Source organism: Campylobacter sp. BCW_6871 (genome assembly GCF_001762325.1).
Classification (GTDB): Bacteria; Campylobacterota; Campylobacteria; order Campylobacterales; family Campylobacteraceae; genus Campylobacter_D; species Campylobacter_D jejuni.
This window is the reverse complement of sequence record NZ_MJWQ01000053.1, coordinates 56,565-114,235: the sequence shown is the minus strand read 5'-3', so window position 1 is coordinate 114,235 and position 57,671 is coordinate 56,565. Positions and strand designations below refer to the sequence as shown.

The 57,671-nt window shown below is 30.2% G+C and carries 58 protein-coding genes and 2 pseudogenes (2 of these 60 cut by a window edge); 24 read left to right on the top strand and 36 right to left on the bottom strand.

The features are described 5' to 3' along the window. Positions 1-63, bottom strand: partial view of a superinfection immunity protein gene (locus AJ930_RS06290; RefSeq protein WP_002855619.1) — the beginning only. Its footprint begins 165 nt before the window's first position; only the first 63 of its 228 coding nucleotides appear in the window; its start codon is at positions 61-63; its stop codon lies off the left edge, out of view. Between the two features lie 168 nt (positions 64-231). Here AJ930_RS06290 and AJ930_RS06285 point away from each other — a divergent pair, with 168 nt between their 5' ends. Together AJ930_RS06285 and AJ930_RS06280 are read left to right on the top strand one after the other, a co-directional pair. Next, complete coding sequence (locus tag AJ930_RS06285) at positions 232-441, top strand: transcriptional regulator (protein ID WP_002778401.1); 210 nt, start codon at positions 232-234, stop codon at positions 439-441. Positions 442-501: 60 nt separating this feature from the next. Further along, positions 502-1,458, top strand: a complete 957-nt coding sequence (locus AJ930_RS06280) for a hypothetical protein (RefSeq protein WP_053872207.1) — start codon at positions 502-504, stop codon at positions 1,456-1,458. 4 nt (positions 1,459-1,462) lie between these two features. On the opposite strand, the gene AJ930_RS06275 is transcribed toward AJ930_RS06280, so the two are convergent. Together AJ930_RS06275 and AJ930_RS06270 are read right to left on the bottom strand one after the other, a co-directional pair. Beyond that, positions 1,463-2,035, bottom strand: coding sequence for a YceI family protein (locus AJ930_RS06275; RefSeq protein ID WP_053872206.1), 573 nt, complete (start codon positions 2,033-2,035; stop codon positions 1,463-1,465). 73 nt (positions 2,036-2,108) lie between these two features. Next, a complete protein-coding gene (locus AJ930_RS06270) occupies positions 2,109-2,471 on the bottom strand; it encodes an HIT family protein (protein WP_044778533.1) in 363 nt (120 codons plus the stop codon). Between the two features lie 107 nt (positions 2,472-2,578). Between AJ930_RS06270 and AJ930_RS06265 the strand changes: the two genes are divergently transcribed. Next, the gene (locus AJ930_RS06265) at positions 2,579-3,283 is read left to right on the top strand and encodes a putative metalloprotease CJM1_0395 family protein (protein ID WP_002873478.1); all 705 of its coding nucleotides are present in this window, start codon (positions 2,579-2,581) and stop codon (positions 3,281-3,283) included. A 105-nt stretch (positions 3,284-3,388) separates the two neighbouring features. Here the strand turns inward: AJ930_RS06265 and AJ930_RS06260 are convergent, their stop codons facing one another. The 10 genes from AJ930_RS06260 to lgt all read right to left on the bottom strand — a co-directional run bounded on the left by AJ930_RS06260 (position 3,389) and on the right by lgt (position 16,054). Further along, positions 3,389-4,165 (bottom strand): hypothetical protein, encoded by a 777-nt coding sequence (locus AJ930_RS06260; protein ID WP_044780460.1) that lies wholly within the window; start codon positions 4,163-4,165, stop codon positions 3,389-3,391. Positions 4,166-4,370: 205 nt separating this feature from the next. Next, positions 4,371-6,092, bottom strand: coding sequence for a GMC family oxidoreductase (locus AJ930_RS06255; RefSeq protein ID WP_070210148.1), 1,722 nt, complete (start codon positions 6,090-6,092; stop codon positions 4,371-4,373). A 1-nt stretch (position 6,093) separates the two neighbouring features. Next, entirely contained in the window at positions 6,094-6,822 is a 729-nt protein-coding gene (locus tag AJ930_RS06250) for a gluconate 2-dehydrogenase subunit 3 family protein (protein ID WP_002870810.1), read from the bottom strand. Positions 6,823-6,957: 135 nt separating this feature from the next. Beyond that, positions 6,958-7,662, bottom strand: a complete 705-nt coding sequence (locus tag AJ930_RS06245; protein ID WP_002865878.1) for a tetratricopeptide repeat protein — start codon at positions 7,660-7,662, stop codon at positions 6,958-6,960. Next, positions 7,662-9,491 (bottom strand): dynamin family protein, encoded by a 1,830-nt coding sequence (locus AJ930_RS06240; protein ID WP_070275006.1) that lies wholly within the window; start codon positions 9,489-9,491, stop codon positions 7,662-7,664. Before AJ930_RS06240 ends, AJ930_RS06245 begins: the two co-directional genes overlap by 1 nt. Beyond that, the gene (locus AJ930_RS06235) at positions 9,481-11,667 is read right to left on the bottom strand and encodes a dynamin family protein (protein WP_070275005.1); all 2,187 of its coding nucleotides are present in this window, start codon (positions 11,665-11,667) and stop codon (positions 9,481-9,483) included. Before AJ930_RS06235 ends, AJ930_RS06240 begins: the two co-directional genes overlap by 11 nt. 27 nt (positions 11,668-11,694) lie before the next feature. Next, positions 11,695-12,420: a fumarate reductase iron-sulfur subunit gene (locus AJ930_RS06230; RefSeq protein WP_002854302.1), complete on the bottom strand. Its 726-nt coding sequence runs from the start codon at positions 12,418-12,420 to the stop codon at positions 11,695-11,697. Then, positions 12,413-14,404: a fumarate reductase flavoprotein subunit gene (locus AJ930_RS06225; RefSeq protein ID WP_002854193.1), complete on the bottom strand. Its 1,992-nt coding sequence runs from the start codon at positions 14,402-14,404 to the stop codon at positions 12,413-12,415. Before AJ930_RS06225 ends, AJ930_RS06230 begins: the two co-directional genes overlap by 8 nt. Continuing rightward, positions 14,388-15,170 (bottom strand): fumarate reductase cytochrome b subunit, encoded by a 783-nt coding sequence (locus tag AJ930_RS06220; protein ID WP_070275004.1) that lies wholly within the window; start codon positions 15,168-15,170, stop codon positions 14,388-14,390. Before AJ930_RS06220 ends, AJ930_RS06225 begins: the two co-directional genes overlap by 17 nt. Positions 15,171-15,238: 68 nt before the next feature. Beyond that, a complete protein-coding gene (gene lgt / locus AJ930_RS06215) occupies positions 15,239-16,054 on the bottom strand; it encodes a prolipoprotein diacylglyceryl transferase (RefSeq protein ID WP_002861158.1) in 816 nt (271 codons plus the stop codon). 89 nt (positions 16,055-16,143) lie between these two features. Between lgt and AJ930_RS06210 the strand changes: the two genes are divergently transcribed. Further along, positions 16,144-17,043 carry a membrane lipoprotein lipid attachment site-containing protein gene (locus AJ930_RS06210; RefSeq protein WP_070275003.1) on the top strand — a complete coding sequence of 300 codons (900 nt, stop codon included), beginning with the start codon at positions 16,144-16,146 and terminating at the stop codon, positions 17,041-17,043. A gap of 51 nt (positions 17,044-17,094) precedes the next feature. Here the strand turns inward: AJ930_RS06210 and AJ930_RS06205 are convergent, their stop codons facing one another. The 8 genes from AJ930_RS06205 to gatC all read right to left on the bottom strand — a co-directional run bounded on the left by AJ930_RS06205 (position 17,095) and on the right by gatC (position 23,390). Continuing rightward, complete coding sequence (locus AJ930_RS06205) at positions 17,095-17,883, bottom strand: shikimate dehydrogenase (RefSeq protein ID WP_002870805.1); 789 nt, start codon at positions 17,881-17,883, stop codon at positions 17,095-17,097. Beyond that, on the bottom strand, positions 17,880-18,698 hold the full coding sequence (locus AJ930_RS06200) for an SPOR domain-containing protein (RefSeq protein ID WP_070261165.1): 819 nt from the start codon (positions 18,696-18,698) through the stop codon (positions 17,880-17,882). Before AJ930_RS06200 ends, AJ930_RS06205 begins: the two co-directional genes overlap by 4 nt. A gap of 13 nt (positions 18,699-18,711) precedes the next feature. Beyond that, positions 18,712-19,257, bottom strand: a complete 546-nt coding sequence (locus AJ930_RS06195) for a DUF1882 domain-containing protein (RefSeq protein ID WP_002870803.1) — start codon at positions 19,255-19,257, stop codon at positions 18,712-18,714. Then, entirely contained in the window at positions 19,254-20,498 is a 1,245-nt protein-coding gene (locus AJ930_RS06190; RefSeq protein ID WP_070261167.1) for a serine hydroxymethyltransferase, read from the bottom strand. The genes AJ930_RS06195 and AJ930_RS06190 overlap by 4 nt, the downstream gene beginning before the upstream one ends. Further along, entirely contained in the window at positions 20,495-22,000 is a 1,506-nt protein-coding gene (gene lysS, locus AJ930_RS06185; protein ID WP_070243268.1) for a lysine--tRNA ligase, read from the bottom strand. Before lysS ends, AJ930_RS06190 begins: the two co-directional genes overlap by 4 nt. After that, positions 22,001-22,474 (bottom strand): Fur family transcriptional regulator, encoded by a 474-nt coding sequence (locus AJ930_RS06180; protein WP_002854230.1) that lies wholly within the window; start codon positions 22,472-22,474, stop codon positions 22,001-22,003. 1 nt (position 22,475) lies between these two features. After that, positions 22,476-23,039 carry a CvpA family protein gene (locus tag AJ930_RS06175; protein ID WP_070261204.1) on the bottom strand — a complete coding sequence of 188 codons (564 nt, stop codon included), beginning with the start codon at positions 23,037-23,039 and terminating at the stop codon, positions 22,476-22,478. 66 nt (positions 23,040-23,105) lie between these two features. After that, positions 23,106-23,390, bottom strand: coding sequence for an Asp-tRNA(Asn)/Glu-tRNA(Gln) amidotransferase subunit GatC (gene gatC / locus AJ930_RS06170; RefSeq protein ID WP_052858558.1), 285 nt, complete (start codon positions 23,388-23,390; stop codon positions 23,106-23,108). Between the two features lie 144 nt (positions 23,391-23,534). On the opposite strand from gatC, the gene AJ930_RS06165 reads away from it, so the two are divergent. The 7 genes from AJ930_RS06165 (at position 23,535) to AJ930_RS06135 (ending at position 29,700) form a co-directional block, all read left to right on the top strand. Continuing rightward, a complete protein-coding gene (locus tag AJ930_RS06165) occupies positions 23,535-24,113 on the top strand; it encodes a hypothetical protein (protein ID WP_002870798.1) in 579 nt (192 codons plus the stop codon). Next, positions 24,110-25,108, top strand: a complete 999-nt coding sequence (locus AJ930_RS06160) for a hypothetical protein (RefSeq protein WP_002870797.1) — start codon at positions 24,110-24,112, stop codon at positions 25,106-25,108. The genes AJ930_RS06165 and AJ930_RS06160 overlap by 4 nt, the downstream gene beginning before the upstream one ends. Further along, the gene (locus AJ930_RS06155) at positions 25,105-25,395 is read left to right on the top strand and encodes a hypothetical protein (protein WP_002854689.1); all 291 of its coding nucleotides are present in this window, start codon (positions 25,105-25,107) and stop codon (positions 25,393-25,395) included. The genes AJ930_RS06160 and AJ930_RS06155 overlap by 4 nt, the downstream gene beginning before the upstream one ends. Beyond that, entirely contained in the window at positions 25,382-26,011 is a 630-nt protein-coding gene (locus AJ930_RS06150) for a type III pantothenate kinase (protein WP_002870796.1), read from the top strand. Before AJ930_RS06155 ends, AJ930_RS06150 begins: the two co-directional genes overlap by 14 nt. 118 nt (positions 26,012-26,129) lie before the next feature. Beyond that, positions 26,130-27,476: an FAD-dependent oxidoreductase gene (locus tag AJ930_RS06145; protein WP_002870795.1), complete on the top strand. Its 1,347-nt coding sequence runs from the start codon at positions 26,130-26,132 to the stop codon at positions 27,474-27,476. A gap of 48 nt (positions 27,477-27,524) precedes the next feature. Then, the gene (gene pyk, locus AJ930_RS06140) at positions 27,525-28,967 is read left to right on the top strand and encodes a pyruvate kinase (protein ID WP_070261169.1); all 1,443 of its coding nucleotides are present in this window, start codon (positions 27,525-27,527) and stop codon (positions 28,965-28,967) included. 97 nt (positions 28,968-29,064) lie between these two features. Beyond that, the gene (locus AJ930_RS06135) at positions 29,065-29,700 is read left to right on the top strand and encodes a hypothetical protein (RefSeq protein WP_070233639.1); all 636 of its coding nucleotides are present in this window, start codon (positions 29,065-29,067) and stop codon (positions 29,698-29,700) included. Positions 29,701-29,730: 30 nt separating this feature from the next. Here AJ930_RS06135 and pflB read toward each other — a convergent pair whose 3' ends face one another. Genes pflB through der form a run of 5 tightly spaced genes read right to left on the bottom strand, consistent with a single transcriptional unit; the run spans position 29,731 to position 36,271 of the window. Continuing rightward, positions 29,731-32,193 carry a motility protein PflB gene (gene pflB / locus AJ930_RS06130; protein WP_002870792.1) on the bottom strand — a complete coding sequence of 821 codons (2,463 nt, stop codon included), beginning with the start codon at positions 32,191-32,193 and terminating at the stop codon, positions 29,731-29,733. Positions 32,194-32,202: 9 nt separating this feature from the next. After that, complete coding sequence (serS, locus tag AJ930_RS06125) at positions 32,203-33,438, bottom strand: serine--tRNA ligase (protein ID WP_002870791.1); 1,236 nt, start codon at positions 33,436-33,438, stop codon at positions 32,203-32,205. Positions 33,439-33,448: 10 nt separating this feature from the next. Continuing rightward, positions 33,449-34,408 carry a tryptophan--tRNA ligase gene (gene trpS, locus AJ930_RS06120; RefSeq protein ID WP_002870790.1) on the bottom strand — a complete coding sequence of 320 codons (960 nt, stop codon included), beginning with the start codon at positions 34,406-34,408 and terminating at the stop codon, positions 33,449-33,451. After that, entirely contained in the window at positions 34,405-34,902 is a 498-nt protein-coding gene (locus AJ930_RS06115) for a shikimate kinase (protein ID WP_072223970.1), read from the bottom strand. The genes trpS and AJ930_RS06115 overlap by 4 nt, the downstream gene beginning before the upstream one ends. After that, positions 34,889-36,271, bottom strand: a complete 1,383-nt coding sequence (der, locus tag AJ930_RS06110; RefSeq protein WP_002870788.1) for a ribosome biogenesis GTPase Der — start codon at positions 36,269-36,271, stop codon at positions 34,889-34,891. The genes AJ930_RS06115 and der overlap by 14 nt, the downstream gene beginning before the upstream one ends. 101 nt (positions 36,272-36,372) lie before the next feature. Between der and AJ930_RS06105 the strand changes: the two genes are divergently transcribed. The 7 genes and pseudogenes from AJ930_RS06105 to AJ930_RS06075 all read left to right on the top strand — a co-directional run bounded on the left by AJ930_RS06105 (position 36,373) and on the right by AJ930_RS06075 (position 41,173). Beyond that, positions 36,373-37,305, top strand: a complete 933-nt coding sequence (locus tag AJ930_RS06105; RefSeq protein WP_002870787.1) for a DMT family transporter — start codon at positions 36,373-36,375, stop codon at positions 37,303-37,305. Then, positions 37,302-38,117, top strand: coding sequence for a 3-deoxy-8-phosphooctulonate synthase (gene kdsA, locus AJ930_RS06100; protein ID WP_002870786.1), 816 nt, complete (start codon positions 37,302-37,304; stop codon positions 38,115-38,117). The genes AJ930_RS06105 and kdsA overlap by 4 nt, the downstream gene beginning before the upstream one ends. Next, complete coding sequence (gene ribH, locus AJ930_RS06095) at positions 38,114-38,578, top strand: 6,7-dimethyl-8-ribityllumazine synthase (RefSeq protein WP_002870785.1); 465 nt, start codon at positions 38,114-38,116, stop codon at positions 38,576-38,578. Before kdsA ends, ribH begins: the two co-directional genes overlap by 4 nt. After that, a complete protein-coding gene (gene nusB / locus AJ930_RS06090) occupies positions 38,578-38,976 on the top strand; it encodes a transcription antitermination factor NusB (protein ID WP_002854405.1) in 399 nt (132 codons plus the stop codon). Before ribH ends, nusB begins: the two co-directional genes overlap by 1 nt. Further along, positions 38,973-39,650 (top strand): annotated as a pseudogene (gene pyrF / locus AJ930_RS06085) (orotidine-5'-phosphate decarboxylase); the annotation flags it as partial. The gene nusB and the pseudogene pyrF, both read left to right, overlap by 4 nt. 57 nt (positions 39,651-39,707) lie before the next feature. Continuing rightward, positions 39,708-40,601 (top strand): protein-methionine-sulfoxide reductase catalytic subunit MsrP, encoded by an 894-nt coding sequence (gene msrP / locus AJ930_RS06080; RefSeq protein WP_002870783.1) that lies wholly within the window; start codon positions 39,708-39,710, stop codon positions 40,599-40,601. After that, complete coding sequence (locus AJ930_RS06075; protein ID WP_002870782.1) at positions 40,601-41,173, top strand: sulfite oxidase heme-binding subunit YedZ; 573 nt, start codon at positions 40,601-40,603, stop codon at positions 41,171-41,173. Before msrP ends, AJ930_RS06075 begins: the two co-directional genes overlap by 1 nt. Here AJ930_RS06075 and AJ930_RS06070 read toward each other — a convergent pair. The 8 genes from AJ930_RS06070 to rpsU all read right to left on the bottom strand — a co-directional run bounded on the left by AJ930_RS06070 (position 41,138) and on the right by rpsU (position 47,702). After that, a complete protein-coding gene (locus tag AJ930_RS06070) occupies positions 41,138-42,850 on the bottom strand; it encodes an AAA family ATPase (protein ID WP_002861139.1) in 1,713 nt (570 codons plus the stop codon). The genes AJ930_RS06075 and AJ930_RS06070 overlap by 36 nt on opposite strands. After that, positions 42,850-43,674, bottom strand: a complete 825-nt coding sequence (locus AJ930_RS06065; protein ID WP_070275002.1) for a hypothetical protein — start codon at positions 43,672-43,674, stop codon at positions 42,850-42,852. Before AJ930_RS06065 ends, AJ930_RS06070 begins: the two co-directional genes overlap by 1 nt. A 10-nt stretch (positions 43,675-43,684) precedes the next feature. Further along, the gene (locus AJ930_RS06060; protein WP_002870780.1) at positions 43,685-44,161 is read right to left on the bottom strand and encodes a hypothetical protein; all 477 of its coding nucleotides are present in this window, start codon (positions 44,159-44,161) and stop codon (positions 43,685-43,687) included. An 8-nt stretch (positions 44,162-44,169) separates the two neighbouring features. Then, entirely contained in the window at positions 44,170-44,661 is a 492-nt protein-coding gene (locus AJ930_RS06055; RefSeq protein WP_002870779.1) for a YajQ family cyclic di-GMP-binding protein, read from the bottom strand. Then, on the bottom strand, positions 44,651-45,586 hold the full coding sequence (locus AJ930_RS06050; protein ID WP_002870778.1) for a D-2-hydroxyacid dehydrogenase: 936 nt from the start codon (positions 45,584-45,586) through the stop codon (positions 44,651-44,653). Before AJ930_RS06050 ends, AJ930_RS06055 begins: the two co-directional genes overlap by 11 nt. 2 nt (positions 45,587-45,588) lie before the next feature. After that, complete coding sequence (locus AJ930_RS06045) at positions 45,589-46,758, bottom strand: glutathionylspermidine synthase family protein (RefSeq protein WP_070275001.1); 1,170 nt, start codon at positions 46,756-46,758, stop codon at positions 45,589-45,591. 9 nt (positions 46,759-46,767) lie between these two features. Next, positions 46,768-47,373 (bottom strand): UPF0323 family lipoprotein, encoded by a 606-nt coding sequence (locus AJ930_RS06040; RefSeq protein WP_002870776.1) that lies wholly within the window; start codon positions 47,371-47,373, stop codon positions 46,768-46,770. 116 nt (positions 47,374-47,489) lie between these two features. Then, the gene (gene rpsU, locus AJ930_RS06035) at positions 47,490-47,702 is read right to left on the bottom strand and encodes a 30S ribosomal protein S21 (RefSeq protein ID WP_002780697.1); all 213 of its coding nucleotides are present in this window, start codon (positions 47,700-47,702) and stop codon (positions 47,490-47,492) included. A 159-nt stretch (positions 47,703-47,861) separates the two neighbouring features. On the opposite strand from rpsU, the pseudogene ccoG reads away from it, so the two are divergent. The 5 genes and pseudogenes from ccoG (at position 47,862) to cmeC (ending at position 55,650) form a co-directional block, all read left to right on the top strand. Next, positions 47,862-49,239 (top strand): annotated as a pseudogene (gene ccoG / locus AJ930_RS06030) (cytochrome c oxidase accessory protein CcoG). Beyond that, positions 49,226-49,858, top strand: a complete 633-nt coding sequence (gene cmeR / locus AJ930_RS06025) for a multidrug efflux system transcriptional regulator CmeR (protein ID WP_002870774.1) — start codon at positions 49,226-49,228, stop codon at positions 49,856-49,858. Before ccoG ends, cmeR begins: the two are co-directional and overlap by 14 nt. Before the next feature lie 95 nt (positions 49,859-49,953). Beyond that, complete coding sequence (cmeA, locus tag AJ930_RS06020) at positions 49,954-51,057, top strand: multidrug efflux RND transporter periplasmic adaptor subunit CmeA (RefSeq protein WP_002870773.1); 1,104 nt, start codon at positions 49,954-49,956, stop codon at positions 51,055-51,057. After that, positions 51,057-54,179: a multidrug efflux RND transporter permease subunit CmeB gene (gene cmeB / locus AJ930_RS06015; protein ID WP_052949521.1), complete on the top strand. Its 3,123-nt coding sequence runs from the start codon at positions 51,057-51,059 to the stop codon at positions 54,177-54,179. The genes cmeA and cmeB overlap by 1 nt, the downstream gene beginning before the upstream one ends. Beyond that, positions 54,172-55,650 (top strand): multidrug efflux transporter outer membrane subunit CmeC, encoded by a 1,479-nt coding sequence (gene cmeC, locus AJ930_RS06010; protein ID WP_070274999.1) that lies wholly within the window; start codon positions 54,172-54,174, stop codon positions 55,648-55,650. Before cmeB ends, cmeC begins: the two co-directional genes overlap by 8 nt. 22 nt (positions 55,651-55,672) lie before the next feature. On the opposite strand, the gene cmeU is transcribed toward cmeC, so the two are convergent. After that, the gene (gene cmeU, locus AJ930_RS06005) at positions 55,673-55,924 is read right to left on the bottom strand and encodes a CmeU family protein (protein ID WP_070274998.1); all 252 of its coding nucleotides are present in this window, start codon (positions 55,922-55,924) and stop codon (positions 55,673-55,675) included. A gap of 127 nt (positions 55,925-56,051) precedes the next feature. Here cmeU and AJ930_RS06000 point away from each other — a divergent pair, with 127 nt between their 5' ends. After that, positions 56,052-57,398 (top strand): coproporphyrinogen III oxidase family protein, encoded by a 1,347-nt coding sequence (locus AJ930_RS06000; protein ID WP_070274997.1) that lies wholly within the window; start codon positions 56,052-56,054, stop codon positions 57,396-57,398. On the opposite strand, the gene hemJ is transcribed toward AJ930_RS06000, so the two are convergent. Next, a protein-coding gene (hemJ, locus tag AJ930_RS05995) for a protoporphyrinogen oxidase HemJ (protein WP_002870768.1) crosses the window boundary here: on the bottom strand, positions 57,395-57,671 show its 3' portion. Its footprint extends 176 nt past the window's final position; 277 of the gene's 453 nt are visible here — the last part of the coding sequence; its start codon lies off the right edge, out of view; the stop codon is at positions 57,395-57,397. The genes AJ930_RS06000 and hemJ overlap by 4 nt on opposite strands.

Sequence of the window (57,671 nt, the reverse complement as noted above, 5' to 3'; positions counted from 1 at the left end):
CAACATGTATAATACAAACAATAATATTGTTACAAAAATAGACCCGCCACTTGCACCTTCCATGTAATTCTCCTTAAATAAAAATTTTATAAAAACTATTATTCCATACTATAACTTAATTAATATTGAAATATTAAATATATTTTATATAAAAGATTGAATATTTCAAGTGTTTTTAATAAAGAAATTTTAATGTAAAATTTTTTAAAGGCTAAATTTTTAAGGTAAAAAATGACAAAAAAGAGCAAGCGTGATATGGCATATGAACTAGACATTGATGTTAGCACTTTATATAATTGGAGAAAATATAAACCCAATTTATATCGTATTGTTATGCTTGGCTTTAAATTTGATGAACTTTTAGAAAATAGCAAAAAAACTCATGAAGAATTGCTTCATATAGAACAAACTATACAAGATGAGATTGCTAAATTTAAATAAAGTCCACTTTTAAGCTTTTTTCTATACAATTATCACTTTTATTAAAATCAAGGATTTGAAATGTTTTTATTAGATTTTTTAATATCATTGAGTTTTATTTTTGAAATTTCAGCACTTGTGCTATCCTTTTACTTTAAAAATTCAAAAATTTTCTTTTTGACTTTAGTATTATTAGGAGCTAAGTTACCTTATTTTTATACAAGTTTTTTTCAAGCTAATTTATTTGTCGCCTTGTTTTTACCTATGGTTTTTACCCTATTTTGCCTTGGAAAACATCATGTTTTAATTTTAAATAAAAAAAATATTGCTTCAATTACAACCCTTATTTTTATAGGCATTTTAAGTATCATTTTACCTAGAAATACTACTTTTAATAGCGCTGGTTTAGAATTTCATTTTATTGCATTAGATTTTTTTAAGCCTGTGAGTGAATTAGGATTTTTATTTTTTTTAGTCGGCTTAATACTCATTTTTATCAAAACCTTTAAAACTAAAGAATATTATCTTCTTATCGCATTTTTTACTGCGTATTTTCAATTTTTATTCCAAGAAGGAGCAGGAATAAGATATTTTGAATTTGCAAGCTTGGTTTTTTGTCTTTATCTTTTAAATTACGCTTATAGGTTAGCTTTTTTTGACACCTTAACAAAGCTACCCAATGAAAAAAGCCTTACACGCTTTACAAAAGGAAAAAACAACTATATCATTGCCTTGCTTCATTTTAATGAACTAAAAGATACCAAAGAAAGCTATACCAAACTCATTTTAAAACAAATTGCAAAAATTTTAAAACGCTTTAGAGCAAAAATTTTTATCGTAGAAAATGATTTTATTTTAATTTTTAATGATAAAAATCAAGCTTTAAATCATCTTGCTTTTTTAGAATCCACCTTGAAAAACACGGAATTTAATTTAGAAAATGAAAATTTTAAACCAGATTTTAAATTGATTTGGCAAGAAAGTGAAGAAAATTTGGATAAAAATTTACAAAGTCTAAGAGCAAGACTCTTAGACTAAAAAATTATTTTTCGTTCGCTTCAACTTCGATATTTAAATTAATATCATCACTTAAAGTAATAGTTGAAGTACTTGCTGCAAATTTAAAATCAGAGCGTTTGATTTTTCCATTTAAAGAAAAGCCTATTTTTTCTTTTCCATCTTTGCCTTTAGCTACACCGCCGATTTCAGTATCCAAAACGATATCTTTAGAAACCCCAGCCATAGTTAAAGTTCCTGTCATTTTGCCTTTTTCATTACTGATTTTTTCATATTTTTTCATTGTAAAAGTCATATCAGGATATTTTTTTGCTTTGAAAAAATCATCTTGTTGTAAGTGATTATCTCTTGTTTGATTTTCTGTATTTACAGATGCGATTTTTATAGTTGCATCAAGCTTTTTAAATTCAGCACTCACAGGATCAAAATCAATCACCGCAGAATAATCTTTGAAATTTCCTTTTACATTGCTAATTTGTAAATGTTTGATTTTAAAACCTACATCTGTATGTGCTTTATCTAAAGTATATTCTTTAGCAAACAAACCTGTGCTTAACAAAGACACCGCAACCAATGAACTTAATAAAACTTTTTTCATTTTTTTCCTTTTTTATAGTAATTTTCAATATAAAAATTTTATTAGATAAAACATAACAAATCATTAATAAAAATTAAAAAATTTTACTATTTAAAAATTTTACAAATTCTTCAAATTTAGGCAAATCAAGCTTTATTGCTTCTCTTTGCTGTTTTCCCCACATACACTCAGGAAAAAACGCATCTTCTTTAAATCTTGCCATAACATGAAAATGCACCCTTGGCACATAATTTGCAAAAGAGGCGATATTGATTTTTTCAGGTTTGTAAAATTCTATCATAGCCTTTTCACAAATTAAAATTTTTTCAAAAAGTTCCTTTTGCAACTCTAAAGGACAATCGCTAAATTCTTTATAAATTTCTTTAGTAAAAATTTTAAGCCAAGGCACTTGAGCCTCCTCTTTCTCTATATAAATCAAATCATTTTCATAAATCATTACATTCCTTTGAAATTGTATTTATGATTATTTTACAAAATTTATCAAATTTTTAAGTCAAAATGCGTTAAAATTCCTAAAAATTTAAAAAACAAAAAGGAGGATAAATGCAAATTAGTTCAAGTTATAACTCTTATGATTACTACTCTAGCAAACCTTCTTTTGATAAAACAAATCAATCTGATTCCACTCAAAAAGATGAAAAAAATCTTAGTGAAAATAAAGATGATAAAGAAAAAAATGGCGAACAAACCCAAATGGTTAATGGCGTAGAGCTAAGCCAAAAAGAAGTAGCTCAAGTTCGCGAACTCCAAAGTATCGATAGAAATGTAAAGGCTCATGAAGCTGCGCATCAAGCAGCGGGCGGCGGCTTAGCAGGTGCTGCAAGTTTTACTTATACAAGAGGCCCTGATAATCAAATGTATGCTACAGCGGGTGAAGTTCCTATCAGCATGCAAAAAGGAAACACACCAGAAGAAACTATAGCCAATGCAAGACAAATTGCAGCAGCAGCTATGGCTCCTGCTGATCCTAGCCCGCAAGATTATAAAGTTGCAGCAAATGCTACAAAAATGGAATTTGAAGCAAGAGCTGAAGCAATGAAGCTTAAAGCCGAAGAAGCCGAAGAAAAAGAAGAAGAAAATAAAGAAAAAGATGACAAAAATTCAGAAAATAGCCTAGAAAAAACAGATAAAGATTCAAAAAACAACGATAAAAATTCAAATTTTGATAAAGACTTTAAAAATTTTGTCGCTAGAACTTATCAACAAAACTCACAAAATAACGACATTAAATTCAGCATCGCATCTTAAAATTCTTAATTTAAATAAAAAATTTCCTTATGAAAACGATGACTTGAATTTGTATGTTAAAATATTTAACATTTTTTCTTTTTTATAATTTAAATTTTTGCATTTTCAAGCTTTTATATCTATAATTTTTGCCGAAGTGTTTTGAGAAAGAAATTTATTAAATTCTCCTGCATCATCATCACTAAATTTCATACCAAAAAGAAGTTCTAATTCTTTAGCCTTATTAAAACTATTTTCTAAAAGCTTTTTTAAGAATTCGCTGCTTATATTATTATCTTTATAAGTTTCTTTGTTTTTGCTTTCGCCTTGAATGGCTTTGAAGGGTTTTTCATCTGGGTTTTGACCATTTTCGTTGCTTTCTTGGGTAGAATTTGAGCTTTGTTGTTTATTTAAAAACCTATCTATCTCTTCTTGAGTAAGTGGTTTAACATCAAGTGCGTCAATAAATCGTTTTTTTCTTTCATCTTTTTCAGCAACCCATATTCTTGCGAATTCACTCGCACTTGTAAGAGTTTTTAGAAGATTGGCTTCGCGTATTCTGGCAATCTTATCTCTTGGAATAAATTCAATATTATCAATGTCATACGCTCCGTTAAGAATTTCCCATTCCTCTTCAGTTAATTTATCTTTTCGCATTCGCTCAAGCAAGGAATTTTCAACTTCTTTAACATCTGGGTCTCCATTATAGCCGTATTTGTTCGCATATTCTTCACTAAGCATTTCTCCAAAATATTTTTGCACAAAATCTTCCCAATAAGCATCTTCTTCACTTTTTGGCTCATCTTTTTTAGTATAAGTATATTCATTATTTTCATCTTTTTTAATGCTTAAAGCATTATTTGGATAATTGATATTAGGATAGTGAGAATTAAAATTTACCATAGAAAACCCTTTTTTTATGATATTTTATTAAAATAATCTTGGATTCCAACCACCAAGAGCAGACTCCATTTGCCTTTTTGTATAATTGTAGCTCGAATAAGAATTTATACCATTAATCATTTTTGCCTTCCTTGATATTATACTATATCGGAAGAAAATTAAAAATTTATAATCTTGAGAGTTTTCAAAAACTCTCAAGTTATTATCAAGCTAAGCTTTTTCCACTTTTATGATATTTTAAAATACCTTCAGCACAGCGATAAGCCAAAGCTCCCACAGTATCAGTTGGATTATATCCACTATTGTGTTGGAAATTTCCTGCTCCTACAACAAAAAGATTATCCGCATCCCAGTGTTGTAAATAAGTATTAACCACACTAGTTTCTCTATCTGCACCCATGGTTGTTCCACCTGTGTTATGAGTAGATTGATAAGGCACAACGCTATAATCCTTAAGATAAGCACCTTTTTTGATTGATTTTACTCCTTGCATTCTTTTTGCTACCTCAGCTGTTTTATCTGTGATAAATTTATGCAAAGCTCTATCTTGATCGGTGAAATTATAAGTTAAGCGTAAAAGTGGCATACCAAAAGCATCTTTATAAGTTGGATCAAGACTTAAATAATTATTCTTATGAGGCAAAGAAGCACCTTGTCCTGCTACGGTAATAGCTCTTGTGAAATTATAGTTTAATGCTTTTTTAAATTCAGCACCCCAAGTTGGAGCTCCTGCTGGAAGTGGGGCTGATTGTATAGGGCGAGTTCCAAGCTGAACGCTATAAATCATAGCTCCATGAAGGAATTTTTCCTTAGAATGATCAAAATTATCTCCGTTAAAATCATCACTCGTAGTTCCTAAAGCACCTGAACCCATGAAGGTGTTAAATTGCTCATCAAAGAAAGCTGTTGTACCCATATTCATTTGGTAACAATAATTTCTACCTAAAGTTCCTTTACCTGTTTTTGGATCGTATTGCTCACCTATGTTGCTTACCATTAAAAGCTTAGCATTGTTAAACATATAACTTGTAAGTACAACTATATCAGCAGGCTGGATATACTCTTTCATCGTTCTAGTATCGACAAATTTTACCCCTGTTACTTTTCCGTCTTTTTTAAGAATTTGCGTTACATTACTATAAGTGCGTATGGTGTATTTGCCTGTGCTCATAGCCTTTGGAATTACTGTGTTTAAAGGACTTGCTTTTGCGCCATACTCACAACCAAAACGCTCACAATACGCACAGTATTGACAAGGAGCTAAATCTTGACCATCAGGGTTTGTATAGCCACCTTTAGAATTTGAAGCTGGCAAACGATAAGTGTGTAAATTTGAACTTTTTGCTGCACTTTCAAATCGTTTAAGCATTTTAGTATTTTCAAGAGGTTCTTGTGGATAAGGACTAGATCTAAAAGCTCCCATTTTTTCTGCTAAAGGATTTGGCTCACCTGATACCCCACAGGTTTTTTCAAATTTATCATAATAAGGCTCCATATCCTTATAAGTCACACCCCAATCTTGCAAGGTATAATCATTACCTAATTTATTACCATATCTTTGTTTGCTTAGGGTTTGAATTTCAAAGTCATAAGGCATAAACCTAAAAGTCCAACCATTCCAATGCACCCCTGCACCGCCAACATTATTACCCAATAAAAACGAACCCATTTTACGATAAGGCAAGGCTAAACCACTAGGATCATGGCGAAAAGTCACAGTGTCTTTCGAGCAATCTTGCATCAAACCATAATTAATCCCATATCTCCACTCATCATGGATAAAATTAAAATTTTCAGTACTTTGCATATGTCCGCGTTCTAAACTAAGTACATTCAAACCTGCTTTAGTAAGCTCTGCAGCCACTATACCTCCAGTCCATCCTGCTCCAACTGTTACCACATCTACTTTTTTTAATACTTCAGCCATTTTAACTCTCCATATCTGCTAAACCCATAGGTTCAATGTTAAAAAATTCATCACTTGCAATTTTATCCACATAGCTCATTTGTGCGCCTGGATATTGCATCATTCTCCAACCATTTTTATTATCATTTCCGCCATAAATTGGATCAGCTAAAACTCCAGCTACTGTCATATCTCTTAAAAGTGTGAAAAAATAAGAAGATTTAAAACCTGTAGTTTGAATTTTTCCTTTTTCAAAATCGCTTAAAATTTTATCCTGATCTCCACCTTTAAGCAAAGAAAAAGATTTTTTATAACGCTTTTGAGCATTTTCTTCAAGAGCATGCACGCCTTCTAAAAAAATATCTTTGCGTTGCATAGGAGTTTGATAGCCTTGTTCAGCTTTACCCTCCATGAAAGGCCCTTGCATATATTCTCTATCATTATAACCATAAGCACTAGCTAGCTGATTATCGATAAAATAAGGCACGCCTAAACCTATAGCTCCTTCTCCTTGCTCATCTTTAGGATAAATTCTTTCACAGGCTGCACTTAAGGTATCAAATTCAGTTTGAGTTTGAAAAAACATTCTACCTCTAACTTTATTTGATTTCCCTTGTGAAGCTTGATGCGAATGCGTAAGTTCTGCTGCCTTTAAAACAGCACCGCCACCTATAGTGCTAGCTGCTACTACAGAACCACCTAGAAGCCCTAGTTTAAAAAAGCTTCTGCGATCAATAATATTGTCTTGCATTACTTCTCCTTGATAATAATTTAAACAAGACTATATTAGTCCTATTAATATAAATTTAACTTTAAAAAGCGATAAATTTTGTGTTATTCTTAATTTTATTTAAGTATATCTTTGAAAGTAATGAAAATAGAACTTTTAATAAAGCTCTATATCTTTAGAATTAAGTTCTTTATAAGCTGCGCAAGCTTCTTGATGTTTTTGATCGCAAGCCATTCCAAAATATCTTTTTGCCTTTGTTAGATCTTGTTTTTCTAGTTGATTATAGCGTCCTAACAAATAACAAGCCTCACCAAAACCTAAAGTGCAAGATTTAGAATAAAAAGCAAGAGCAGATTTTACACTTGCTTTAACAAGTTCTCCTTTATCATATAAAGATCCTAACTGATAACAAGCTCTTGCATTTTTTAAGTCACAAGATCTTTTATAAAAACTTGAGGCCATTTGTCCATCTTTTTCTTTTTCATAAAATAAAGCTATATTATTACAACTTAACGATTCTCCTAAAGTGCAAGCTTTATTAAAAGCCAAAAGAGCTTCATTTTTATAACCTTGATTTTGCAAAAGCAAAGCCATATTAGAACACGCATTTGCTAAACCCAATTTACAAGCTTTATCATAAAATTTATAAGCTTGATTTAAATCTTTGCTCACACCCTTAGCACTCTCATGCATAAAAGCTAAAGAAAAACAAGCTTTAGAAATATCTTTTTCACAAAGATTCTTAAAAATTTCATAAGCTTTATCAAATTTATTTGCCTCGTAAAGTTTTAAACCCTCTTCTAATTCACTTAATGCAAATAATGAATTAAAAAATAAAAATAAAGCTAAAAATATTCTCATTAATCTTCCTTTATATTTTCTCTAACATTTAAAATCTGTGCTCTTCTTTTTTGAAGTTCTGCTTTTTTAAGATCTAAAAATTTATTTTTTTCTTGGATTAAATTTTGAATTTGTTCTAAAAAATTTTTTGCAATTTTTGTCAAAATAGGCTTATTAATAAGCAAAGCTTCAAACTCATAAACATTTAATTCATTTAAAACTCTTTCATAAATTTCACTTTTTTTGGGATAAAAAAGTACAAATTCAGAACTATCAAGCTCATAAAGAACACGGCTTTCATTGATTTTACGACTAAAAAATGCAAGGCTTAGTTTCGTAGCATTTTCATAATTTGTAAAAGCCTTAAGATTTAATTTTTCAAAAAATAAATCAAGCTCTAAAATACTTCTAAATAAAAGCTCCTTAAAATCTTTCAAAAAGTACTCATCACTTGCATTGCAAAAAGCTCTTAATTCACTAAAATTTTTATCACTTTGGAAAATGTGATCTTTTTGTATGTTTGAAAATTCTGCTTTAAAAAGCAAAATTTCTCTCTCAAGTATGTTTATAAAGTCTTTTAATTTCATCTTGATTTTTTCAAAAGATTTATAAAGTTCATTTTTGATTTTTTTAAACTCTTTACTCATCACATCACTATTATAAAACATCGCCAAAAAAGCATCGTCACTTGAAATATAAGGCGCTTTATAATCATATCTTGTGTATAAATCTTTCTTTAAAAATCCTTTGCTTTCTTTGTAAAAATAAGCATCTTTTTCCTTAACACTTGCAAAAATTTCACTAGAAATTCTTTCGCTAATGCTTTTAAGCTGTTCTAAAATCTGATGGTTTAAAATTTCAATCTCTTTTAAAAAATTTTCATACGCTAAAAGTAAATGCTTTTCATAACTTTGAAATTGATTTAATAAACGATCAAAAATACCTACAAAAAGTTGGTTTTCATCTTCTAAAATTTCGCATAAATTTAAAATTTTTCTTTTAACAAATTTTTCTTTTAAAGCTGTTGTATCTAGCTGAGTTAAAAAATCAAGTAAAGATTGAAAATTAGATTTTTCATAGCTTTGCCCATCTTTAGCTTCTTTACAAGAAATGGCAATAAGCTTATCAAAATATTTTAAAAATACACTTTTTGCATAATTTAAAACATTATCTAGCTCTTCTGTGTTTAATTTATCTTTTTGATTTAATACACAAATGCTATTTTCTCCTAAAAGTTCTAAATTTGCTTTTATGGCATCTTCTTCGCTTTTTTTACCTGCATTATCAATCAAACTTAACCAAATCGCCCCATGAATATTTTTAAGCTCATCAAGAGTTGTTAAAGTATCATTTTCATTTGCATTTAAACCTGGAGTATCTACAAGAGTAATTTTTTCAAGTAAAGGAATGGGTGCAAAAATATGCAAACTTTTTGCTTGTTTTACTTCATTTCTTTGATCCGTATAAAAGGCTAATTTTTCTATATTTGTGATAATATCACTTCCATCTTCAAATTCTACTCTTAAAAAATATTCTTTTGCATAGCGTAAAAAAGTAGGTTTAAAAGTAACAGGAACAACACCCGTAGGCAAACAATCACACCCCAAGATCAAATTTAGCAAACTTGATTTACCACTTGAAAACTGTCCTATAATAGCAATATTAACATTCTTATCTAAAGAAAACACAAGCTCTTTTAATTCATTTTCTAAAGCATAACTTGCGTGCATAAAAGGCTCATTAAGTTCCTTACAAAGCTCTTGAATACGACCTTTAAAACTATCATCAAAACTCACACTATAAGTATTTTCATAGGCTTTTATAAAATCATTTAAAAGATTAATCTGCATTTAAAAGCCCCATTTCAAGTTGTTTTAATTTTTCAATTTTTTCTAAATTTTCTTCAAAAGAATTTAAAATATTAATATCTTGATTTTTCAGACTCTGTAAAACTTTTTCAAGACTTTCTAATTTTGATTTTTGATTTTTTTCATAATATTTTAATTTATCATTTAAAAACTCAAAAAATACTCCATTGATATTTAAAGAATTTAAAATTTCGCTCATTTTAAATTCTTTAAAAGTATCAAAAATAACCGTATCTAAATTCGTTTCAAGCTCATATAAATCTGATTTTAGATTGCTTAATTTTTCAATTTTCAATCTTAAAAGTGCAAATTTTTCGCTTTGAAAAATACTATCTATATTTTTTGAAATTCCATCTTTAAAACCTTCAAAACCATTGTCAAAATCATCTTTTAAAAAATCATATTTTAAAGATAAATTTGTTTTAAGCTCCTCGATTTTTTTAATATTTTCAAATTTAATTTCTCTTAAAATATCATTAATCCCATCTTTTGTGGTAATATCAACTATATTTAAAATACGAGAAAGATTAAGCTTTTGTGCATTATTTTTCAAATATTTAAACTCATCTATCAAGCGTTCTTTTAATTTTTTAGCCAAAAGTAAAACAAGATTATCTATGCCACTATCTATATTTTTAAGTTTTGCAATGGAATTTGAAATTTCATCTTGTGCTTCTTTTAATAAGGTGTTTTGCTTTTGAAGTTCAAGTAAAAGCTTTTGATTTTCTTCACTTACACCTTGTTTATTCTCCTTAATAAGACGATTTTGCATTTCATATTCGCTTAGAATATTTTTAAGCTCTAAATGCAATTCTTTTTTGTAAGCTCTTAAGGCAATCTTACTTTTTTCTCCTGCATAAAGCTCGTTAAAAAGATAGTTTTCAACTTCTTGCATACCACTTTTTTGCAAGCTTTCATTAGATGCTAAACCTTTATAAAAATCACTTGCCATTTTAGCGCTCACACATAAAAAATCAATCTTTTCCACTAAATTTTCATCTAAATCCACAAGTCTTGATTTTAAGCTTTCCTTGGTATAAACAATGACTTCTTCTAAATCCTTTTTGCTTAACAAATCCGCTTTAGTTAAAACAATTAAAAACTTACTCAGCCTTGAGTTTAAAAGACAATGCACCAAAAAGTCTGCATCTTTTTGAGTTAAGCTTTGAGAAGCATTCATTAAATGAATTAAAAAATCACTTTCTTTAAGATACTCATTTGTAACAATTTCTCTTTGAACTACAACATCATCAAGTCCTGGAGTATCAACTATGGAAATATTATTTTTTAAAAAATCTAAATGACTTTTAATTTCTATTTTTTTAATTAAAGCTGAAATTTTATTTTTAGCTGAACTGAAATTTTTAAGCTCACAAAGTGCGATATTTTGTATTAAAGGTTTATCTTTGATAAAATCCTCTATATTTACACTCTTATCCAGCTTGTCAATAAATTCTTTTAAATCTGCATTAAAGTGCGAACTTTCAAGTATATTTTGCCATTCTTTCTTATCCCAAAAATATATCTTTGCTTCTTCACTCTTATCATAGCTTAATACTGTTAAATTAGCTGTTTCAGGTATGTTTGAAACCCCTAAAAAATCTTCTTTTAAAAGAGCATTTAAAAGACTTGATTTTCCTGCATTCATCACGCCAGTGATGGCTATATTAAACTCTAAATTTTGAAATTTTTCCAAAGTTTTTTGAAGTCTTGATTTTAAATTTTCATCAAAACTTAGCTTTTGAAGCTCTAAATTAATGGTGTTTAATTCTTTAAAATCATTTTGAAATAAAGCTTTTTGATCTATACTTTGAACTTTTTCTTGTGAAATAAAATCAAATATTTCGGTATTTTTCGAAATTTTTTCTAAAATTTTTAGAGCCTTAAGTAAATCTTGCTTTGAAATAAAACCTGATTTAAAAAGATTTAAAATACAAATTTGAGCATTTTGTATACTAAAAATATCCACTCTTAAATCAATTTTTTTGCAAAGCTCTTGAAATTCTTTTAAGAGAAAATATCTTTCATAATTGTCTTTATTGACACTTAAAATAATCGCGCACTCGGCCGTATCAAGTTTGTTTTTATCTTGAAATTTAGCATCAAAATTTAAAAATTGGAGTTCATTTTGCCAAATTTTTTGGAATAATTCTTTCATAATCTTCCCCTTAAAAAGGGGAAAGATTTATTTATTTCTTTGAGCGACAAGTTGTCTTCTCATGTAAGCAATTTTACTTTGCAAAGGTAATTCTTTAGGGCAATTATCTTCACAAGCAAGCAATGACATACAACCAAAAACACCATCATCATCGCCCACTAATTCATAAAAATCTTCCACACTTCTATGGTCATGCGGATCTTGTAAATATCTAGCTGTTCTTAAAAGCCCTGTAGCAGCTATGAAATTTGGGCGCATAAGTTTAGTTGCACAAGAAGCTACACAAATTCCACACTCTATACAACGATCAAGTTCAAAAGTTTCATCCGCAACTTCTGGCTCAATGCGTTCTTCAAGTTTAGAAATATCAGTTTCTTTTTCATTATGCACCCAGCTTTCAACACGCTTACACATGTCTTCAAACCACTCGCCTGTATTCACGCTTAAATCTTTAATATGCCTAAATGCAGGCATAGGCATAAGCTCTATCACTCCATCAGGATAATCTTTAGTCAAAGTTTTACAAGCAAGTTTTGGCACTCCATTAATCATCATTGCACAAGATCCGCAAATCCCTGCACGACAAACAAAGTCAAAACTCAGATCTGCATCCATTTTTTCACGGATCAAAGTCAAACATACAAAAACCGTCATAAAAGGAGTTTCTTCAAGCTCATAAGTCACAAAATGTGGTTTAGAAATTTTGCTTAAAGGATTGTATTTAAATGCCTTTATTGTCAATTTTCTACTCATAATCAACTCCTATTCTTTGGTTTGGTGCTTTATATTTAGCTTGCAATTCATAAGGCATTAAGGCGTTTTGAATTTCATAACGACCTTTGCCTTCAGCTTCCATTTTTTCACGGATAGCATCCACTTCAGCTTGGCGTTTTTCACTTAAAGGATTTTCTATAATATTTCCTTTAGCACCGTATCCACGGAATGCTGGTGGAATTTCCATTTTCATAATATCAAGCTCTTCGTATTCTATGCGTGGTAAGGTTTCGCCTTCTACCCAAAAAGTATTGGTTCTTTTCATCCAATTTAAATCATCTCTTTTTGGATAATCTTCCCTATAATGCGCCCCACGACTTTCTGTTCTTAAAAGCGCTCCATAAGCTACGCAAAGTGCTATTTTTAACATTCTTGGCACTCTATACGCTTCTTCAAGCTCTGGATTTGCACAATCAAGTTCTTTACAATGTACTTTAACGTCTTGAGAATCTTTATAAAGTTTTTCAAGTTCATCTACTGCTTCTTTCAAACCTTCACCTGTTCTAAAGATGGCCACCTTATCCCACATGATTTCTTTCATTCTGTTTTTGATTTCAAAAACATTATGTTTACCTTCTTTATCTACTAAAGATTTTAAATATTGATACTCTTTAGTTAAGAAGTCTTTTACTACATTTGTGTCAATTACTTCACCATTATTTTTACAATAATCTGCAAAATAATCTCCCACTATCATACCTGCTACAACAGTTTCAGCACATGAATTTCCACCTAAACGATTAAATCCGTGCATATCCCAGCAAGCTGCTTCTCCACAAGCAAAAAGTCCGTTTAACCATTGACTTTCACCCGTTGGTTTAGTTCTAATTCCACCCATAGAATAATGCTGCATTGGAAGAACTGGCGCCCAACCTTTTGGACCCTCATCTGCTGGATCAATACCATTAAAAGTTTTACAAATATCTTGTACATCGCGGAGATTTTTTTCCACATGAGCTCTTCCAAGTATAGAAATATCAAGCCATAAATGATCCCCATAAGGGCTTTTTACACCTTTGCCTTTACGAATATGTTCCATCATTCTACGACTTACCACATCACGGCTTGCAAGTTCTTTTTTCTCTGGTTCATAATCAGGCATAAAACGATATCCATCCACATCGCGTAAAATTCCACCATCACCACGACAGCCCTCAGTAAGCAAAATACCGCTTGGCACAATAGGAGTTGGATGAAATTGCACTGCTTCCATATTTGAAAGTCTGCAAAGCCCTGTTTCAAGAGCGATGGCTGCACCCGTTCCTTCGCAAATTACCGCATTTGTAGTTTGTTTATAAATTCTACCATAGCCCCCTGTTGCTATCATGGTTCCTCTTGCAATATAAGCAATGAGTTGTCCATTAGTTAAATCTCTAGCAATTACACCTAAGCATTTTTTACCATCATGGATGATTCTTACCGCTTCCATTCTATCGATGATCTTTACTTGGTGCTTAATGGCTTCATTTGCTACACCATAAAGCATACAATGCCCTGTTGCATCTGCGATATAGCAAGTTCTCCATTTTTTAGTTCCACCAAAATCTCTAGCATTAATAAGCCCGTGCGCTTCTTCTTTTTCTTCAATCACAGTTTTTTGTGCATTGATTACAACAGTTCTTGGACCTTTAGTAACTCTAGTCCAAGGCACACCCCAAGCCGCAAGCTCACGCACTGCTTTTGGCGCAGTTTGAGCAAACATTCTTGCTACTTCTTGATCACAGCCCCAATCACTTCCTTTTACTGTATCTGCAAAGTGAAGATCTTCATTATCACCCTCACCTTTTGCCCCATTTGCTAAACTTGCCTGCATACCTCCTTGCACCGCTGCAGAGTGAGAACGCTTCACTGGACAAATACTTAAAAGTGTTACACTTTGACCACTCTTTGCTACTTCAATAGCCGCTCTAAGACCTGCTAATCCTCCGCCTATTACTAAAGCATCACTATATTGTATATTCATAATTTGCTCCATTGTAGTTTTTTATCATCGCAGTAGTTTGGGTTTGATTTTGGTAGTTTTCATAACCTATTTTTATAAATGCTGCAAGACTTAACACACCTAAAACTAGGAAGAAAATACTGATTATCCATTTAACAGTTTTAAGCTTTTTGCGACTTTCTTTTACATTTTTTCCTTCAAACCAACCCCATTTAACACAAAGTCTATAAAGCCCTATACTTCCATGAAGTTCAACACAGACTAAAAGAACAGCATAAAAAAGCCACATAAAATGACTTACAACCCTATCTCCTGACATATCGCCGCTGATTTTATCTGCATTGGTTACAATAAAAATAAGATGAGCAGAACCTAAGAAAAACATAATAAAACCTGTAAAAGCTTGAACCCACCATAACGAAGTATCGCTGTGATTCATTTTTTTACTGTGTGTTCTTAGTATTTGATACTGACGGTAATTAATAGGAAATTTTCTCATTGCAAGTAAAGCATGAACGAAAAAAACCACTAAAACACAGGCGGCTAAAAATGAAGTAAGATAACTCATAACAGGATTATCGTAAACAAATTTTAATTCTAAAAAATGCACTACAGAATTAAAAAAATCCTCACTGACTAAAATTGTAGAAACAAAAAGCATATGCACCCACATAAAAAGACCTAAAAAAAGCCCTGAAGCACTTTGGATAAAGTCTAATTTCGCAGGCATTTTACTTTTTTTGCCCTCAATGCTCTTACCCAAATAACCTTCGATAAGCTCACGCATCTTTACTCCTTTGTAAAAAGAAATTAAAAAAATCCATTTCATTATATTACAAAAGTCTTTAAGATAGATTAAATATTTACTTTTTTAAACTTTATACAAATATAAACTAACAAAGTTGTTATAAACATTATAAAACTTAAAATTTGTCCCATACTCATACCCCATAAAACAAAACCTATACCAAAATCAGGCTCGCGATAAAATTCACATATAAATCTTGCCAATGAATAAGCACCAGCATACACAAGAATCAATTCCCCTTGAAAGCTTTGCTTAAATCTTGCTAAATAAACTATAATAAAAACAACAATACCTTCTAAAAATGCTTCATAAAGTTGCGATGGATGGCGCAATACTCCATCAACATAAATTCCCCAAGGCACATTTGTAATGCGACCAAAAAGCTCTTGATTTAAAAAATTTCCTATACGACCAAAAACATAAGCCAATGGAACACTTAAAGCAACCAAATCAAGAAAAATCCAAGGATTTGTTTTATATTTTTTACAAAACAATAAAGTAGCTATCAAAAATCCTATAATTGCTCCATGATAACTCATACCTCGAATACCTACAAATTCACCATTAATATAAGGATTAAAAATTTGCCAAGGATGAGTAATATAATACATAGTATTTGCATCATAAATCAAAATATATCCAAGCCTTGCACCTAAAATAACCCCTATTTCAACCCATATAAAATAACTATCCAAATGTTTTTCATTAATGTCTAGTTGAAATTTTCTTACAAAAAATTTAGCCAAAAGCAAAGCCAAAAGCAAAGCTATAACATACATAATGCCATACCAATGCACCTTTAAACCAAAGATGCTAAAAGCTATAACATTAAAATTTGAATAAATATGCTGCCAAAATTCCATATATCTTTCCTAATTTTCTTTTATAAAAATATAACAAAAAAACTTTAACTTGCTATAATTAACACAAACACATTAAATAAAGGTAAAAAATGAAAAAATATATTTTACTTGCTAGTAGTATGTTAATTTTAGCAGCTTGTGGAGGCACAAGTAGTAATTTTGTCAATGTTTCTATGCCAAATTTTAAACCCCAAGTTCCAACAAAGGTTGAACCTATTGATTCTGGAGTAAGCATTGCTCTTGAGCCTATTAATATAGAACAAAATAACAATTATTCTGATTATTTTGAAAATTCAGTGCTTAAAATTCGAATGGAAAAGGAAATTGATCTTTTAAAACAAAATTTAGAAGAGCAGATCAAAACCATCGCTCAACTAAAAGGCTATAAAATAGTTACTACTAATCCAGACTACACTCTTAAAAGTTCAATCAGTATTTATACGGAAGAAAAAAATGCACAAAAAACAAGCAATTTTATGAGTGGAGATTATGTAAAATCCAATTTAGGTATAAATTTTAAAGGTAAAATAGATTTTATAGATGCACACAATCCACAAAATTCAACCAATCTTTCAAGCAGCACCAAACTGGATTCTTTAGTTGCGCTTAACTATCCTATTAAAAATGATGATGGGGTTAATATGTTTAAAACTACTATCTCCACCGTACCAACTCAACTCAATAAAGGTTTGGAGCAACCTGCTTTTGAAATTGATAAAAGTATTTTAGCTTTTTATAAAAATACATTAAATACACTTTATAACAATCTTCCAAAAGCAACAGACATAGGCAAAACTATACCTAATACAAACAGTAGTTTTAATAGTTTTGATGGCAATGCTACCTTTGAAGAAAGCTTACCTCAAACAAATTTTAATCAAAATAATACAATTGAAAACACACCTACGCAAAATATTCCTACAAATCCGTCTTCAACAAATCAAAATAATCAAAGTAAAAATCAAGATGGGGTAGAAATATTTGAATGATAAAACTTGTGAGAAAATTAAATTTTCTCATACAAAAAAATAACTATCATTCTACTTTAAAATCAATGCTTGTTGCATTGCATTTTTTATCATCTCTCTTTTATCTTGTATTTCAAAAAAAAGCTCAAAAGCAAAAACCCCTTGCCATAAAAGCATATCAAGTCCATCTTTAATTTTTAAATGATACTCTTTACACAATCTATAAAAAGGTGTTTCTCTGCCATAAATTACCTCAAAAGCAAATTTAGCTTTAGGTAAAATTCTACCTAAAAGCTCCCTATCACAAGGTAAATTTTCATCTTTTAATCCAGCAGAAGTTGAATTTATAACCAAATCAAAATCAAAATCTTGCAAGTCTTTATAAAGATAAGTTCGATAAGCTAAAAAATCTTTAAATCTTTCTTTGCTGCGATTAGCTATATACACCTCTATGCCTTTTTGTTTTAATGTATAAGCAAGTGCCAAAGCTGTACCTCCAGCACCTAAAATCAAAGCTTTTTTTATATTATCAAAATCCTTAATAGCTTCTAAAAAACCTAAAGCATCAGTATTGTAAGCGTAAATTTTGTCTTCTTTTAAGCATAAAGTATTTGCAGAGCCAATATTTCTAGCAAAATCATCCTTCACATCAGCAATATCTAAAGCTTTTTCCTTAAAAGGCAAAGTAATATTAGCTCCACTAAGTCCTAATTTAAAAAAATCTTCTCTTAAACAGTTAGCATTTCTTAAATGATAGCGTGTATAAATACTATCAAGCCCTAAGGCTTTAATAGCATTATTATGCATTCTAGGCGATTTAGAGTGAGAAATAGGATCGCCTATAACTGCTAAAAATTTCATTTTAAAGTAAAAGAAAAAGCATCTTTTGCAATATCCTTACGGATTTTAGCAAGTTCTACTGCAATATTTGCCTTTTCAAATGGTCCTATTAAAACCTTAGTAATTTCTTTACCTCCAACTGTAGTTTTATAAAGTTTATAATCATAACCTTTTTGTTTTACAGAAGCAAGTTCTTTTGATTTTTGATCCAAATTACTTACTGAGAAAATTTGCACATAAATACCCGATGCTAAACCACTTGGATGTACAGGTTTAGCATCAACATTTTTAAATAAATCATTTGCATTTTGTTCTTTTTTAGGAGTTTGTTTTGTGCTTTCTGTTTGTTTTTTTACTTCTTCTTTAGGTTTTGCAGTTTGTTTTACTTCTTGTTTGGGAGCACTTGCTTGCGGAGTGGTATTTTCTGAAGTAGTTGCTGTTGGTTCTGCTGGAACTTCTTGATCAGGCATAGCAAAATTTGTAGTATCATTGTTATTTGAACTAGAGGTTGTTGTATTTTGAGTTGTATTTTGTTCATCTTGAAATTGTTTTCTTAATGCCTCAAATTGATCTTCTGCTGAAGTATTATCTGTAATTGGCATACTTTCAAAAGAAGTATCATTGTTATTGTCTTGAGTTGCTATAGGTTCACTTGGTAATACACTTTGATTTTGCGTATTTTCATCACCACTACCATTAATAAGTTTCATAACTATCATGATAGCTAAAAACAAAATAACTAAAGCAATAACTCGTAAAAGAATTTTTTTTACTTTTTCACTTTTATTACTTTTTTCTAAAATAATATCATCAAATTCATTTTTTTGATTTTCCATAATTTGTCCTTTCTTACATGTGCTTAGACCAAGAACTTCCTCGTTCTTTTTGATAAACCTCATAAGGCAATATTAAAATATTAAATTCCCTAGGTACATCCATACTAGGAAACACCTTCCATTCTACTGGCATTTTACTTGCAAACATCATTGAAAGTTTAGACGCTAAAGAATAACCTTCGTTTAACGCCGTGTGTCCTTTGTGAATATAAAGATGTAAATGTCCTGGAGTTTTAGTCTTATAGGCTGTGAAATTTATAAAACCTTCTTCTCTTAAAATAAGTTGTGCACGGTGATAAAATCTTTCAGCATTAAAACCATTATAATCAAAGACAATATTTTCTACTTTATTATCTTTTGTTATTAAATCATGAGCGACAACAATTTTTTTAGCAGCGTGTTCTCTCATGACATTTAAATTTAAAGGAGCATCAACTCTTTCAAATTTATCAAAAAATAAGCGACCTCTATGTGTAGTTTTATTTACAATTTTATCGCGTCTTATATAATAATGATCGCCAATTATTTTAATTAGCGACATATCCATTGGTGAAATCAAAACATAGCCCTTTCATAAATAATAAAATTACTTGCAAGTTTTTTTAATTCTTGTTTAATATTCTCTTGTAATTTTTCATTATTAATATCATCTAAAATATCTGCAATATAATTTGACACAGTTTCCATTTCTTTTTCTTTAAAACCTCTGGCAGTAAGGGCTGGAGTTCCAAGTCTTAATCCACTTGTGATAAAAGGACTTCTAATCTCTCCTGGAACGGTATTTTTATTTGCAGTAATACCTGCATTTCCAAGAGCTAAATCTGCATCTTTTCCACTAAATTCACGATCTAAAAAACTCATTAAAACAAGGTGATTATCTGTTCCATCGCTAACAAGTTTAAATTTTCTATCCATTAAAACATTAGCTAAAACCTGAGCATTGGTTCTTACTTGTTTTGCATAAACTTTCCACTCATCGCTAAGATTAAATTTAAATCCTACTGCTTTTGCAGCAATTACATGCATCAAAGGACCACCTTGAATACCTGGAAAAATCGCAGAATTAATTTTTTTAGCAAGCTCTTCATCATTTGTCATAATAATACCACCTCTTGGACCACGCAAAGTTTTATGTGTAGTTGAGCTTACTACATGAGCGTGCGGAAAAGGACTTGGATGCTCCCCTGCTACAACAAGGCCTGCAATATGAGCTATGTCAGCAAAAAGATAAGCACCTATTTCATCGGCAATTTCTCTAAATTTAGCAAAATCAATCACTCTTGCATAAGCACTAGCTCCACAAACTATAAGTTTTGGCTTTTCTTTTTTAGCAATTTCTCTTACTTTTTCATAATCAATTCTTCCATCAAGTTCTACACCGTAAAAACAACTTTCGTACATTTTACCTGAAGAACTTACTTTTGCGCCATGAGTTAAATGTCCACCATGACTTAAATCCATTCCTAAAATTTTATCACCTGGATTAATCAAAGCCGCATAAACACCTTGATTAGCTTGAGAACCCGAATTAGGCTGAACATTAGCAAATTTGCAATTAAAAAGTTTTTTACATCTTTCAATGGCTAGAGTTTCAATCTCATCAACAAATTCACAACCACCATAATATCTTTTACTCGGATAACCTTCTGCGTATTTATTTGTCAAGATACTTCCCATAACTTCCATTACTTCAGGTAAAGTGAAATTTTCACTCGCTATCATTTCAAGACCTTCACATTGACGCTCTAACTCTTTGTTTGTTAAATCAAAAATTTCTTTATCAAACATTTCTAAACTCATTCCTTCTCCTTTAGTTCTGATTTTAATGGACGCATTGCAGGAAACAATATCACATCTCGAATAGATTTTTTGTTTGTCAAAAGCATAACAAGTCTATCTATGCCTATGCCCTGCCCTGCCGTTGGGGGCATTCCATAACCCAAAGCATTTACAAAATCTTCATCCATTTCACAAGCCTCTTCATCGCCTGCATTTTTAGCTTCAATTTGTTTTAAAAATCTCTCATATTGATCAAGAGGATCATTAAGCTCATTAAAACCATTTGCCAATTCTCTTCCACAAATAAACAACTCAAATCTCTCAGCAATCTGAGAATCCTCATCACTACGTCTTGATAAAGGACTTATGGAAATAGGAAAATCAATCACAAAAGTAGGATTGATCAATTTTTCTTCCACATAATTGTCAAAAAGTTCAGCTTGTAAATGTCCAAGTTCAAGCTTTTCATTCGCTTCAAAACCATCTGCTTTTAATTTAGTAAGAATTTTTTCCTTATCTTCGATTAAATCCCTATCTAAACCACCATACTTACAAAGTGCATCTTTATAGGTTATTCTTTCAAAAGGTTTGGAAAAATCTATCATTTTTCCATCAAATTCTATTGTTTTTCCTAAATTAAGTTTATCCAAAAGTAAAGCAAAAAGTTCTTCAGTTAAATCCATTAAATCTTTATAATTATGATAAGCCCAATAAAATTCTATAGTTGTAAATTCGGGATTATGAGTTAAATCCATACCTTCGTTTCTAAAACAACGATTGATTTCAAAAACCGCCTCAAAACCACCCACTATAAGTCTTTTAAGATAAAGTTCTGGAGCAATTCTTAAAAATCTTTCTACACCTAAAGAATTATGAAAAGTTATAAAAGGCTTAGCGTTTGCTCCACCTGCAATCGGATGCATCATAGGAGTTTCTACTTCTAAAAAGCCTTTATTTTCAAAAAAATGACGAATCAAACTCACCACTTTAGAACGCACTAAAAAATCTTTTCTAACTTCTGCATTCATTATCATATCAACATAACGTTTGCGATATCTTTGCTCAATATCTGTTAATCCATGATATTTTTCAGGTAAAGGAACAATAGCTTTTGTAGCGAGTTTTACTTTGCTTGCATGCAAACTAAACTCACCTGTTTTAGTTACAAAAGGAAAACCTTTAACCAAAACAATATCACCCACCTCTAAATTCTTTTTTAAAATCGTATAAAGTTCTTCACCTACGCTATCTCTACTAAAATAAATTTGTAAATTTGTATCCTCATCTTCAATGTTTGCAAAAATCGATTTCCCAGCTATACGCAAAAGTTTCAAACGTCCTGCAACAACAGCATTGACACTTTCATCTCTTTTTTCAATTTGCTCTAAAATATAAGAAAATTTATCCTTAAAAGTCTTTAAAGACATTTCTTTTTCTAAAAAATGAGGATAAGGATTAATCCCTAATTTTTTTAACTCTTTAGCTTTTTCTATTCTTTGCTGCTCTAAAATATTATCAAACATTTATATTTTTACCTTTGCTTTTTGATTATTACAATCGCCACAAACACCATAAAGCTGCATCAAATGCCCTGTAAGTTTAAAACCATGTTCTTTTGCAATCAAGGCTTGCTGTCTTTCTATAATAGGATTTTCGAACTCTATAATTTTTCCGCAATTTTTACATATCATATGATCATGATGAGGTTTATTGGCAAGCTCATATTTTTTACCTGCTGAACCAAAAGAAATGGAAGTTACCATTTCTGCTTCTTCAAGCAAATTTAAAGTACGATAAACAGTTGCAATTCCTACATTTAAATCAGGTTCAGCTTGTTTGATTTCCATATATAAACTTTCGGGCGTGTAATGAGTATCACTGTGATAAAGGGTTTTTAAAAGCACTTCTCTTTGCTTGGTATATTTAAGTCCGCCTTGTCTTAATATTTTTTTAAATCTCTCAAGTAAAACATCATATTCCACATTTTCTATCAGCATATCACTCCCCTTTTTGAGTATTGTTTAAATCACTTACAATATCTTGCAACTTTTCACTAGCATGATCTAGACTATTTTCTGCTAAAGGTTGATTCATAATAAAAGATCCCGTTTCTTTAAGCAAATTTAAAGTATAGCTATTTTTAGCAAAATTACCTAATTTGTCATTTAAAAAATCGATTCTTGCTACACAAAAAACCAAAATTGCAAAAATTAAAAAGATTTTTGCTCCGCCAAATATAAAGCCACCAATACGATCTAAAAAACCTAAGCCACTTAATTTAATCAACTTAGAAAGAAAATTACCCACCAATAAACAAACTATCCAAAAAATAATTAATATGGCTAAAAATCCAGCAAATCCAGCTAAGCTTTGATTTTCTATCTTATAAAAAGTACTTTGTATAAATTCAGCTGCTTGAGTTGCATATTTTGAAGCAATAAAAACACCACCAATAATACCCAAAAGTCCAAAAATTTCTTTTATCAAACCATTGATAATACCCTTAAGCCCTAAAAGCAAGGTAAATCCTAAAATAAAAGCATCAAACCAATAAAAATTCATTTCAATACACTCTCTGATTTTTTGTTTTAAATTTATTCTACAAATAAGCACTAAATGCTAAGTTAATCATTCTATGATTTTAGGAACAACAAAAAAATGTTCTTGTTTTTTTGGAGCACAATCTAAAACCTCATCAATAACATTGCTATTTCTTATCTCATCAATCCTCAAAGGAGCTCCACCTTTTATAGTACTCACAGTAATCTCTTGGGAGTTTAAATCAAGTTCGTTTAACTTTTCAACAAAATTCACAATTTCACTTAACTGTGCAATGGTTTCATTTCTGTTTTTTATTATTTGTAAAGCACTTAATTTTTCAAGCTTGCTTAATAATTTCTCATCTATTTGCATTTCTTAAACCTTAATAAAAAAGTTAAAATTTTAAAAATTATATCATAAAAAGCTTTAAATTGTTTAGGATATTTTGCAATTTATATGATACAATATCATAATTTTTCTATACAAAAATAAAAATATTTTTTTCAAGGATAAATTTTGGGACTAAAAGATAATTTAAAAGTTGTTAAAAACGAACTTAACACAGAAGAACAATTTATAGAAAATTTTATCAAAGGAGAGAGATTTATACGCAAGTATAAATTTTACATATCTGCTGTTGTGATAATTTTAGTTGCTTGGTTTGCTGGAAATTTTATAATCTCAAAAATAAACGATTATAAAACAAAAGAAGCAAATGAAATTTATGCCAATCTAATACAAGATCCTAGCAATAAAAATCTTTTAGAACAACTTAAAAATAAAAATACCAATCTTTACGCTATCTTTTTACTAAAAGAAAATATTAATGATTTCAATAATACAACTCTCCAAAATGAACTAAAACAAATTTATAATAATGCTCAAACAAACACTTTACTTAAAAATATTATCGCATTATCTTTAGGAGATAAATCGATATTTTTAAAAAATTATGATAAATTATTAGAAGCTTACAAACTTTTAGAGCAAAATAAAATCGAAGAAGCTAATGTTTTACTTTCTCAGATAAAAGAAAATTCAAGTTTAAATCAAATAGCTAAAAACCTCAAACATTATCAAGGCATTACACAATGAAAAAAATATTTTTAACACTATTTTGTTTAATATTTCTATGTGCTTGTGGCACCAAAAGACAATATTTTGAACCAAAACAAACCGATGGAGATTTAAGTCATAATAGCAATTTAAAAAGTAAAATTGTTGATTGGAATCTAGTTTCTGCAAAACTTAGCAATAATACAGCTATCTTAAAAAATAATATCTCCATAGACAAGTTTAAACTTCCTAAAAATTATATGCTTCTAGCTTATCAAGATGGGGAATATTTTACTGCAGATAATAATGGAAATTTAAAAATTTTTGACAATTCTTATAATGAAATTTATAATTTTCAATTTGACGCTAGTGTTGTAGGAGTAGCTTCTAATGGAGATGATTTAGCCCTTGTACTTGCAAACAATACTATAGTTCTTGCAAATCGTTCTTTGGGTATTAAATTCACTCAAACCCTAACCTCAGCTCCAGCTCAAGACAGTCGTACCGCTAATCCTATATTTTTAGACAATATCATCGTTTATCCAACACTAGATGGTAAAATTTTAATTCTTTCAAGAAACAATCTTCAAGTCATTAAAGATGTGGTTATTTCAGCAGAAAATTTTTTCAACAATGTAATCCATCTAAGCGTAATCGGAGATAAACTTATAGCAGCAACAGCTAAAAAAATCATTGTTGTAAGCCCTGCTAGAACTCTTTATCTTGACGCTGACATAAAAGATGTTGCACTTAGTGATGATAGTATTTTTATTCTAGAAAAAGATGGCACTATTATTAAAACTGATTATAACTTAAGAAAAATTGCGGAAAAAAAATTTGAATTTGCTATTTTTGTAAAAAGCAATATATACAATAATTATTTATATATTTTTGAAAAAACAGGCTATCTTATCAAAATGAATCTAAATTTAGATAATACGCAAGTATTTAAACTTTCAGAAGCTGTTGATAAAATTTCTTTCATGGGGAATGGTAAATTTTACTACGGAGATAAAATTTTAGATTTGCTATGATAAAAATTTTAGAACAAACAATAAAGGCTTTAAAATTAAATTTAAAGCCCTATGACTTAAGTATGTTGACTAGAAAAAAAAGTTATATTTGCGCCAAAGATCAAAATAACATTCTTTTTATGTATACAGGAAAAACAAAATTTTTAATGAAAGATGCCTTATTTTTAGAAAATCTAGCACAGCAAATTAACATAAATAACAAATATTTTTTTAGCATGGCTTCTCTTTGCTCTAAAGCAAAAAATCATCTAGAAATGAAAGGATTTAATATCTATGCTGCTCTGTGACATTGGGAATTCAAATGCTAATTTCCTAGATGATAACAAATATTTTACTCTTAGTATAGATCAGTTTTTAGAATTTAAAAATGAACAAAAAATTTTTTATATCAATGTCAATGAGCATCTCAAAGAACATTTAAAAAATCAAAAAAATTTTATCAATCTTGAACCTTATTTTTTATTTGATACTATTTATCAAGGATTAGGAATCGATCGCATAGCAGCTTGTTATACTATTGAAGATGGAGTTGTTGTAGATGCAGGTAGTGCTATTACAATTGATATTATTTCTAATTCTATACATCTTGGTGGTTTTATCTTGCCAGGTATTGCAAATTATAAAAAAATTTATAGCCATATTTCACCACGATTAAAAAGTGAATTTAACACTCAAGTTAGTCTTGATGCATTCCCGCAAAAAACCATGGATGCTTTAAGTTATGGTGTTTTTAAAGGAATTTACCTACTGATAAAAGATGCCACTCAAAATAAAAAGCTTTATTTCACTGGTGGAGATGGACAATTTTTAGCAAATTTTTTCGATCACGCAATTTATGATAAACTTTTAATCTTTCGAGGAATGAAAAAGATTATAAAAGAAAATCCCAATTTACTTTATTAAAAATGTTACAAAAATTCTCATTGATATCAAACCTTAATGAAATTTAACTTTTTGTAAAACAAATTCAATTAAACTTCTATTTAGAAAAAAGTTTATTAAAATAAAAAAAGGAAAAACAATGAGCCAACAAGAATTTGATGTGCTTGTCATCGGAGCTGGAATTTCAGGAGCAGCATTATTTTACGAGCTTGCAAGATATACAAATATTAAAAATATTGCTTTGATAGAAAAATATAATACAGCTGCAACATTAAATTCTAAGGGAACGAGTAATTCTCAAACCATTCATTGTGGAGATATTGAAACCAATTATACTTTAGAAAAAGCGCGAAAAGTAAAAAGAACAGCTGATATGATAGTTAAATATGGACTCATGCAAAATGCGCAAAATAATTTCATGTTTTCTCATCAAAAAATGGCCCTAGCTGTTGGAGATATAGAATGTGATTATATGAAAAAACGCTATGAAGAATTTAAAGAACTTTATCCTTATATAAAATTTTTCGATAAAGCAAAAATCAAACAAATTGAACCCAAGGTTGTTTTAGGAGAAGATTGCAATCAAGATAGACCTGAAAATATCTGTGCCATGGGTGTTGAAAGCGGCGAGGTTTTTACAACTGTAGATTTTGGGAAAATGAGTATAAATCTAATAGAACAAGCGCAAAAACAAAATAAAAATACTTTTGTTGCCTTTAATCAAGAAATTATTCACATAGAAAAAAAGGAAGATATTTTTATATTAAAAACCTCAAATCATCAAGAATACCATGCCAAAAGCGTAGTTGTCAATGCTGGGGCACACTCTTTATATTTAGCACATAAAATGAACTTAGGTATGGATAAGTCTTGTTGGCCTGTTGCAGGAAGTTTTTATTTAACCAAACAAAAACTTTTAAACGGTAAGGTTTATATGGTGCAAAATCCTAAACTTCCATTTGCAGCTCTTCATGGAGATCCTGATTTGCTTGCTGATATGAACACTCGCTTTGGACCTACCGCACTTGTTATTCCAAAACTAGAACGTTATCATGGTCTAAAATCAGTTCCAGAATTTTTTGAAGCACTAAAACTTGATAAAACTGTTTTAAAAGTAACTTTTAATATGTTTAAAGATGCAACAATTAGAAATTACATCTTTTATAATTATCTTTTTGAACTACCTTTTATTGATAAAAGCTTATTTGTTAAAGATGCCAAAAAAATAGTCCCAAGTCTTAAAGCAAGTGATATTTATTATGCAAAAGGTTTTGGAGGCGTAAGACCACAAGTTATTGATAAAACTAAAGGAGAATTAATGCTAGGTGAAGCAAGCATCACAGAAACCCCTGGTATTATTTTCAATATGACTCCAAGTCCTGGGGCAACAAGTTGTTTAGGAAATGCTGAAAGAGACGCAAAACTTATATGTAATTACTTAGGAATGGAATTTAACGAAGATAAATTTTCTTCAGAATTATTGTAATCATTTTGTTTCTATTTTTAGCTACAATAATTTCAAAAGGAGTTTGCTATGCTTAAAAAAACAAAAATTGTAGCCACAGTAGGTCCAGCAAGTGAAAAGGAAGAAATTCTACGCCAAATGATTATCAATGGTGTAAATGTTTTCCGTTTAAACTTTTCTCATGGAACACATGAGTATCATAAAAAAAACTTAGATACCATAAGAAGAGTAGCTAAAGAATTGCATACTCGTATTGGAATTTTACAAGATATTAGTGGTCCTAAAATTCGTACAGGCGAACTTAAAGAACCATTTGAATTAAAAAAGGGTGATAGAATTGATTTTTATCGTGAAACAATTTTAGGGGAGAAGATTGCTCAAAATCATTATAAAATCAGTATTAATCAAAAATCTATTTTAGATATGTTAAAAATTGATGAATATATTTATCTATACGATGGATCAATTCGTGCTAAAGTAGTAAGCATAGATGATCAAAAAATTGAAACCATTATAGAAAATGATGGTTTTTTAAACTCAAATAAAGGTATTAATTTTCCGAACACTAAAATCAATATTGATGTTATTACACAAAAAGATAAAAATGATTTACTTTGGGGTATAAAAAATGAAGTAGATTTTTTAGCAATATCTTTCGTACAAAATGCGCACGATATTGATGAAGTTCGTGAAATTTTAGCACAAAATAACGCAAAAATATCCATTTTTGCAAAAATTGAAAAATTTGATGCAGTAGAAAATATTGATGAGATTATTAAATCTAGCGATGGTATAATGGTTGCAAGAGGAGATTTAGGTATTGAGGTGCCTTATTATAAAGTTCCTAATATCCAAAAAGAAATCATACAAAAAGCAAACAATGCCTCTAAGCCTGTTATTACTGCGACTCAAATGCTTTTTTCATTAGCCAAAAGCAAAACCGCCACAAGAGCTGAAATTTCAGATGTTGCAAATGCTGTTTTAGATGGAACAGATGCAGTAATGCTAAGTGAAGAAAGTGCCGTTGGTATAGATCCTGCAAATGCTGTTGATATAATGTGCCAAACTATAATAGAAACAGAAAAACGCTATCCATATAACAAATTTAATGATTTTAATGATTTAGACAATACAGATAAAATCATGCGTTCTTCAGCTCATCTTGCAACAGATCTTAACGCTGATGCTATTTTTTCTTTAACAAGTAGCGGAAAATCTGCTATTAAGATTGCAAGATATCGTCCAAATATAGAAATCATAGCAGTAGGACATTCTGAAAAAACCTTAAACTCTTTAAGTATAGTTTGGGGAGTTAATCCTGCGATCTTGGTTAACAAAAGTAATGAACTTACAGAATTATTAAAAGACTCTGTAAGATCAAGTGTTGAAAAAGGTTTTGTGAATGAAGATAAATGCTATCTTCTAACCGCAGGCTTTCCAGCAGGAGTAGAAGGCACTAGCAATCTTATCCGCATTCTCAATAAAGAGCAAATTACTTATTATCTACAATAAAACATTAAATTCCTTTGAAAATAAGGAATTTAATGTCCTTATAAATTTTTTAAGTCAAAAGTCGATATAAATTAAAGCCTCACACAAAGGAGCAAATATGCAAGTGAATACTTTTTCAAATATCGCTAGCATGGCACAAACACAAGTTAGCAATAAGAAGGCAGATGATGCTAAGGAAAACACAAAAGACAAAAATGTTCAAAGTGCTAATTCTAGCAAGGATGTAGATAAAAATACCCTTGAAAAATTAAATGCACTTGGTGGAAAGGGCATTACACAAATTTACCTAGTTCAGTTTCAACAGCAAACAATGAATACTGTAATAGGTTCGAGCAATGCCCAAACTGGACTAGATAGTCTTTTAAATGGTGCCAATTTAGATACTGCGAAATCTATACTTAAAAATATTGATTTTGCATCCTTAGGCTACAGTGGCAAAAATCCACTTGATATGAATACAGATGAACTTCAACAACTTGTAAGTGAAGATGGTTTTTTTGGAGTGGAAAATACAGCCAGTCGCATCGCGGATTTTGTTATTAAAGGCGGTGGCGATGATGTTGAAAAATTGAAAAAAGGTCTTGAAGGTATGAAAAAAGGATTTGAGCAAGCAGAAAAAATGTGGGGCGGAGAACTTCCTCAAATCAGTCAAAATACAATAGATGCGGCACTTAAAAAAGTTAGCGATCGCATCGATGAACTAGGCGGAAAAACTCTAGATCTTCAAGCTTAACTAAAAATGCTTAGAAAGTTCTAAGCATTTTTAGTTGTTATTGATATCAAAAGTAAAAAATTCACTCTTAAAATTATTAGGTAAAGTTTTATACTGAGATATCGCAGCTTCATAGTTCTTTACTTCTTGATACAACATACCAAGAGCTGCTTTACTTTCTTTGTTATTTTTATCTGTAAGTTTAGAAAGCTGCAAAAGCGCTATAGCTGAATTTGGATTATTTGCACCTACGGCTGCTACGGCTGCTAAAAATAAAGTTTTAGTATCTTTAGCTCCATAATCATCAATCAAAGAATTATAAAGCGCATAAGCCTCCTCGTATTGCTGTGCAAAAATATCCAAATAAGCTAAAGTTTGTAAAATACCCTCATCTTTTGCTCCTGAAACATTAATCAACTCTTTAAATTTCTGTCTTTCTAAATTTAAAAGCCCTGCAATATGCATTAAATTAACATAAAATTCCCTAGCTATATTTGGCCCACCAAAAACACTACGATAATCAAGCTTTAAATTTTTAAAATGAATTTGAGCATTTTGAGCATATTCTTTAATATTTAAATTTGAATTTAAAGAATTAAAATACAAAATATTTGCCAAAATATCTTCAGGTAACTCTGAACGCAATTTAGCAATTTTCACATCTACTTGATTATTAAGGTTATTATTTTTAGCAACAATAGCTTCAAAAATCAAACTCAAAGGCGTGTCTTTTTTTGTTTCATCTAAATAAGGAAGCATAGAAATATAATTATTATTAACTAAAAACAACATACTTTTTTGCATATTAGCTTTAAAATTAGAATCAGCAGCTATATTATCAAGAATTTCATTGTAAAGTTTAGTTGTATCAATATCAATTAATTTTGCACAAAACATAGCAAAAGCACCTGCTAAGTAATTTTTAGGATTAAGATGATATGAACTTGAAAAATGCTTATAAGCAAGTTCATAATTTTGCATTTGGGCATAGGTTAAAGCCAAATTATAATGTAAAATACTATGTTCTGGATAATCCTTGATAAGTTTTTGAAATTCTTGGTTAGCAAGGCGTAACTTCTGATTTAATGCATAGTTAATAATATTGGCAATTTTTACATTGGTAGATGAAAGAGCTTTGCTTGCATTAAGATAAATTCCCGCATCAGTACTATCATCTACGAAATCTGTAACATTAGCTTTTTTAATATACAAAGCAGCCTGCTTACTATCAAACACTTGATAAGGTGCAAAATAAAAAAGTAAATCGAATTGATCTTTTTGTTTTTTTAACAAATCTTTTGAAAAAGAATTTTGAGCAACTGCTATATTAAAAAGATCCTTATTTAAACGAACTTGAATTTTATAAGTATCTAAAATCTTATATCTATCTTTATCATTATCATAAGAATTTTGCAAGCGTGCTAACATTTCTTGATAATTTCCTGTTTTAATATCAACCAATGTTAAAGCCGCCAAACTCTGATTAAAATCTCTTTCAATTTTCATCGCTGTACTTAAAGCGACTTTAGCTTTAGCATATTCTCCTATTCTAGCGTATAAAAGACCTAAAGATAAACTAGATTCAAAATTGCCTTGAGAATTTAATTGCTGTATAGCCTTGGAATCAAAGTCCATTTTTGCATAAATTTTAGCAGACAAATACTTTGCAACATCAGAATACGGCTCCACATCTGTTCTTTGTAACATTTGTAAGGCCTCAGGGTAATATCCTTTGTAATAATTAATCAAGCTTAAATAATAATCATATAATTTTGATTTTCCTTCTTTTGGAAGATACACTTGAGCTAAATCAATATAATATCTAAATTTTTCCTTATCATTAAGCTTTAAAGCACAAACAGCAGCATTGATAGCAGCTACACTTTGATTTTCTCCATTGGCTATAGCTTTCTTGAAGCTTTCAAAAGCTTCTTGGAATTTATTCTCATTCATTTGAGAAACGCCTAAATTATAATTAGATAAAGATTCATTATATACGGCAACTTGCTCATAAACTTTTAAAGCCTGTTCAACTTCACCCTTTAAATATAAAGCATTTGCTTTTTGGATCATACCATCAATTCTTTGCATATCATTGTATTTATATGATTCATCAGGCATAACAACAGGTTGTTCTAAAGGCTTAGAAGCTATAATATCTGGTTTAATTTTTCCTTCACTAAAAGTTAAATAAAAAAGTGTAAAAACTAAAATACAAATAATCCCCAAAGATAAACCCACAAGAGACATAAACTTACGATCTTTATACCAAGGCGTAAGCTCTTGACTTTCAACTTCTTCAAAAGTTGATACATCTTCAGGCGCACTTTCTCTTGTAAATTTAAAACCACTCTCACTATTTTCTTGAGGTAATTCTTCTGGCAATGATGCAAATTCTTCATCTTCTGGAGCTTGCCCCTCTTGCCCCTTAAATCCCTCTAAACTCTCATCGAGTCTTGGTTGATTTAAGCCATCTTCAGGTTTTTCTAGTATTATATCTTCTTGTTCAGCCATCTATACTCTTTAAAAATATTTTTTCAAAGCATCAGGAATATGAATTTTTCCTTCTTTATCTTGATAATTTTCCATAATTGCTACCAAAGTTCTTCCTACCGCTAAAGATGAGCCATTAAGAGTATGGACGAGTTCATTTTTTCCTTGTTCGTTTTTATAGCGAATTTTAGCGCGTCTTGCTTGAAAATCACGACAATTTGAAACCGAGCTGATCTCACGATATTTATTTTGTCCTGGAAGCCACACTTCAAGATCTACAGTTTTTGCTGCACTAAAACCCAAATCTCCAGTGCAAAGCATCAAATGTCTATGCGCTAAACCTAAAGAACTCAGCAAATCACTTGCACACTCAAGCATTTCATTAAACACGCTATCACTTTGCTCAGGTTTAGTGATACTTACAAGCTCTACTTTTTCAAACTGGTGTTGTCTTATAATACCTCTTGTATCACGCCCTGCACTGCCTGCTTCTTTTCTAAAACAAGCGCTATAACAAGTCATTTTTATCGGTAAAGTTTCACTAGCTAAAATTTCTCCACTATAAAGATTGGTTACTGGAATTTCAGAAGTTGAGATCAAATATAAATCCTCATCATCTACTTTATACATATCTTCTTTAAATTTTGGCAACTGACCTGTCCCAAACATAGTAGCACCATTTACCAAAAAAGGCACATTAACAAATTCAAATCCACGACTTCTATTAAAATCTATCATATAATTTACCAAAGCACGGCTTAATAAAGCTCCTTCGTTCTTAAGCACACAAAAACGACTTTGTGAAATTTTTACCCCACGCACAAAATCAAGCCAATTTAAACTCTCACCCAATTCAAAATGTTCTTTTGGAGTAAAATCAAAGCTAGGTGGATTTAAAACTTTTTTAAGCTCCATATTTTCATCTTCATCTTCACCTACAGGCACAGACTCATCAGGGATATTTGGGATGGCATGAGCGATTTCTTCAAGCTCATTTTCTAAAGCATTTACTTTAGCGCTTTGCTCATTAATTTTGCTTTTATTTTCGCTTAATTTTGCTTTTAAACTTTCTTTATCTTCGGCTGTAGCAAGCTCTTTGCTGAATTTATTTTGAAAAGCTTGAAATTCTTCTAAAGCTGTTTTTTCTTTTTTTAAACTTGCAAAAAGTTCAGCAAGTTTTTTTAAGATATTTTCATCAACTTTTTTATTTTTTAACTTTTTAGCCACTTCATCAAAATTATTTTGCAAATTTTTTAAATCTAGCATTTTCTACTCCTTAAAATCCGATTTTTTCATAAATTTTTTGCATTTTTTCTTGGGCAATTTTTCTTGCTTTTGTCGCACCAAAATCCAAAATTTCTTTCAAATGCAAAGGCTTTTCTAAAAGCTCATTGTATTTTTCTCTCGCTTCTTTAAAATAAGCATTTACAAGCTCGTTTAAATACATTTTAAAATGTCCATAACCCTCACCACCTTTTTCATAGCGTATTTGTAATTCTTTTTGCCCTGCTTCATCTAAAAAAAGCTTTGCGATTTTAAAAACATTGCAGTTTTCATGATCTTTTGGATCTTCTAAAGCGGTACTATCTGTAACTATGGAAGAAATTTGTTTTTTTAAGGTTTTTTCACTGCTAAAAATATCTATAGTATTTTGATAAGATTTACTCATTTTTGCTCCATCAGTACCCACAACTACAGCTACTTCTTCATTAACTTTAGCCTCTGGAAGGGTAAAAATTTCACCCCATTCATTATTAACTTTTAAAGCAATATCGCGTGCGATTTCAACATGCTGGATTTGATCTTTTCCTACAGGGACAATTTGTGTATCAAAAAGTAAAATATCAGCTGCCATTAAAACAGGATAAGAAAAAAGCCCATGTGAAGCACTAAGCCCCTTGGCAACTTTATCCTTGTAACTATGCGCACGCTCTAATAAACCCATAGGAGTAAATTGCGATAAAATCCAATAAAGCTCCATAACTTCCTTAACGTCACTTTGCAACCAAAAAACGCTTTTTTGAGGATCTATACCAAGGCTTAAAAAAGCCGCAGCAGCTTTTAAAGAATTTTGTTTAAGTTTTTCTCCATCTTGAGAAGAAGTCATGGCATGATAATTAGCAATAAACATAAACATTTGGCTTTTTTCTTGTGCACCTACCATTTGTTTAATCGCACCAAAATAATTACCTATATGCAAATCGCCACTTGGCTGAAGCCCTGTTAATACTCTCATTTTATCACCTTTTTAATCTCGCTTAAAAGCTCATCTATATTTTTATTTTCTATATTTAAAACAAAATTTGCCTTTTGTTCATACTTGCTTAAACGCTCATTATATAATTTTTTTGCTTTAATTTCATCATAAAACAAAGGTCTTTTAGAAATTTCATTTTCATCTAAACGCTTTTTTAAATATTCAAAACTTGCTTTTAAATAAATACAAAAACCTGCTTTTTCTAAATTTGAAACATTAACAAAACCCCCACCTGTAGCAATACAAGTTTTCTCACAAGAACTAAAAAAATCAGCCATTTTTTGCTCTTGTTCTCTAAAAAAATTCTCCCCTTTTTGCGCAAAAATTTCACTGACTTTTTGATTAAATTTTTGTTCTATTAAAAAATCACTATCTAAAAAAACAAGATCTAAATCCCTAGCTAAAGCTCTTGCTAAAGTGCTTTTTCCAGAACCCATAAATCCTATAAAAACGATATTTTTAGCTTTCATCATTTTCTTTACTGCCCTTTTTACGCGAAGCAATCACTAAAGGCACACCTTCAAAATTAAATTCTTTTCTAATTTGATTTTGTAAATAACGCTTATAGCTAAAATGCAAAGCCTTAGGACGATTCATAATAAGTGCAATTTTTGGCGGTGCTAAGTCGTATTGTACTGCATAATAAATTTTAACCAATTTCCCATAATCATGCGGCAAAGGATGTGCTCTTGTGGCATTTTCTATCAAGGTATTAAGCTTAGAAGTTTGGATTTTTTGAGTGAAATTTTCAAAAATTTGCAAAATTTTATCGAGTAAAACATGCACCCTTTTTCCACTTAAAGCTGATACACTAATCACGGGTGCGTAAGCTAGAAATTTAAAACGATCAAGACGCAATTCTTTTACAGTCTTATCAAAATCCATCTCACTTTTATCCCATTTATTTAAAACAATAATCACACCCAAATAATGCTTAGCCACAAGCCCAGCAATGCGTTCATCAAGCTCGCTAAAGCCCTCATGCGCATCTAAAACCAAAAGTGCTATTTGAGAATGAGATAAAATTTTTTCCGTGCGATTTAAGGCAAAGCGTTCGAGTCCTTGAATTTTACCCCTTTTTCTAATACCTGCAGTATCAACAAATTCTATCACTTTATCTTTATGAACTACACTTTCATTAACAGGATCTATAGTAGTTCCTGCGATAGAACTTACAACACTGCGTTCTTGCTTAACCAAAGCATTTAAAAGACTTGATTTTCCAACATTTACACGCCCTACAATACCCACTCTGATATGATTTTGATCGACTTCTTTAAATTGAAATTCTTTTCCTTCTTCATAATGCTCTAAAAAATCTTCTAAATTTTCTTCTTCATCGGGGATTAAAAACTCTTCATGTAAAAATTTTTCAAGCCATTCATAAAGTTCATCTAAGCCTACATTATGGGTTACTGAAAGATTAAAGATTTCCTTTACGCCAAAATTTACAAACTCCCAAGCCCTTTCTTCATCTTTTTTATTATCTACTTTATTAATCACTAAGGCTATAGGTTTTCCAAGTTTTTTTAAAGAATAAAAAAACTGTCTATCCTCATCATCAGGTGCTAATTTTCCATCAACTAGATAAAGTATGATATCGCTTTCTTTGGCTACTTTTAAAGTGTTTTTTTTCACATTTTTAAAAAGTTCATCACTTTCATCAAGCCCTCCACTATCAATAAGCATGGCTTTTTTTGAATTAATATGAATTTCTGTTTTATTTGTATCTCTAGTTGTGCCTGAAATATCACTTGTAATAGCTATTCTTTGTCTTGCCATTCTATTAAAAAGACTTGATTTTCCCACATTTGGCTTACCTATAAGTATAATGCTTTGCATTTTTTTCCTAGAAAATTATATTTTTAAAATTATATAAAATTTGGCTTAATATTAAGCAAAAAAAGACTAGAATTAGCCCAGATTTTAGTCAAGGAAAAAAAATGCTAAAAGTAATCAAGCATAATTTAGGAATTTATTTCATGATTTTAGCATGTTTGGATTTTGCACTTATGGGAGCTTGTGCAAAAATTCTTAGCAAGGAAATGAGTTCTATAGAAATTATGTTTTTTAGAAATATCATAGGAATTTTTTTCATAGTCTATCTTTTAAAACGATCTAAGGCACATAAAGAAGGGGGACATTTTTGGCTCTTGGTATTTCGTGGAGTAGTAGGCACGCTTTCACTATATATGTTTTTCTATAATGTTTCAAATATTACACTAGGTGGAGCTTTTGCTTTTCAAAAAACCGCTCCTATTTTTATTACTTTAATAGCTTTTGTTGTTTTTAAAGAAAATATTGGCATCAAAGGCTGGATAGGAATTTTAATAGCATTTAGTGGAGTACTTTTAATTGCTCAGCCTTGGGCTCATAATTTAAATCATTCAGGCTTTGATTTAAAAAATTCTGTTATAGGCATCACGAGTGGATTTTTAGCCGCTTTAGCTCTTACAAGTGTAAGAGAACTTAGAAAATCTTACACTACAGAACAAATTGCCTTTTCTTTTATCCTTTTAGGAACCTTAATGCCTTTAATTTCTATGATCAGTGCTGAATTTTTTGAACCACAGCATCTTGATTCTTTACATTTAGATTTCATTCTAGCACCTTTTGTGATGCCAAGTCTTACAGCTTGGCTTATCATTGCCATTATGGGAACTTTAGGCACCATTTATCAAATTCATATCACTAAAGCTTATGGTATCGCTAAACAAGCAGGAGTAGTTGCTGGAGTTAGTTATCTTGATGTGGTATTTAGTATGATAGTTGGGATAATTTTAGGAGATAATTTACCAAGTACTATGGTTTTTTTAGGTATAATAGGCATTATTTTTGGTGGATTAATTTTAGTTAAGAACAAAGGAAAAAAATGAAAAAAATGATACTCATTGCTGGTCCTTGCGTGATAGAAAGCAAAGATTTGATTTTTAAAGTTGCCGAACAATTAAAAAATTTTAATGAAAACCCAAATATAGAATTTTATTTCAAATCAAGTTTTGATAAGGCCAATCGCACAAGTATTAATTCTTTTCGAGGTCCTGGTCTTGAAGAAGGATTAAAAATTTTACAAAGCGTAAAAGATGAATTTGGTATGAAAATCTTAACCGATATACACGAAAGCAATCAAGCAAACCCTGTAAGTGAAGTAGCTGATGTCTTGCAAATTCCTGCTTTTTTATGTCGTCAAACCGATTTACTTATAGCCGCAGCAAAAACTAAGGCAAAAGTTAATATCAAAAAAGGACAATTTTTAAACCCAAGCGATATCAAATACAGCGTTAAAAAAGTTCTACAAACCCGTGGTATAGAAGATGAAGGCTATGAAGCTGCTCAAAAAAATGGTGTTTTTGTAGCTGAAAGAGGAGCTAGCTTTGGCTATGGAAATCTAGTAGTAGATATGCGTTCTTTAGTTATCATGCGTGAATTTGCTCCAGTTATTTTTGATGCTACCCATAGCGTACAAATGCCAGGGGCTGCAGGTGGAAGTAGCGGAGGGAAAAGCGAATTTGTAGAACCTTTAGCAAGAGCGGCAGCAGCCGTAGGCATAGATGGCTTTTTCTTTGAAACACATATTAATCCTTGCGAGGCTTTATGCGATGGACCTAATATGCTTAATCTTACACGCCTTAAAAATTGCGTTAATACATTACTAGAAATACAAAATATCATAAAGGAAAACAAATGAATATTATTGAAGGAAAATTAAATTTAGACTCAAATACAAAAATTGCTATCATTAATGCAAGATTTAACCATATCATCACAGATCGCCTTGTAGAAGGAGCAAAAGATGCTTTTTTAAGACACGGAGGCAAAGAGGAAAATCTAAGCCTTATACTTGTTCCTGGTGCTTTTGAGCTTCCGTATGCGTTAAAAAAAGCTATAGAAAGCAAAAAATTTGATGCAATTTGTTGCGTAGGTGCAGTAATTCGTGGCTCAACTCCGCATTTTGACTATGTTTCAGCAGAAACTACCAAAGGCATAGCCAATGTGAGTTTAAATCATAATATCCCTGTAAGCTTTGGTGTTTTAACTACAGATACAATAGAACAAGCCATAGAAAGAGCTGGAAGCAAGGCAGGTAATAAAGGCTTTGAAGCTATGGCAACTGTAATTGAGATGTTAAATTTAAGCAAGGAGCTTTAATGGCAACGCGTCATCAAGTTCGCCAAAGCGTCATCTCCTTACTTTATGCTTTTGAATTAAATTCTCAAAACAACGTTTTTGTAGATGAAATTTTAGATGAAAAAAAAATACGCAATGAACAAAAAAATTTTACTTTAAATTTATATCATGGAATTTTAGATAATTTAAACAATATTGATGAAACCTTAAATTCATTTCTAAATGATAATCAAATTACAGCTTTAGGACATGTAGAAAGAGCTATACTAAGACTTGGAGCTTATGAGTTACTTTTTACCGATACTCCTAGTGCTATTGTCATCAATGAGGCTATAGAACTTGCCAAAGAACTTGCTAATGACAATTCTCCAAAATTTATAAATGGAGTTTTAGATGCCTTAATAAAGGCTAAAAAATGAAGCTTTGTGTCGCACTTGATCTTTCTACAAAAGAAGAATGCTTACAACTTGCTAAAGAATTAAAAAATTTAGACATATGGTTAAAAGTAGGTTTAAGAGCATATTTAAGAGATGGTTTTAAATTCATAGAAGAACTTAAAAAAGTTGATGATTTTAAAATATTTCTTGATCTTAAAATTCATGATATTCCCAACACTATGGCAGATGCTTGCGAAGAAATATCAAAACTTGGTGTTGATATGATCAATATCCACGCAAGTGCTGGAAAAATAGCCATGCAAGAAGTTATGACACGGCTTAGCAAATTTTCAAAAAGACCATTAGTTTTAGCAGTTTCTGCTCTTACGAGTTTTGATGAAGAAAATTTCTTTAGTATTTATAGACAAAAAATCGAAGAAACTGTAATTAATTTTTCAAAAATATCTTATGAAAATGGACTTGATGGTATGGTATGCTCTGTTTTTGAAAGTAAAATCATCAAAGAACACACCCAAAGAAATTTCCTAACTCTCACTCCAGGAATTCGTCCATTTGGAGAGAAAAATGATGATCAAAAACGCGTCGCTAATTTAACAATGGCTAGAGAAAATTTAAGCGATTTTATAGTAGTTGGACGCCCTATTTATAAAGATAATAACCCTAGAAAAATTTGTGAAAAAATTCTACAAGAAATTTAATAATCATTATCCTTGTTATATTTTAATAATAAAAATTTTTAATAAGGAAAAATTATGATTATAACTCCTGAGAATTTATATAAAAAAAGAAGAGATTTTTTAAAACTTGGAGCAGGTGCTTTAATAAGTTCAAGTGTGCTTGCTTCTAAACTATCTGCTTTAAATTTCACAAACGATACTAATCCAAACAAACTTGAAATCAGCGATGAAGAACTGGCTACAAATTATGTCAATTTTTATGAATTTTCAACAGACAAAAAAAAGGCTGTATCATTAGCACAAAATTTCAACACTCAAAATTGGAAAATCGATATCAGTGGAGAAATAGAAAAACCTTTAACTCTAAGCATGGAAGATATTTTAAAATTCCCTCTAGAAGAAAGAATTTATCGTTTTCGCTGTGTTGAAACTTGGTCTATGGTGGTACCTTGGGTAGGCTTTGAATTGCGTCGTTTGATTGAAATGGCAAAGCCTACAAGCGAAGCAAAATTTGTTAAATTTACCACTCTTTTAGATAAGAGTCAATTTCCCGATCAAGACGCTTTATTTCCAACTATAAACTATCCTTATGTAGAAGGACTTCGCATGGATGAAGCTATGCATCCTCTTACCTTGCTTGCAGTAGGAATGTATAAAAAAGCCTTAAAGCCTCAAAATGGCGCTCCAATACGCCTTGTTGTTCCTTGGAAATATGGCTTTAAAAGTATTAAATCTATAGTTAAAATAGAATTTACCAAAGAACAGCCTAAATCCACTTGGGAAAGTTACGCTCCAAGTGAATATGGTTTTTATGCCAATGTCAATCCTAATGTTTCTCATCCTAGATGGTCTCAAGCTAACGAGAGGGCTTTAGGAGACTTCTTTACCAAACCTACTTTAATGTTTAATGGCTATGAAAAAGAAGTGGCAAGTTTATATAAAAACATGGACTTGAAAGTGAATTTTTAATGCAGACAAAATACTTTAAATTTCTTGCTTATTTTAGCTTTATCATAAGTTTAATATATGGCTTTTATCATATCATAAAAGCCTTTGATTTTGTAAAAGAAGCCTATATTTACACCGGAATATTTGCTTTAATCTTTTTAAATTTAAGTCTTTTATTTTCTTTACTTAAATTTAAAAAAACAAAAAATTATCCTAAAATTTTAGGTATTTTTGCAGTTTTTTGGGCGATTTTGCACTTTTTAAATTATTTTATTTTTGATAGAAATGCTCAAATTTCAAGGCTTTTCGATGATATTTCACATCGTTTATTAGAAGCAAGTGGATTTATCGCATTTTTAATCATATTTTTAATGCTTTTAAGTTCTTTTAAAATCTTTAAAAAACTTAGTAAAATCAGAAAACTAGGATATTTATGCTTAGTTTTGGCAAGTTATCATTATTTTTTAACCCCAAAAATTCCTATGTTTTGGGAATGGAGTGCTTTAATTATAGCTTTGTTTTATTTTATAGTTCGCTATACAAAAACATTAAAAAAGTTAAAATCCAACAATCTTACTTTTATCAAAACTTGAATTTAATTCTTTTTGTATGCTTTCTATAAAATCTTGCATTTTAAAAACCCCATCTTGTGATACAGCTACTTTCAAAGCTGTATTCTTTACTACCATTAAAATTTGTGCTCCACTTAATTCATAATTTGATAAAATATTTATATCAAAATCTTTTTCGAATAATGCTTTTTTAGGTAGAAATTTTTCCCAAATTTTAAGCCTATCTTTAAAATCAGGTTTTTTAAATTCTATCTTATAATCAAATCTTCTTGAAAATGCACTATCTAAGCTTTCTAAAAAATTTGTCGTAGCGATAATCACACCACTAAAACGCTCAATTTGCTCTAAGAATATATTTTGCATTTGATTATGCATTTTATCGCTACCACTACTTCCATCTACACGCGTACTTAAAAACTGATCGGCTTCATTGAGAAGTAAAATAGGACTTTGTTTACAAGTTTGCACGATATTTTTATAAGTATCAAAAATTTTTCTTACATTTTGCTCACTCTCTCCAACCCATTTGCTCAAAATTTTAGAACAGTCAAAACTAAGAACAGATTTTTTCATTGATTTAGCCATAGCTAAAGCTGACATAGTTTTTCCAGTACCAGCAGGACCATAAAAAATAATTTTAGCTTCTATATTTTTATTACTCTTTATACCCCAAGAATGAAGTCTTTCTAGGACTTTTTTATCTTGTTGTTTTAAAATATTTTCTAAAAGCTCTTTTGTATTTTCAGGCATAATAATATCATTGATGTCAGTGCTTGGTTCTATAAGCTCGAAAATATCTTGATCTTTTAAAACACTTTCAATTTTGATTTTTTTACTTTGTTTTGGTTCAAAATTTATAATTCTTTGTAAAATTTCATCGATAATAAAAAAACTTTTAGAAATATCTCCAAAAGCATTTAAATATTCATCATACTCGATTAAGTTTAAAAGAGGAGCATTTTCTTGTAATAGTTTTTTATTTTTATGCCTTTCTAAATCATTTTCACTGATTAAAGAAAGCAAAGAATTCATTTCTCTAGAAATCGAACTTTCATTACTTAAGGCGTATTCTTCTTTTAAAAGTGCTAGAAAAATAATTTGTTCTTTATGTTCAAGATTGTATTCTTTAAAAATATCAGCTAATACATTATAAAATTTACTTTTTTTTAGTCTTTCTTTGATATGTTTTTCATAAAGTTTAATTTGGTTTTTTATTTCACTATTATAAGCACTTTTTTGTATAAAACTTAATCTTTCGTATAATTGAATACGCACAAATTCATCTTTTAAATATTCTAAATAATCTGCATAAGCCTCTTGTTTCTCAAAGTTTAAACGAGGTTTTGCTTCTAAAAATTCTAAAAAATATTCACTTAGACTAAGCTCGCTTTGCAATAAGGCAAGAGTTAATGTTTGAGTTTTATTATTTTCTAAACTTTTAAAAAAACTCGAATTTTGATTTACAAAACCTCTTTCGATAAGTTTTTTTAAATCCTCCAAAGCATCAAGATAAAGATACTTATCATTTCCAAAAATTGTCGATAATAAAGTAAAGGCATTGATAGAAGAAATAGAAACGACATAATTTCTACAGAGCTCTCTAAGAATCAAAGCCTCATTTTTAGCACACTTAAGCTCTTTATAAATTTGAGTATCTTCTATATTTTTCAAACTTAAAAAATTTTTTAATTTTTCCATTATTTTTTAAATTCCTTAAGCTCATCTTCGTTAAATTCTACGCAAATATTTTCATCTAAAAAATGACCTTCAAAAGGTAGATAACAAATTTTTAGTTTTCCATTATTAAGTAAAAAATTATTATTAAATTGTAAATTTTGCAGATCTTCAAAACACTCATCACATGTATTTTTAAGCTTCTCATGTAAAAGATTTTGAAATTTTTGATTTTCAGTATTATACAAATCATTTAGTTTTACAAATGCGTGAGCATTAATATCATAAACAAAATTATTTAACTCTAAAATAGCACGACTCATACCATCTTCATAAAAATAATACCATTCTTCAAAACTAATTTTTCCATCTTGTAAAAAAATAGGTTTTTGGCGAATTTGTTCAAAACTAAATACACCCTTATGAACAGGATGAAATTCTTTAAAATCATCATTAAAACCTATAAAATCAAGACTACGCTTTATACGAATGCCATCTTGCGTTTCAACAAGTTCTAAAGTAGTTGTTCCTAAATTTTCTCCTTGAAAATTTTTATTATCATATGTAAGTATTTTAGAAGAATTGATTTTATATTTTTTACGCTCATCCTGCCAAAAATCATTTGTCTTAACGAGCGGAATCTCTAAATTTCCATTTATATCATCAATAATTAAAAAACTAGAACTTGTTTGATTTTTATCCCTGTCAAAAAGTGGAGTCATAGGTGCATTATCATAAACTATGGCAAAAATTTCTTTATCCTGCAAATGATAAAAATACAATTCACCTTTATAAACTTGTGCTAAAGCTAGATTGACAAAGCAAAATACCAATAAAAAAAATTTCAAACTCTATCCTTCAATTTTGAATATGCGTTAAGATAATTTTAGTATGTGAAATTTTATCAAAAAAACTTACTTTATTATCACAAACTTGATAAAAAATTTCATAATTTTTTGCTTTTAAATTTTGTTCAAAACCACAATCAGTTTTTTCTAAATTTCTACCCTGCCATAAAGCATTTGCCTTTAAAACATCACTTAAAATATCATCATAATATACATTTTTAAAAAATTTTTGATTAAACACTTTTTTATCATAACACACTGCATTGATGCAAATTTTATCCTTGATTTTGAGTTCAAAAAAAGCTTGCCCTAGTTTATAAACTTCTAAATTTAAAGCATTATTTTCTTTTTTTAAAAAAGCTGCATCATTGATTTTTATCATGGGAGAAGCAATCAAAACCATCAAGCTTTGACTTGAAAAATTTTGATTTTTCACACTACAAGCACAAAGAAAAAAAATAAAACACAGAGCTAAACAATGTTTCAAATTTGACCTTATTTGAGATTTTTAAAACTGATATTTAACTCTAAATCAAGCTCTTTTACAAGCTTCATCACAGCTTGTAAATCATCGATTTGTTTTGCTACAACACGAATTTCTTCACCACGAATCGAAGAGTTAACTTTAAGCTTGCTATCTTTAATAGCTTTATTGATTTTTTTAGCATTTTCACTATCAATAGCATCGTTTGCTTTCAAATTTAAACGAAACATTGCTCCACTTTCACGAGAAAGCTCTTTAATAGCATTAGGATTAATTCCTCTTTTGATAAGTTTAGAAATCACTATATCTTTTAAAACATCAAGTTTTCCTTCACTAGAAGAACTGAGTTTAAAAATACTCCCTTTTTCGCTTAAATCAATCTCACACTTAATTCCTTTTAAGTCATAACGACTATCAAGTTCTTTTTTAGCTTGTTCAAAAGCATTTTTTAACTCTTGCTTATCTAAAGCTGCTGAAATATCAAAACTATGTTCACTTGCCATTTTCTATCCATTCTTTTAAATTATTATAAACTATATCCATTAAAGCATTTAAAGCTTCCTTACTCGCCCATGCAACATGAGGAGTGATAATAAGATTTTCTTTATTTTTAATGCTTAAAAGCGGATGATTTTTCATCATAGGTTCAATTTCTAAAACATCAAGTCCTACACGAATATTTTTTTCATCTATGATTTTAGCTAAATCATTTTCATTGATAATCCCACCTCTTCCTACATTAATCAAAATCGCATTATCTTTTAAAAGCTTTAATTCTTCAAAGGTGAGTAAATTTTTAGTTTTTTCACTTAGAGGTGCGTGAATACTTATAATATCGCAAGTTTTTAATAAATCTTTTAATTCCAAATGTACAAAATCTGCGTTTTTATTAGCTCCACTCGTAGAATAATAATAAATTTCAGCTCCAAAAGCCTTTGAAATTTTTGCCACTTCTTTACCTATAGCTCCTAAGCCTATAATACCATGTTTTTTACCGCTTAAGGTATTTAAAATTCTGCTATAATCTGTAAAAATAGGACTTTCACACCATTTACCCTCTTTACTCCATTTGTCATAATAAAGCACTTGATTTAAAAAAGCAAACATAAACGCAAAAGTATGTTGCACAACGCTCATAGTAGAATACCCAGCAGCATTTTTTACAATAATACCTTTTTCTTTAGCATACTCAATATCGATATTATTAACCCCTGTGGCAGTTTCTAAAATGAGTTTTAAATTTTTACAAGCATCAATCACATCTTTATCAATTACAACCTTGTTTGTCATGGCAACATTAGCATCTTTTAAACGCTCTATAGTTTGCTCTTTATTTGTTGTAGTATAAATTTGTAAAGAACCAAATTTTTCAAAAACACTTAAATCATAATTCCCTAAAGTTGCCGCATCTAAACAAACAATTTTCATTTCTAATCCTTTATAATATGTCCTACAAATTTAGAATAATTATCAAGCACAAGACCACCTTTTCTAAATCCTAAGCCACACCCTTCATAGGCAAAGAAAACACCTGCTTGATAGTATTCGTTTTCACATGAATTAAACTCTACATATTCTTGATAAATAGCCTTATTATTCCCATAAGGACCTACATTTTCATGCAAAGTTTTTCCATCTTTAATTATACTGATATTTGCGCCTTCTCTACCAAAAACAGGTTTTTTAACATAATTTTTACCCTCTAAAGGAGTATCTTTTGTTTCTAAAAGTAATGGATGATTTGGATAAAGCTCCCATAAAATTTTTAAAATTCCCTTAGATTGAAATAAAAGCGTATAAGCAGGATTTAAAATAATCGCTCTTTGATTACGCATGATCTGAGTTAAAAGCATAGCAAGTTCACCCTCTTCTATAGCTATATCCTCCCAAGGAATAAGCTTAAACCAATACTCATAATTTTCACCCTCTTTAAAAATTCCTTCTTCACTAAATTCTACCTCATCTACAAAGGAAAAATTAGTTTGAAAACCTGCTTCATTGGCTATATGGGAAAGTAATTTTGTAGTGATTTCTTCTTCTTTGCTTCCTGCAACACTTGAAAAAAGAATTTTCCACCCTTGGTAATGCTCTTCAAACTCTTCAACACTTTCATCAAGGGTAATAAGTCTTTTAAAATTATCCATCAAACTTTCATAAATGCTATTAAATTGTGCGCTTTCATCCATTCCATTTTGTTTTAAAAGTGCCCATTGTAAAATCGCACTTTCAAAAAGAGCAGTAGGGGTATCAGCATTAAATTCTATAAGTTTTATAGGCTTACCATCAAGCCCACCCGCTAAATCAAAACGCCCATATAAATGCCAATGAACCTCATTTTCCCAACTCATTTTAATCGCATCAATAAGATTAAAAGGGATTCCAAGCTCATCAAAACGATCATTGTCAATCACTTCTTGCGCTGCAGCAATAAACATATCATAAAGCTCATTTACCGCTTCATAATAAGTATTAGCTTCACTTTCCTTAACACAAACTAACTTATTGCTAATATAATCACTTCCATCTTCATCTGTATGCCAAGAAAAACCTATATTTTCTAAATAATCTTTTTGAAGTTTGTCTACTTGTAATAATTGCATTATTTATCCTTAAGAACCAAAAGAAGAACTAGAACTTGTGGCTTTAGAGCCTCCACTAAAAAAACCTGATTTTTTAGCACTTGAAGCGGAGCTTGTTGTACCTGCTTTATTAAAACTATTAACACTCCTTTGATAAGCACTTTGATTTGAAAAAGCACCGCGTTGTTGGTTGGCAAAATTTTGATTATTGAAAAGTTTTGAACCTATCCAACTTCCCAAAATAGCGCCTGCAGCACTTGCGAGTAAAGTTTCTCCCAAACTCAATCCTCCACTACTGATTTGTCCATTGTCTTTAGTTAAATTTGAAGTTCCATTATCAATTTTAGCTGCTTCTTCTTTAATCAAAGCATCCATTTCTTCTTTGGATAAAATTCTTTCTGTACCATTAAGATCTTTTAAAACTACCCTTGTTTCATCACTTGGATATTGATCTTTGATTTTATACTGCCCTGGAGCTGTTTCTTCGATAATTACAAAAGCTCCTTGAACATTAGCTGCTTGATTTAAAGTATCTGCATTGTCATTATTACTTCCACAACCTGCTAAAGCACCTCCAGCAACAGCTGCTAAACCACCTATCATACCAATTTGAATGATTTTTTTGATTTTTTTCATAAGTTTATCCTAAAAACAGAAAATTTAAATTAGAAATTTTAACAAAAAATAATAAATACTTTTTAATACCGAATGAAGATTTGTAGGTATAAAAAAAGCCCTTTCGGGCTTTTGGGTTAGAGTCTTGACTCGTAGCGTCTAAGCATATAAAGTCTTTTAAGCATTTTTTTGCGTGCTGAAATTTTTTGTTTTTTGCGAATTTCAGTCATAGGCTCGAAAAATCTTCTTGCTCTTACTTCAGTTACAACTAGATTTCTATCTACTTGTTTTTTGAATTTACGATACGCTTCATCAAAAGACTCGTTAGGATGCACCTTGATTCCTGGCACAGTCCTCACCACCTTTCTGTGTAAATTTTTGTTGTGAAATATAATTATAAAACACTTCTTATTAATTCTAACTTAGAAAGCATTTAAAAATTGTTTTAGTTTTTATCGGCTATAATCCTTAATTACAAAAGTGCTAAAAATTATAATTAAGGTCTAAAAATGCAAGGACACATTACAAACTATACAAAAAAACGATATTTTGTATATTTAATTGCAAGTATTATCATATTTGCCCTACCTTTCATAAGAATTAATGAGAATCATTTTTTTCTTTTAAGTTTTGACCACTCTAAATTAAACCTATTTTTTATTTCTTTTTCAACACAAGAATTTTATCTCATGCCTTTTGTTCTTATATTTCTTTTTTTATTTATTTTTTTTATTACAACTTTAGGTGGAAGAATTTGGTGTGCTTGGAGTTGTCCACAAACGATTTTTAGAGTTATATATAGAGATATCATACAAACTAAATTTCTTAAAATTCGCAAAAATATCAATAACAAACAAAAAGAATATGAGGGACAATATTTTAAAAAATTTCTTGGAGTAATAATTTTTTATTTTATATCTTTAGTTGCTGTTAGTAATTTACTTTGGTACTTTATTCCTCCTGAAGATTTTTTCAATTATATTCAAAACCCTGGCGAGCATCTACTTTTACTTGGAATTTTATTTTGTGCTAGCTTACTTTTTACTTTGGATATTACCTATTTACAAGAAAAGTTTTGTGTTTATGTCTGTCCTTATGCAAGAATACAATCTGTAATGTTTGATCATGATACAATGCAAGTGATTTACGATGAAAAACGCGGAGGTTTGATTTATGATGGACACACCAAACTTCATAAAAAACCGCCTGAAGGAGAATGCATAGGTTGTGAAGCCTGTGTTAGCATCTGTCCAACTCATATTGACATACGCAAAGGAATGCAACTTGAATGTATTAATTGTCTTGAATGTGCCGATGCTTGTTCTAAGGTACAAAGCAAATTTAATCGTCCAAGTTTGATCAATTGGACAAGTGCAAAAGCTATTGAAACGCGTTCCAAGGTTCATTATTTAAGATTTAGAACGATAGCATATTTTGTAGTTCTTTTAATTGCTTTACTGGCTTTAATCATCATGGGAAGCAAAAAAGAAAGCATGCTTTTAAATATCAATCGTAGTAGTGAATTATATAATATTTCAAATGTTAAAGGCAAATTAGTCATTTCAAATGCTTATACCTTTTTGTTTCAAAATACAGATTCTAAACCTCATGAATATTATTTTACAGCAAATTTAGAAGGAATAAATGATGGAATTGAAATCATAAGACCAAACAAACCTTTTAAATTAAAAGCGGGAGAGCAAGTTAAAAAAATAGTTGTTATCAAAGCTACAAAAAATTTAGTAAACAACGATAAAAAAGATGTAATCTTTCCTTTACATATAAAAGCTTATGCAAAAGATAATGAAAAAATTTCGGTTTTTAGAAAAAGTATATTTGTATACCCCAAAAACACTCTTACAAAGGATAAAAAATGAACTCAAATAGAATACCATCACAAAAAGTTTTAGCTAGACAAGAGAAAATCAAAGCAGTGGCCTTAGAGCTTTTTTTAACAAAAGGTTACCAAGAAACAAGTTTGAGTGATATTATTAAATTATCCGGAGGATCTTATTCTAATATTTATAATAGTTTTAAAAGCAAAGAAGGATTATTCTTTGAAATTTTAGATGACATATGTAAAAAACATTTTCATCTTATTTATTCCAAAACACAAGAAATTGAAAATGGTACTTTAAAAGAAATTTTAACTTCTTTTGGTTTAACTTTTATAGAAATTTTTAATCAACCAGAAGCTGTAGCTTTTGGTAAAATTGTTTATTCTCAAGTTTATGATAAAGATAGACACCTTGCTAATTGGATAGAAAACAATCAACAAAATTTTTCCTATAACATACTTATGGATTTTTTTAAGCAACAAAATAATTCTTATATGAAAAAAAATGCAGAAAAACTTGCTGTTCTTTTTTGTACTATGTTAAAAGAACCTTATCATCATCTTAATGTTTTAATTAATACTCCTGTGAAAAATAAAAAAGAACAAAAAGAACATGTTGAATTTGTTGTAAATGTTTTTCTAAATGGGATCAATGGTTCCAAAGCTTAAAAAAATAATTTTATTAACCAAAATTAAGATATAATTAGCCAAAAATTTTTGTAATAGATATTACAATTTTTAATTTAATTTTTCAAGGCAAAACCATGAAATTATTTCAAAACAATACTATTTTAGCTTTAAGTGTTGTGCTTTTACTCACTGCTTGTAGCAAAGAAGAAGCACCAAAAATACAAATGCCGCCTCAACCTGTAACAACAATGAGCGCTAAATCTGAAGATTTGCCACTTAGTTTTACTTATCCTGCTAAACTTGTCAGTGATTATGATGTTATTATAAAACCTCAAGTTAGTGGCGTAATAGTAAACAAACTTTTTAAGGCTGGAGATAAGGTAAAAAAAGGACAGATATTATTTATTGTAGAGCAAAATAAATTTAAAGCTAGTGTTGATTCAGCTTACGGACAAGCTTTAATGGCTAAGGCAACTTTCGAAAATGCAAGCAAGGATTTTAATCGTTCCAAGGCTCTTTTTAGCAAAAATGCAATCTCTCAAAAAGAATACGACTCTTCTCTTGCTACATTTAATAATGCAAAAGCTAGTCTAACAACTGCTAGAGCACAACTTGCAAATGCAAAAATTGATCTAGATCATACCGAAATAAAAGCTCCTTTTGATGGTACTATAGGAGATGCTTTAGTTAATATAGGGGATTATGTAAGTGCTTCAACAACTGAACTAGTTAGAGTTACAAATTTAAATCCTATTTACGCAGATTTCTTTATTTCAGATACAGATAAACTAAATTTAGTCCGCAATACTCAAAGTGGAAAATGGGATTTAGACAGCATTCATGCAAATTTAAATCTTAATGGAGAAACCGTTCAAGGCAAACTTTATTTTATTGATTCCGTTATAGATGCTAATAGTGGAACAGTAAAAGCCAAAGCTGTATTTGATAACAACAACTCAACACTTTTACCAGGTGCTTTTGCAACAATTACTTCAGAAGGTTTTATACAAAAAAATGGCTTTAAAGTACCTCAAATAGCTATTAAACAAGATCAAAATGATGTTTATGTTCTTCTTGTTAAAAATGGAAAAGTAGAAAAATCTTCTGTACATATAAGCTACCAAAACAATGAATACGCTGTCATTGACAAAGGATTGCAAAATGGCGATAAAATCATTTTAGATAACTTTAAAAAAATTCAAGTTGGTAGCGAAGTTAAAGAAATTGGAGCACAATAATGTTTTCTAAATTTTTTATCGAAAGACCTGTTTTTGCTTCAGTTGTTGCAATTATCATTTCTTTAGCTGGAGTCATCGGTCTTACAAATTTACCCATAGAACAATATCCTTCTTTAACTCCTCCTACAGTTAAGGTAAGCGCAACTTACACAGGAGCTGATGCACAAACCATTGCTTCAACAGTTGCAAGTCCTATCGAAGATGCAATCAATGGCGCAGATAATATGATTTATATGGATTCAACTTCAAGTTCTTCAGGAACTATGAGTTTGACTGTCTATTTTGATATCGGCACAGATCCTGATCAAGCCACTATAGATGTTAATAATAGAATTTCAGCTGCAACCGCAAAAATGCCAGATGCAGTTAAAAAACTTGGAGTAACTGTTAGAAAAACTTCTTCAGCAACACTTGCTGCAATTTCTATGTATTCAAGTGATGGCTCAATGAGTGCGGTGGATGTATACAACTACATCGCTTTAAATGTTTTAGATGAGTTAAAAAGGGTTCCAGGAGTTGGAGATGCAAACGCTATAGGAAATCGTAATTATTCTTTAAGAATTTGGCTAAAACCTGATTTATTAAATAAATTTGGAATCACGGCTACTGATGTAATTTCTGCAGTTAATGACCAAAATGCTCAATACGCAACTGGTAAAATTGGAGAAGAGCCCGTAACTCAAAAATCCCCTTATGTTTATTCAATCACTATGCAAGGAAGACTACAAAATCCTAGCGAATTTGAAAATATTATTTTAAGAACAAATGATGATGGATCATTTTTAAGACTTAAAGATATAGCTGATGTAGAAATAGGATCACAACAATACAGCTCACAAGGACGATTAAATGGCAATGATGCAGTTCCGATTATGATCAATCTTCAATCAGGGGCAAACGCATTGCATACAGCAGAACTTGTTCAAGCTAAAATGCAAGAACTTTCAAAAAATTTCCCAAAAGGTTTGACATATAAAATTCCTTACGATACAACAAAATTTGTAATAGAATCAATCAAAGAAGTTGTTAAAACTTTTGTTGAAGCTTTAATTTTAGTTATCATTGTTATGTATATGTTCTTAAAAAATTTCCGTGCAACCCTTATTCCTATGATAGCTGTACCTGTTTCATTGTTAGGAACTTTTGCTGGACTTTATGTTTTAGGTTTTAGTATTAACCTACTTACGCTTTTTGCTTTGGTTTTAGCTATAGGGATTGTTGTAGATGATGCGATCATAGTTGTAGAAAATATCGATAGGATTTTACATGAAAATGAACAAATAAGCGTAAAAGATGCTGCCATTCAAGCGATGCAAGAAGTTAGCTCTCCGGTTATTTCAATTGTTCTTGTGCTTTGTGCTGTTTTTGTACCCGTTTCTTTTATATCAGGTTTTGTTGGAGAAATTCAAAGACAATTTGCTCTTACCTTAGCTATATCTGTAACTATATCAGGTTTTGTTGCTCTTACCTTAACACCTTCTTTATGTGCACTCTTTTTGCGACGTAATGAAGGAGAGCCATTTAAATTTGTAAAGAAATTTAATGATTTTTTTGATTGGAGTACCTCTGTATTTAGCGCAGGAGTGGCATATATTCTAAAAAGAACCATTCGTTTTGTTTTAATTTTTTGTATTATGCTTGGGGCAATTTTTTATCTCTATAAAGCTGTACCAAGCTCTTTAGTTCCTGAAGAAGATCAAGGTTTGATGATTGGCATTATCAACCTTCCTTCGGCTTCAGCACTCCATAGAACAATCTCAGAAGTTGATCACATAAGCCAAGAAGTTTTAAAAACTAATGGAGTTAAAGATGCAATGGCTATGATAGGATTTGATCTTTTTACAAGTTCACTCAAAGAAAACGCTGCTGCAATGTTTATAGGCTTGAAAGATTGGAAAGATAGAAATGTGAGTGCTGATGAAATCGCCATGGAGCTTAATAAAAAATTTGCTTTTGATCGCAATGCTTCAAGTATATTTATAGGCCTACCTCCTATACCTGGATTAAGTATCACAGGCGGTTTTGAAATGTATGTTCAAAACAAAAGCGGAAAAAGCTATGATGAAATACAAAAAGATGTAAATAAACTTGTTGCTGCGGCCAACCAAAGAAAAGAACTATCAAGAGTAAGAACAACCCTTGATACAACTTTCCCTCAATACAAGCTTATAATTGATAGAGATAAATTAAAACACTACAATCTTAACATGCAAGATGTTTTTAACACGATGAATGCAACTATAGGCACTTATTATGTTAATGATTTTTCTATGCTAGGTAAAAACTTCCAAGTAAATATCCGCGCAAAAGGTGATTTTAGAAATACACAAGATGCATTAAAAAATATTTTTGTAAGATCAAATGATGGAAAAATGATACCACTTGATTCTTTCTTAACTTTACAAAGAAGTTCAGGGCCTGATGATGTAAAACGATTCAACCTTTTCCCAGCGGCACAAGTTCAAGGTCAACCCGCACCAGGTTATACTTCAGGTCAAGCTATAGAAGCGATTGCTCAAGTAGCAAAAGAAACTTTAGGGGATGATTATTCCATAGCTTGGAGTGGATCAGCTTATCAAGAAGTTTCTAGTAAAGGAACAGCAAGTTATGCTTTTGCTTTAGGTATGATATTTGTCTTTTTAATTCTAGCTGCCCAATATGAAAGATGGCTTATACCTTTAGCAGTTGTAACAGCTGTACCTTTTGCGGTATTTGGATCATTTTTATTGGTATATTTAAGAGGATTTAGCAATGACATATATTTTCAAACAGGACTTTTGCTCTTGATTGGACTTTCAGCTAAAAATGCTATCTTAATCGTAGAATTTGCAATGGAAGAGCGCTTTAAAAAAGGCAAAGGAGTTTTTGAAGCAGCTGTTGCAGCAGCAAAACTTCGTTTTCGTCCTATCATAATGACTTCTTTGGCATTTACTTTTGGGGTCTTGCCAATGATTTTCGCAACAGGAGCAGGAAGTGCTTCAAGACACTCTTTAGGAACAGGGCTAATTGGTGGAATGATCGCAGCATCAACTTTAGCGATATTCTTTGTGCCTTTATTTTTCTATCTTTTAGAAAATTTTAATGAATGGCTAGATAAAAAAAGAGGTAAGGTTCATGAATAAAATAATTTCAATTAGCGCTATAGCAAGTTTTACTCTTTTGATTTCAGCTTGCTCTTTAAGTCCAAATTTAAATATTCCCGAAGCAAACTATAGCATTGATAATAAGCTTGGAGCCTTATCCTGGGAAAAAGAAAACAATAGCTCTATCACAAAAAATTGGTGGAAAGATTTTGATGATGAAAATTTAAATAAAGTGGTTGATTTAGCACTTAAAAATAATAATGATTTAAAACTTGCCTTCATACACATGGAACAAGCTGCCGCTCAATTAGGCATAGATTTTAGCAGTTTGTTGCCAAAATTTGATGGTAGCGCAAGCGGAAGTCGTGCAAAAACAGCTATAAATGCTCCAAGCAATCGAACTGGGGAGGTAAGTTACGGTAATGATTTTAAAATGGGGCTTAATTTAAGCTATGAAATCGATCTTTGGGGAAAATATCGCGACACATATCGTGCCTCAAAATCAGGCTTTAAGGCAAGTGAGTATGATTATGAAGTTGCAAGACTTTCTGTTATTTCAAATACAGTTCAAACTTATTTTAATCTTGTAAATGCTTATGAAAATGAAAATGCTCTTAAAGAAGCTTATGAATCTGCAAAAGAAATTTATAGGATCAATGATGAAAAATTTCAAGTTGGTGCTGTAGGTGAATATGAACTTGCTCAAGCAAGAGCCAACTTAGAAAGTATGGCTTTGCAATATAATGAAGCAAAATTAAATAAAGAAAATTACCTTAAAGCTTTAAAAATTTTAACTTCAAATGATTTAAATGACATACTTTACAAAAATCAAAGCTATCAAGTTTTTAATCTTAAAGAATTTGACATTCCAACTGGAATTTCAAGCACCATCTTGCTTCAACGTCCAGATATTGGCTCCTCTTTAGAAAAATTAACTCAGCAAAATTATCTTGTTGGAGTAGCTCGCACGGCTTTCTTACCTAGCCTTTCTTTAACGGGATTATTGGGATTTGAAAGTGGGGATTTAGATACCTTGGTTAAAGGAGGTTCTAAGACTTGGAATATAGGTGGAAACTTTACTCTGCCTATTTTTCATTGGGGTGAAATTTACCAAAATGTAAATTTAGCCAAGCTTAATAAAGATGAAGCTTTTGTAAATTATCAAAATACTTTGATTACTGCTTTTGGAGAAATTCGCTATGCTTTAGTAGCTAGAAAAACTATACGCTTACAATACGATAATGCACAAGCAAGCGAACAATCTTACAAAAGAATCTATGAAATTGCTAAAAAACGCTATGATATAGGAGAAATGTCTTTACAAGATTATTTAGAGGCACGTCAAAATTGGCTTAATGCTGCGGTTGCTTTTAATAATGCTAAATATTCTTATGCCAATTCCATAGTAGATGTAATCAAAGCATTTGGTGGAGGATTTGAGCAAAGCGAAGATATGAGTAAAAATATAAAAGAAGAATCAAAAAATTTAGATATGTCTTTTAGAGAATAGTTTATTCTATTCTCTAAATAAATTAAAAATCTTTGTCTAAATCTGCATCTGTAATTTCATAAGCCTTGTAAATAGCAGGCAATAATTTTCTTATAGCATAATCAAAATGATAAAATTGCTTATATACCTCTTCTGGATTTAAATTTTTAGCATTCTTAAAATCAAATACTTCAGTATTATTGATTTTGGCAATATTTTCATCAAAATAAGAGTAAAACTTTGCTCTTTGTTTAAACAAAACATTTAAATTTTGAACAATTTTGGCTTTATCCATTTTATATCCTTTTTAAATAATTTAAAAACTTAATCCCATTTTTTATTTAAGAAATAAAAAATTTACTCCTATTTTAGCTAAAAATTGATAAAGTTATATCTTAAATATTTTAATATATAGGCCACTTATGAATTTATTTCAAAATTTAGCTTTAAAATACTCTCATACTATGATGGAAAAATCCCTCCAAAAAGGTTTCAATGTTGAACTTTTAAAACAACCCAAAGAAAAAATTCCAAAACAAGACAAAAGCTATATGCTTTATGCCCATGTACCTTTTTGCCATACTTTTTGTCCTTATTGTAGCTTTCATAAATATTATTATGATGAAAATTTAGCCAAAGTGTATTTTCAAAATCTTAGAGAAGAAATTAAAATCATGAAAGATAAAGGTTTTGATTTTACTTCCATGTATGTGGGTGGTGGTACAACACTGATTAACGAAGAGGAATTATTAAAAACCTTAGAACTTTGTAAAAAATTATTTAATATAAAAGAAATTTCATGCGAAAGTGATCCAAATCATATTGATCCAAATAAGCTTTCTATGTTTAAAGGTATAATTGATCGTTTAAGTTGCGGAATTCAAAGTTTTGATGATGAAACTTTAAAAAAAGTGGCAAGATATAATAAATTTGGTTCATCCAAAGAACTTCAAGAAAAAATTTCAAAAGCTTTAGGAATTTTACCTATTTTTAGTATAGATCTTATTTTCAATCTTCCAGGACAAAGTGAAAAAGAACTTTTAAATGACTTAGAAATTGCTAAAAATTTAACCCCGCAACAAATCACAACCTATCCTTTAATGAAATCAAATCTTACCAAAGATAATATCGCTAAAAGTCTAGGAGTGAGCATTAAAGATAATGAATTTACTTATTATCAAATCATACGCGAATTTTTTAAAGACTATACCCAAAACAATGGTTGGAGTTTTTCTTTAGAAAAAAACAAGCTTAATGACGAATATGTCAGTTCTCATCATGAATACCTAGGAGTGGGCAGTGGGGCTTTTAGCTTTTTAGATGGGGAGCTTTTAATTAATGCATTTAATCTAAATGATTATGCTAAATTTATACAAGAAAAACAAAATGCTAATATAGCCAAAGCTTGTTTTGATAAAAAAGAGATTATCAAATATGTCTTTTTAACTGAAATTTTTTCAGGAAAAATAGAAATTGATAAATTTAATAAAACTCTAAATTGCAATCTCGAAAAAGAACTTTTCATAGAACTTTTAGGGCTTAAAACAAGCGGTGCCATCATAAAAGATCAAAATGCTTTAATCGCAACCGAATTTGGTCAATATCTTTTTGTGGTTTTAATGAAAGATTTTTACACAGGAATGGATCTTGTGCGTGCAGTATTTAGAGATGATAAGCGTCTTAAAAATAAAGATTATATCGATATCATGAAAGAAAATATTGATCCGCTTAACTCCGCTAGCATGGAATTTAAAGCGGAGGCAAACTAAAAGGGACGAACAACCATCATTAGAGTGATAATAATAAACATTATGGTTGGAAATTCATTATAAATTCTAAAATATTTCCCACTTTTAGCAGAAGTATCATTTGCTAAAGCTTTTAAACAATAATAATTATGTATATGGAAAATAATCAAAAGTGTAACACAGGTAAGTTTAACATGCATAAAACCCGAACCTACCATTAAAACTTCCTTATGAGCATGCAACATTAAACTTCCTGTGATTAAAGTCACAATCATTGCAGGAGTTTGTATATAA

Excerpts from the sequence above, each read along its gene's own strand:
- AJ930_RS06160 (WP_002870797.1), top strand. The coding sequence starts at position 24,110 with ATGAAAAAAATATTTTTAACACTATTTTGTTTAATATTTCTATGTGCT.
- AJ930_RS06045 (WP_070275001.1), bottom strand. The coding sequence starts at position 46,758 with ATGCAATTATTACAAGTAGACAAACTTCAAAAAGATTATTTAGAAAAT.
- AJ930_RS06270 (WP_044778533.1), bottom strand. The coding sequence starts at position 2,471 with ATGATTTATGAAAATGATTTGATTTATATAGAGAAAGAGGAGGCTCAA.
- kdsA (WP_002870786.1), top strand. The coding sequence starts at position 37,302 with ATGAAAAAAATGATACTCATTGCTGGTCCTTGCGTGATAGAAAGCAAA.
- serS (WP_002870791.1), bottom strand. The coding sequence starts at position 33,438 with ATGCTAGATTTAAAAAATTTGCAAAATAATTTTGATGAAGTGGCTAAA.
- AJ930_RS06055 (WP_002870779.1), bottom strand. The coding sequence starts at position 44,661 with ATGGCAAGTGAACATAGTTTTGATATTTCAGCAGCTTTAGATAAGCAA.
- ribH (WP_002870785.1), top strand. The coding sequence starts at position 38,114 with ATGAATATTATTGAAGGAAAATTAAATTTAGACTCAAATACAAAAATT.
- cmeC (WP_070274999.1), top strand. The coding sequence starts at position 54,172 with ATGAATAAAATAATTTCAATTAGCGCTATAGCAAGTTTTACTCTTTTG.
- AJ930_RS06235 (WP_070275005.1), bottom strand. The coding sequence starts at position 11,667 with ATGAAAGAATTATTCCAAAAAATTTGGCAAAATGAACTCCAATTTTTA.
- AJ930_RS06280 (WP_053872207.1), top strand. The coding sequence starts at position 502 with ATGTTTTTATTAGATTTTTTAATATCATTGAGTTTTATTTTTGAAATT.
- AJ930_RS06150 (WP_002870796.1), top strand. The coding sequence starts at position 25,382 with ATGCTGCTCTGTGACATTGGGAATTCAAATGCTAATTTCCTAGATGAT.
- trpS (WP_002870790.1), bottom strand. The coding sequence starts at position 34,408 with ATGAGAGTATTAACAGGGCTTCAGCCAAGTGGCGATTTGCATATAGGT.
- AJ930_RS06155 (WP_002854689.1), top strand. The coding sequence starts at position 25,105 with ATGATAAAAATTTTAGAACAAACAATAAAGGCTTTAAAATTAAATTTA.
- nusB (WP_002854405.1), top strand. The coding sequence starts at position 38,578 with ATGGCAACGCGTCATCAAGTTCGCCAAAGCGTCATCTCCTTACTTTAT.
- AJ930_RS06070 (WP_002861139.1), bottom strand. The coding sequence starts at position 42,850 with ATGGAAAAATTAAAAAATTTTTTAAGTTTGAAAAATATAGAAGATACT.
- AJ930_RS06075 (WP_002870782.1), top strand. The coding sequence starts at position 40,601 with ATGCAGACAAAATACTTTAAATTTCTTGCTTATTTTAGCTTTATCATA.
- AJ930_RS06230 (WP_002854302.1), bottom strand. The coding sequence starts at position 12,420 with ATGAGTAGAAAATTGACAATAAAGGCATTTAAATACAATCCTTTAAGC.
- AJ930_RS06050 (WP_002870778.1), bottom strand. The coding sequence starts at position 45,586 with ATGAAAATTGTTTGTTTAGATGCGGCAACTTTAGGGAATTATGATTTA.
- cmeA (WP_002870773.1), top strand. The coding sequence starts at position 49,954 with ATGAAATTATTTCAAAACAATACTATTTTAGCTTTAAGTGTTGTGCTT.
- AJ930_RS06115 (WP_072223970.1), bottom strand. The coding sequence starts at position 34,902 with ATGATGAAAGCTAAAAATATCGTTTTTATAGGATTTATGGGTTCTGGA.
- AJ930_RS06145 (WP_002870795.1), top strand. The coding sequence starts at position 26,130 with ATGAGCCAACAAGAATTTGATGTGCTTGTCATCGGAGCTGGAATTTCA.
- AJ930_RS06190 (WP_070261167.1), bottom strand. The coding sequence starts at position 20,498 with ATGAGTTTAGAAATGTTTGATAAAGAAATTTTTGATTTAACAAACAAA.
- AJ930_RS06205 (WP_002870805.1), bottom strand. The coding sequence starts at position 17,883 with ATGAAATTTTTAGCAGTTATAGGCGATCCTATTTCTCACTCTAAATCG.
- cmeR (WP_002870774.1), top strand. The coding sequence starts at position 49,226 with ATGAACTCAAATAGAATACCATCACAAAAAGTTTTAGCTAGACAAGAG.
- cmeB (WP_052949521.1), top strand. The coding sequence starts at position 51,057 with ATGTTTTCTAAATTTTTTATCGAAAGACCTGTTTTTGCTTCAGTTGTT.
- AJ930_RS06105 (WP_002870787.1), top strand. The coding sequence starts at position 36,373 with ATGCTAAAAGTAATCAAGCATAATTTAGGAATTTATTTCATGATTTTA.
- AJ930_RS06255 (WP_070210148.1), bottom strand. The coding sequence starts at position 6,092 with ATGGCTGAAGTATTAAAAAAAGTAGATGTGGTAACAGTTGGAGCAGGA.
- AJ930_RS06225 (WP_002854193.1), bottom strand. The coding sequence starts at position 14,404 with ATGAATATACAATATAGTGATGCTTTAGTAATAGGCGGAGGATTAGCA.
- AJ930_RS06000 (WP_070274997.1), top strand. The coding sequence starts at position 56,052 with ATGAATTTATTTCAAAATTTAGCTTTAAAATACTCTCATACTATGATG.
- AJ930_RS06260 (WP_044780460.1), bottom strand. The coding sequence starts at position 4,165 with ATGGTAAATTTTAATTCTCACTATCCTAATATCAATTATCCAAATAAT.
- AJ930_RS06200 (WP_070261165.1), bottom strand. The coding sequence starts at position 18,698 with ATGGAAAATCAAAAAAATGAATTTGATGATATTATTTTAGAAAAAAGT.
- der (WP_002870788.1), bottom strand. The coding sequence starts at position 36,271 with ATGCAAAGCATTATACTTATAGGTAAGCCAAATGTGGGAAAATCAAGT.
- AJ930_RS06250 (WP_002870810.1), bottom strand. The coding sequence starts at position 6,822 with ATGCAAGACAATATTATTGATCGCAGAAGCTTTTTTAAACTAGGGCTT.
- AJ930_RS06285 (WP_002778401.1), top strand. The coding sequence starts at position 232 with ATGACAAAAAAGAGCAAGCGTGATATGGCATATGAACTAGACATTGAT.
- lgt (WP_002861158.1), bottom strand. The coding sequence starts at position 16,054 with ATGGAATTTTGGCAGCATATTTATTCAAATTTTAATGTTATAGCTTTT.
- lysS (WP_070243268.1), bottom strand. The coding sequence starts at position 22,000 with ATGTTTGATAATATTTTAGAGCAGCAAAGAATAGAAAAAGCTAAAGAG.
- AJ930_RS06220 (WP_070275004.1), bottom strand. The coding sequence starts at position 15,170 with ATGCGTGAGCTTATCGAAGGTTATTTGGGTAAGAGCATTGAGGGCAAA.
- pyk (WP_070261169.1), top strand. The coding sequence starts at position 27,525 with ATGCTTAAAAAAACAAAAATTGTAGCCACAGTAGGTCCAGCAAGTGAA.
- AJ930_RS06210 (WP_070275003.1), top strand. The coding sequence starts at position 16,144 with ATGAAAAAATATATTTTACTTGCTAGTAGTATGTTAATTTTAGCAGCT.
- AJ930_RS06175 (WP_070261204.1), bottom strand. The coding sequence starts at position 23,039 with ATGAATTTTTATTGGTTTGATGCTTTTATTTTAGGATTTACCTTGCTT.
- AJ930_RS06275 (WP_053872206.1), bottom strand. The coding sequence starts at position 2,035 with ATGAAAAAAGTTTTATTAAGTTCATTGGTTGCGGTGTCTTTGTTAAGC.
- AJ930_RS06040 (WP_002870776.1), bottom strand. The coding sequence starts at position 47,373 with ATGAAAAAAATCAAAAAAATCATTCAAATTGGTATGATAGGTGGTTTA.
- pflB (WP_002870792.1), bottom strand. The coding sequence starts at position 32,193 with ATGGCTGAACAAGAAGATATAATACTAGAAAAACCTGAAGATGGCTTA.
- AJ930_RS06135 (WP_070233639.1), top strand. The coding sequence starts at position 29,065 with ATGCAAGTGAATACTTTTTCAAATATCGCTAGCATGGCACAAACACAA.
- msrP (WP_002870783.1), top strand. The coding sequence starts at position 39,708 with ATGATTATAACTCCTGAGAATTTATATAAAAAAAGAAGAGATTTTTTA.
- gatC (WP_052858558.1), bottom strand. The coding sequence starts at position 23,390 with ATGCAAATAGATGAGAAATTATTAAGCAAGCTTGAAAAATTAAGTGCT.
- AJ930_RS06180 (WP_002854230.1), bottom strand. The coding sequence starts at position 22,474 with ATGCTGATAGAAAATGTGGAATATGATGTTTTACTTGAGAGATTTAAA.
- AJ930_RS06240 (WP_070275006.1), bottom strand. The coding sequence starts at position 9,491 with ATGCAGATTAATCTTTTAAATGATTTTATAAAAGCCTATGAAAATACT.
- AJ930_RS06245 (WP_002865878.1), bottom strand. The coding sequence starts at position 7,662 with ATGAGAATATTTTTAGCTTTATTTTTATTTTTTAATTCATTATTTGCA.
- AJ930_RS06265 (WP_002873478.1), top strand. The coding sequence starts at position 2,579 with ATGCAAATTAGTTCAAGTTATAACTCTTATGATTACTACTCTAGCAAA.
- cmeU (WP_070274998.1), bottom strand. The coding sequence starts at position 55,924 with ATGGATAAAGCCAAAATTGTTCAAAATTTAAATGTTTTGTTTAAACAA.